The sequence below is a fragment of the Flavobacterium sp. ZB4P23 genome, assembly GCF_003970375.1.
Classification (GTDB): Bacteria; Bacteroidota; Bacteroidia; order Flavobacteriales; family Flavobacteriaceae; genus Flavobacterium.
Genome location: NZ_RYDK01000002.1, coordinates 115343 through 167823 on the forward strand (window position 1 = coordinate 115343; position 52481 = coordinate 167823).

Annotated in this window: 48 protein-coding genes and 1 pseudogene (1 of these 49 cut by a window edge); 18 read left to right on the forward strand and 31 right to left on the reverse strand. The window is 36.4% G+C overall.

The genetic code is table 11. The features are described 5' to 3' along the window. The 5 genes from EKL99_RS03670 to EKL99_RS03690 all read left to right on the forward strand — a co-directional run. A protein-coding gene (locus EKL99_RS03670; protein WP_126561838.1) for an RNA polymerase sigma factor crosses the window boundary here: on the forward strand, positions 1-120 show its final stretch. 465 nt of this gene lie to the left of the window's left edge; only the last 120 of its 585 coding nucleotides appear in the window; the start codon falls outside the window, past its left edge; it ends in the stop codon at positions 118-120. 92 nt (positions 121-212) lie between these two features. Further along, on the forward strand, positions 213-1157 hold the full coding sequence (locus EKL99_RS03675) for a FecR family protein (RefSeq protein ID WP_126576421.1): 945 nt from the start codon (positions 213-215) through the stop codon (positions 1155-1157). A gap of 89 nt (positions 1158-1246) precedes the next feature. Next, a complete protein-coding gene (locus tag EKL99_RS03680; RefSeq protein ID WP_126576422.1) occupies positions 1247-4696 on the forward strand; it encodes a SusC/RagA family TonB-linked outer membrane protein in 3450 nt (1149 codons plus the stop codon). Between the two features lie 14 nt (positions 4697-4710). Then, positions 4711-6141, forward strand: a complete 1431-nt coding sequence (locus EKL99_RS03685) for a SusD/RagB family nutrient-binding outer membrane lipoprotein (protein ID WP_126576423.1) — start codon at positions 4711-4713, stop codon at positions 6139-6141. Between the two features lie 25 nt (positions 6142-6166). Next, complete coding sequence (locus EKL99_RS03690) at positions 6167-7741, forward strand: calcineurin-like phosphoesterase family protein (protein ID WP_126576424.1); 1575 nt, start codon at positions 6167-6169, stop codon at positions 7739-7741. Positions 7742-8003: 262 nt separating this feature from the next. Here EKL99_RS03690 and EKL99_RS03695 read toward each other — a convergent pair whose 3' ends face one another. Further along, complete coding sequence (locus EKL99_RS03695) at positions 8004-8918, reverse strand: AEC family transporter (RefSeq protein WP_126576425.1); 915 nt, start codon at positions 8916-8918, stop codon at positions 8004-8006. A 166-nt stretch (positions 8919-9084) separates the two neighbouring features. On the opposite strand from EKL99_RS03695, the gene meaB reads away from it, so the two are divergent. Next, positions 9085-10173, forward strand: a complete 1089-nt coding sequence (meaB, locus tag EKL99_RS03700; protein ID WP_126564277.1) for a methylmalonyl Co-A mutase-associated GTPase MeaB — start codon at positions 9085-9087, stop codon at positions 10171-10173. 2 nt (positions 10174-10175) lie between these two features. On the opposite strand, the gene EKL99_RS03705 is transcribed toward meaB, so the two are convergent. Both EKL99_RS03705 and EKL99_RS03710 read right to left on the reverse strand, forming a co-directional pair. Next, positions 10176-10403, reverse strand: coding sequence for a hypothetical protein (locus EKL99_RS03705; RefSeq protein ID WP_126453696.1), 228 nt, complete (start codon positions 10401-10403; stop codon positions 10176-10178). Between the two features lie 27 nt (positions 10404-10430). Then, positions 10431-11813 (reverse strand): MATE family efflux transporter, encoded by a 1383-nt coding sequence (locus EKL99_RS03710; RefSeq protein WP_126555224.1) that lies wholly within the window; start codon positions 11811-11813, stop codon positions 10431-10433. Between the two features lie 223 nt (positions 11814-12036). Between EKL99_RS03710 and EKL99_RS03715 the strand changes: the two genes are divergently transcribed. Beyond that, positions 12037-12588: a hypothetical protein gene (locus EKL99_RS03715; RefSeq protein WP_126555227.1), complete on the forward strand. Its 552-nt coding sequence runs from the start codon at positions 12037-12039 to the stop codon at positions 12586-12588. A gap of 40 nt (positions 12589-12628) precedes the next feature. Here the strand turns inward: EKL99_RS03715 and EKL99_RS14755 are convergent, their stop codons facing one another. Next, a complete protein-coding gene (locus EKL99_RS14755; RefSeq protein WP_255416248.1) occupies positions 12629-12763 on the reverse strand; it encodes a hypothetical protein in 135 nt (44 codons plus the stop codon). A 172-nt stretch (positions 12764-12935) separates the two neighbouring features. Between EKL99_RS14755 and EKL99_RS03720 the strand changes: the two genes are divergently transcribed. Both EKL99_RS03720 and EKL99_RS03725 read left to right on the forward strand, forming a co-directional pair. Further along, entirely contained in the window at positions 12936-13772 is an 837-nt protein-coding gene (locus EKL99_RS03720; protein WP_126576426.1) for a hypothetical protein, read from the forward strand. A 148-nt stretch (positions 13773-13920) separates the two neighbouring features. After that, positions 13921-14637 (forward strand): 3-ketoacyl-ACP reductase, encoded by a 717-nt coding sequence (locus EKL99_RS03725; RefSeq protein WP_126461175.1) that lies wholly within the window; start codon positions 13921-13923, stop codon positions 14635-14637. Positions 14638-14916: 279 nt separating this feature from the next. Here EKL99_RS03725 and mtaB read toward each other — a convergent pair whose 3' ends face one another. Beyond that, entirely contained in the window at positions 14917-16245 is a 1329-nt protein-coding gene (gene mtaB, locus EKL99_RS03730) for a tRNA (N(6)-L-threonylcarbamoyladenosine(37)-C(2))-methylthiotransferase MtaB (RefSeq protein ID WP_126576427.1), read from the reverse strand. Positions 16246-16375: 130 nt separating this feature from the next. Here mtaB and EKL99_RS14405 point away from each other — a divergent pair, with 130 nt between their 5' ends. Then, complete coding sequence (locus EKL99_RS14405) at positions 16376-16519, forward strand: hypothetical protein (RefSeq protein ID WP_156063253.1); 144 nt, start codon at positions 16376-16378, stop codon at positions 16517-16519. A gap of 407 nt (positions 16520-16926) precedes the next feature. Here EKL99_RS14405 and EKL99_RS03735 read toward each other — a convergent pair whose 3' ends face one another. From EKL99_RS03735 to EKL99_RS03785, 11 genes are all read right to left on the reverse strand, one after another. Then, the gene (locus EKL99_RS03735) at positions 16927-17724 is read right to left on the reverse strand and encodes a Cof-type HAD-IIB family hydrolase (protein ID WP_126576428.1); all 798 of its coding nucleotides are present in this window, start codon (positions 17722-17724) and stop codon (positions 16927-16929) included. 602 nt (positions 17725-18326) lie between these two features. After that, a complete protein-coding gene (locus EKL99_RS03740) occupies positions 18327-18545 on the reverse strand; it encodes a DUF2007 domain-containing protein (RefSeq protein ID WP_113633582.1) in 219 nt (72 codons plus the stop codon). A gap of 671 nt (positions 18546-19216) precedes the next feature. After that, entirely contained in the window at positions 19217-19816 is a 600-nt protein-coding gene (locus EKL99_RS03745) for a transposase (RefSeq protein ID WP_126461188.1), read from the reverse strand. Between the two features lie 170 nt (positions 19817-19986). Then, entirely contained in the window at positions 19987-20661 is a 675-nt protein-coding gene (locus tag EKL99_RS03750; RefSeq protein ID WP_126461191.1) for a DEAD/DEAH box helicase, read from the reverse strand. A 96-nt stretch (positions 20662-20757) separates the two neighbouring features. Continuing rightward, positions 20758-21921 carry a sigma-54 dependent transcriptional regulator gene (locus EKL99_RS03755; protein WP_126461194.1) on the reverse strand — a complete coding sequence of 388 codons (1164 nt, stop codon included), beginning with the start codon at positions 21919-21921 and terminating at the stop codon, positions 20758-20760. A gap of 52 nt (positions 21922-21973) precedes the next feature. Next, positions 21974-23290 (reverse strand): ABC transporter permease, encoded by a 1317-nt coding sequence (locus EKL99_RS03760; protein WP_126568234.1) that lies wholly within the window; start codon positions 23288-23290, stop codon positions 21974-21976. 97 nt (positions 23291-23387) lie between these two features. Continuing rightward, entirely contained in the window at positions 23388-24308 is a 921-nt protein-coding gene (locus EKL99_RS03765) for an ABC transporter ATP-binding protein (RefSeq protein ID WP_126564282.1), read from the reverse strand. A 231-nt stretch (positions 24309-24539) separates the two neighbouring features. Next, on the reverse strand, positions 24540-25655 hold the full coding sequence (gene dnaJ, locus EKL99_RS03770; RefSeq protein WP_126453722.1) for a molecular chaperone DnaJ: 1116 nt from the start codon (positions 25653-25655) through the stop codon (positions 24540-24542). A gap of 76 nt (positions 25656-25731) precedes the next feature. Beyond that, positions 25732-26304: a nucleotide exchange factor GrpE gene (locus tag EKL99_RS03775; RefSeq protein WP_126461203.1), complete on the reverse strand. Its 573-nt coding sequence runs from the start codon at positions 26302-26304 to the stop codon at positions 25732-25734. 294 nt (positions 26305-26598) lie between these two features. Beyond that, positions 26599-27975: a histidine--tRNA ligase gene (gene hisS / locus EKL99_RS03780; protein WP_126461206.1), complete on the reverse strand. Its 1377-nt coding sequence runs from the start codon at positions 27973-27975 to the stop codon at positions 26599-26601. Between the two features lie 125 nt (positions 27976-28100). Then, the gene (locus EKL99_RS03785; RefSeq protein ID WP_126576429.1) at positions 28101-29189 is read right to left on the reverse strand and encodes a hypothetical protein; all 1089 of its coding nucleotides are present in this window, start codon (positions 29187-29189) and stop codon (positions 28101-28103) included. Between the two features lie 235 nt (positions 29190-29424). On the opposite strand from EKL99_RS03785, the gene EKL99_RS03790 reads away from it, so the two are divergent. Further along, the gene (locus EKL99_RS03790) at positions 29425-30669 is read left to right on the forward strand and encodes an ABC transporter permease (protein WP_197037205.1); all 1245 of its coding nucleotides are present in this window, start codon (positions 29425-29427) and stop codon (positions 30667-30669) included. Between the two features lie 59 nt (positions 30670-30728). Here the strand turns inward: EKL99_RS03790 and prmC are convergent, their stop codons facing one another. Together prmC and EKL99_RS03800 are read right to left on the reverse strand one after the other, a co-directional pair. Further along, positions 30729-31604 (reverse strand): peptide chain release factor N(5)-glutamine methyltransferase, encoded by an 876-nt coding sequence (gene prmC / locus EKL99_RS03795; RefSeq protein ID WP_126564283.1) that lies wholly within the window; start codon positions 31602-31604, stop codon positions 30729-30731. Between the two features lie 14 nt (positions 31605-31618). Continuing rightward, positions 31619-32104 (reverse strand): GNAT family N-acetyltransferase, encoded by a 486-nt coding sequence (locus tag EKL99_RS03800; RefSeq protein WP_126461216.1) that lies wholly within the window; start codon positions 32102-32104, stop codon positions 31619-31621. 140 nt (positions 32105-32244) lie between these two features. On the opposite strand from EKL99_RS03800, the gene ribD reads away from it, so the two are divergent. From ribD to EKL99_RS03815, 3 genes are read left to right on the forward strand one after another with little or no spacing between them, the layout of a single operon-like run. Beyond that, a complete protein-coding gene (gene ribD / locus EKL99_RS03805) occupies positions 32245-33288 on the forward strand; it encodes a bifunctional diaminohydroxyphosphoribosylaminopyrimidine deaminase/5-amino-6-(5-phosphoribosylamino)uracil reductase RibD (protein ID WP_126564284.1) in 1044 nt (347 codons plus the stop codon). Further along, entirely contained in the window at positions 33281-33883 is a 603-nt protein-coding gene (locus EKL99_RS03810; protein WP_126461222.1) for an HAD family phosphatase, read from the forward strand. Before ribD ends, EKL99_RS03810 begins: the two co-directional genes overlap by 8 nt. A gap of 56 nt (positions 33884-33939) precedes the next feature. After that, positions 33940-34563 (forward strand): YigZ family protein, encoded by a 624-nt coding sequence (locus EKL99_RS03815; RefSeq protein WP_126461225.1) that lies wholly within the window; start codon positions 33940-33942, stop codon positions 34561-34563. A 29-nt stretch (positions 34564-34592) separates the two neighbouring features. On the opposite strand, the gene EKL99_RS03820 is transcribed toward EKL99_RS03815, so the two are convergent. Beyond that, on the reverse strand, positions 34593-34997 hold the full coding sequence (locus EKL99_RS03820) for a thioesterase family protein (protein ID WP_126461228.1): 405 nt from the start codon (positions 34995-34997) through the stop codon (positions 34593-34595). Positions 34998-35183: 186 nt separating this feature from the next. Between EKL99_RS03820 and dnaA the strand changes: the two genes are divergently transcribed. The 4 genes from dnaA to EKL99_RS03840 all read left to right on the forward strand — a co-directional run bounded on the left by dnaA (position 35184) and on the right by EKL99_RS03840 (position 39213). After that, the gene (gene dnaA / locus EKL99_RS03825; protein WP_126461231.1) at positions 35184-36611 is read left to right on the forward strand and encodes a chromosomal replication initiator protein DnaA; all 1428 of its coding nucleotides are present in this window, start codon (positions 35184-35186) and stop codon (positions 36609-36611) included. A gap of 7 nt (positions 36612-36618) precedes the next feature. Beyond that, positions 36619-37086: a low molecular weight protein-tyrosine-phosphatase gene (locus EKL99_RS03830; protein ID WP_126555257.1), complete on the forward strand. Its 468-nt coding sequence runs from the start codon at positions 36619-36621 to the stop codon at positions 37084-37086. Positions 37087-37173: 87 nt separating this feature from the next. Further along, positions 37174-37896 carry an SAM-dependent methyltransferase gene (locus EKL99_RS03835; RefSeq protein ID WP_126555260.1) on the forward strand — a complete coding sequence of 241 codons (723 nt, stop codon included), beginning with the start codon at positions 37174-37176 and terminating at the stop codon, positions 37894-37896. Between the two features lie 435 nt (positions 37897-38331). Further along, positions 38332-39213, forward strand: a complete 882-nt coding sequence (locus EKL99_RS03840; protein ID WP_126461240.1) for an SDR family oxidoreductase — start codon at positions 38332-38334, stop codon at positions 39211-39213. A 216-nt stretch (positions 39214-39429) separates the two neighbouring features. Here the strand turns inward: EKL99_RS03840 and EKL99_RS03845 are convergent, their stop codons facing one another. The 12 genes and pseudogenes from EKL99_RS03845 to EKL99_RS03905 all read right to left on the reverse strand — a co-directional run bounded on the left by EKL99_RS03845 (position 39430) and on the right by EKL99_RS03905 (position 51571). Further along, complete coding sequence (locus EKL99_RS03845) at positions 39430-41361, reverse strand: nucleoside-diphosphate sugar epimerase/dehydratase (RefSeq protein ID WP_126461241.1); 1932 nt, start codon at positions 41359-41361, stop codon at positions 39430-39432. A gap of 852 nt (positions 41362-42213) precedes the next feature. After that, entirely contained in the window at positions 42214-43083 is an 870-nt protein-coding gene (gene rfbA / locus EKL99_RS03850) for a glucose-1-phosphate thymidylyltransferase RfbA (RefSeq protein WP_126461242.1), read from the reverse strand. 190 nt (positions 43084-43273) lie between these two features. After that, a complete protein-coding gene (gene rfbB / locus EKL99_RS03855) occupies positions 43274-44320 on the reverse strand; it encodes a dTDP-glucose 4,6-dehydratase (protein ID WP_126461250.1) in 1047 nt (348 codons plus the stop codon). Positions 44321-44621: 301 nt separating this feature from the next. After that, positions 44622-45476 (reverse strand): dTDP-4-dehydrorhamnose reductase, encoded by an 855-nt coding sequence (rfbD, locus tag EKL99_RS03860; RefSeq protein WP_126461253.1) that lies wholly within the window; start codon positions 45474-45476, stop codon positions 44622-44624. A 65-nt stretch (positions 45477-45541) separates the two neighbouring features. Further along, a pseudogene (locus EKL99_RS03865) lies at positions 45542-45919 on the reverse strand (Bro-N domain-containing protein); the annotation flags it as partial. Between the two features lie 216 nt (positions 45920-46135). Next, positions 46136-46684, reverse strand: a complete 549-nt coding sequence (gene rfbC / locus EKL99_RS03870; protein ID WP_126576430.1) for a dTDP-4-dehydrorhamnose 3,5-epimerase — start codon at positions 46682-46684, stop codon at positions 46136-46138. A gap of 164 nt (positions 46685-46848) precedes the next feature. Then, positions 46849-47379, reverse strand: a complete 531-nt coding sequence (locus EKL99_RS03875; protein ID WP_126576431.1) for an ATP-binding protein — start codon at positions 47377-47379, stop codon at positions 46849-46851. Positions 47380-47430: 51 nt separating this feature from the next. Then, entirely contained in the window at positions 47431-48591 is a 1161-nt protein-coding gene (locus EKL99_RS03880) for an ATP-binding protein (RefSeq protein WP_126555279.1), read from the reverse strand. Positions 48592-49142: 551 nt separating this feature from the next. Beyond that, positions 49143-49421 carry a Txe/YoeB family addiction module toxin gene (locus EKL99_RS03890; protein ID WP_126461268.1) on the reverse strand — a complete coding sequence of 93 codons (279 nt, stop codon included), beginning with the start codon at positions 49419-49421 and terminating at the stop codon, positions 49143-49145. A gap of 112 nt (positions 49422-49533) precedes the next feature. Continuing rightward, positions 49534-49785 (reverse strand): type II toxin-antitoxin system Phd/YefM family antitoxin, encoded by a 252-nt coding sequence (locus tag EKL99_RS03895; RefSeq protein ID WP_126461271.1) that lies wholly within the window; start codon positions 49783-49785, stop codon positions 49534-49536. 219 nt (positions 49786-50004) lie between these two features. Continuing rightward, on the reverse strand, positions 50005-51153 hold the full coding sequence (locus EKL99_RS03900) for a DegT/DnrJ/EryC1/StrS aminotransferase family protein (RefSeq protein WP_126576432.1): 1149 nt from the start codon (positions 51151-51153) through the stop codon (positions 50005-50007). Continuing rightward, positions 51146-51571 carry a WxcM-like domain-containing protein gene (locus tag EKL99_RS03905; RefSeq protein ID WP_126576433.1) on the reverse strand — a complete coding sequence of 142 codons (426 nt, stop codon included), beginning with the start codon at positions 51569-51571 and terminating at the stop codon, positions 51146-51148. Before EKL99_RS03905 ends, EKL99_RS03900 begins: the two co-directional genes overlap by 8 nt. Between the last annotated feature and the right edge of the window lie 910 nt (positions 51572-52481).

Genomic DNA, 52481 nt, shown 5'->3' on the forward strand with positions numbered 1-52481 from the left:
TTAAACATTTCAGTCCGCACCGTAGAAAAACACATCAGTGATGGATTGAAATTGCTTAAAATGAAGATTGACCCCTGCCAATTCTCGATTTTTATTACGGGAATGTTGCTGCAATGTTAATCCACTCCCCCTTCTGTTACCAAATCTTTAAGACTGAATTTCCCACTACGTAAAAACAATACCAGCGGGTACTTATAGTAAAAAGACCCGTTTTGCAAAAAGAAGACTTCCTCACATTAGCCCAAAAATATGTTCAAAATAAATGCACGCTATCCGAAAAAGAGGCTGTAGAAACCTTCTTCTTTAAACAAACAGAGAAAGAACAAAACATCATAATCCTTTCTTTAACCCAAGAGAAAAGAAATGCAATCCTGCATAAAATAAATACTACCATTAACAAGCCCAAAGGAAAGCTGCAAAAACGCTATTCGAATATAGGCAAAATAGCTGCCATTGCACTTCTTTTTATCGGAATTTCTTTCGTAATAACCCAATCTACCAGTACAAATCGCATCACACAATCCGCTGCCAAAGGGGAAATAAAAACACTCTTTTTGCCTGATGGCAGTCAGCTGGTTTTAAATGGCAACAGCAGCGTTACTTACGCAACCAATTTCAAAAACAACCGAAAACTAGACCTTAAAGGAGAAGCTTATTTCAAAGTAGTTCGCAATCCAAAAAGTCCTTTTACAGTAGAAACCCCTCAATTCAAAATCAAAGTTTTAGGAACTTCTTTTACCATTAGCGCGTATGAAAATTACCCCAATACCATCCGTGTGCTATCCGGAAAAGTAACCGTGAATTCTAAAGAAAATCCCAATCACAACGTATTGCTAACTAAAAATCAACAACTGCGTTTTCATACATCACAGCTTCCACTGCTCACAAACAATACCCGGGAAGATTTCTTGGCTTGGACTAAAAATATTATAGTACTCGAAAATACAAGCCTTGGCGAAACAGCCGCAATTTTGAAAAATAAATTTAATGTGACCATTCTTTTTGAGCATCCGGAATTAGAGCAACTTCGGATTACCGGAAAATTTAAAAACGAAAATATCACTACTATCCTCAACAGTATTGCCGAGGTAAAACAATTAGAAATTCACGTTCAAAACCAAAACACCATTTTTATACGAGAAAAACCAAAGAAGTAAATGCTGGAATTCGCTATTAAAACCAATACTTAAGTGGCATTCGAATTGAGATCCCATTAAAACAAAATAAATATTTAAAACCTATTAAAATGAATTTGAAAATCCAATTTCTTTTTTCCCTAAAATTAAAAAAATACCTGTGCCTGTTCAGTTTCCTCTTCATGTTTTCTGAAATGGCTGCAATGCCTTATACAACTATAACTACCGAGGAGAAAAATTTCTCTATCGACATCAAAGAAATCCAAATCAGGGAAGTCTTTGATATCTTAGAAAAAAAGACTCCTTACACCTTTGTTTTTGACGAAACAATCGCCTCTTCAAAACAACGTTTGACTTTAGTGGTAAACAAGGAAAGCATACATACTATTTTAAATAAAATTACCGCCCAAACTGGCTTTCAATTTCGCCGCATCAACAATACCATTTCTGTAACCAAATCTCCTTCAATCCAGCAGCTCACCCGCGGCACAGTAAATGATTCTCAAGGCTTGCCTTTACCTGGAGCAAGCGTTTTAGAAAAAGGAACTACAAACAGCACCACAACTGATTTTGACGGAAAATTTAGTCTGACCACCTCCACGGCTAATGCGATTTTAGTAGTTTCCTATATGGGTTTTGATAACAAAGAAGTATCCGAAAATAATTCTGCGCCACTGGTAATCCGCTTAACAGCGAACACTAATGCGCTGAACGAGGTTGTGGTAACTGCTTTAGGAATTAAAAGACAGGAAAAACAATTGGGTTTTTCGCAACAAACCATCAATGCCGATAATCTGGCACAAACCGCTCCAAATAACTGGTCTTCAGGCATAAAAGGAAAAGTGGCCGGTTTAAATATCGTTTCCTCAGGATCCGGGCCTCTAAATTCCCAACAAATTACCTTAAGAGGAAATAATTCGTTGAATCCCAATGGGAATAATGCCTTAATTATTGTAGATGGTGTTCCCCTAAACAGTAAAATAACCAGCTCAGGATCTGACAGTGCGTATATGGGCCGCGATTCTCCAGTTGATTTTGGTAACGGTATTTCAGACCTTAACCTTGATGATATCGAAAACGTAACAGTCTTAAAAGGACCCGGAGCCACTGCACTTTATGGAAGTCGTGCCGCAAATGGTGCGTTAATTATCACTACCAAATCCGGTAAAAAGAACAAAGGCCTTGGGATTAGCTATAATACAGGAGTCACTTTTGACGTCATTCAACGTTGGCCAGATTACCAATATGAATATGGTCAGGGTACCGGAAAATCATTTGATCGAAATGGAAATCCGTATTATTCCTATTTAAGTTCTTCCGATGGAAACAATACGGGTTCCACCAGTAGCGCCTGGGGACCAAAATTTGACGGACAATCCTATTTTCAATACGATCCCGTAACGCAGACTCAAGGAACCGAAAGAACACCTTGGACTCCCTACAAGAATAATATTAAAGATTTCTGGCGTACCGGAATTACTATAAACAACAACCTCACGCTTCAAGGCGGGGACAAAAATGGTTCCATGAGAATGTCTATTGGTCATTCTAAAAATGAATGGATCATGCCTAATACCGGATTTGAAAGAATAACAGCCTCTGTGAATGCGGATTATAAAATCTCGGATAAAATTAAAATTGCTTCGGTGATCAATTACAACAACAGAGACAGTGACAATTTACCGAGTACCGGTTACAATAATGGCTCTATCGCCTACTTTACGATTTTCCAAAATCCAAATGTAGATCTCGATTGGTACCGCCCTATTTGGAGACAAGGTCAAAACCAAATCCAACAGCTGCAACCCTTCAGTAGTTATATTGATAATCCCTATTTAATTGCCAATGAAGCTACAAATTCCTTAGCAAGTAACCAAATCGTGGGAAATCTGAACGCCACAATCCAGTTGGCTCCCAATTTAGATCTTTTATTGAGAACTGCTTTAAACACCTACCATCAGGATCGGGAGCAAAAAAGACCCTACAGTATCAACCGGTATGCTAAAGGATTTTTTAGAACACAGGATGTATTTATGCAGGAAGTAAATTCTGATTTTTTATTGACTTACAAGAATAAGCTGTCAAACGATTTTTCCTTTTCTGCGTCAGCAGGTGGAAATGCGATGAGCTATAAATACCAAAGAATGGATGCTGCTGTGGAAGGCTTGGTAGTTCCTGATGTTTATAAATTGGCAAATGGGATCAGCAATCCAATCATAAGTGTAAATGACAGTTATAAAAAAGTCAATAGCTTGTACGGACTGTTCTCCCTTTCTTTTAAAGATCAGATTTTCTTAGATGTTACGGGCAGAAACGACTGGTCCAGTACTTTACCAGTACAAAACAATTCTTTCTTTTACCCTTCTGTAAATACCAGTTTTATTCTTTCTGAAATATTCAACTTACCCAAATCACTGGAATATTTTAAATACCGATTGTCTCTTGCCCAAGTGGGTAATGATACTGATCCGTATAGAACCAGTAAATACTACGATCAATCTGCCTTTGCAAGTTCAGCAGTAGCGCCATCAACCTTGTATAATGCCAATTTTAAACCGGAAATCACCACCAGTATTGAAACCGGTTTTGAAGGGCGATTATTCAAAAACAGAATCAATTTTGACGCGACGGTCTATCAGACAACAACTAAAAACCAAATTATTTCTGTTCCCTTAGACATCACAACGGGATTCAGTTCCGGCATCATGAATTCTGGCGAAGTTCGAAATCGAGGAGTTGAACTCACCCTAACCGGAAAAATTGTCAATATGGATAAATTTAAGTGGTCAACCACTTTAACTTGGTCCAAAAACTGGAATCGCGTCATGGAACTTGCCGATGGTATTCAGGGACAACAAACCATTGGTTCAGGAGGTTCAGCCACATTGATTGCCAAAGAGGGTGGGACAACAACCGCAATATACGGCTACGGTTTTGTACGATCTCCTGACGGTCAGATTGTATATGACAATGCGGGTTTACCGGCCTATCCGGATGAAATTCAATACATAGGCGATGCCACTCCGGATTGGAGAGCCGGATTATACAACAGTTTTAAATTTGGAAACATAGGTTTAAATGTCATGTTGGATGGTCAACTTGGCGGTATCATCTATTCCCAAACCCATCATAAACTATCTGAAATGGGTAAAATCAGATCTACCATAAAAGGACGCGAAGAAGGAGTGATTGTAGGCGAAGGAGTTGTATTAAATTCCGATGGTACGTATTCTCAAAACACTACTGAGGCACTGACTCCGGACTGGTACGCCAGGTATTACCGCAGAGCCAATGTCGAGTCCAACTCTTTTGAAGCTTCTTATGTAAAATTGAGAGAAGTAAGTCTGCAATACAGTTTCTCTCCAATATGGCTTAAGAATACCGGCATTACAAGTTTAGATGTATCGATTTTCGGTAGAGACTTAGCGGTTCTTTCTGACTTTCCTATTTTCGATCCGGAAACGGCAGCCTTAAATGGAGATACTATTTTACCCGGTATCGAAATGGGTCAAATGCCCACTCCTGCTACCTATGGTTTTAATTTAAAAGTGAATTTCTAAACTATTATTTAAAGATGAAAAAAATACAAATTTTTACTGCAACTTTAGTTCTAATACTGCTAAACTTTGCTTGCACGGGCGATTTTAGCGAGCTCAATGAAGACCCTAACCGGATTGCCCAGATAAGTCCGGGAACATTAATTAATCCTATTATTTATGGTCTGGCTACACACAACGCGACCCGAAGTGCGGGTGTCACGTTCGATTTGATGCAGGTATCGCTCCCCTTTCCCAGCGTTTCCGGAGGGCTTCACCGTTATGATTTAAGTCAGGAAATAGGCTATTCGTCCTGGTCTAATTATTACAAATGGCTCAATAATATCAAGGAAATGAAAACTGCGGCGATACGGGCAGAGGATCGCAATTATGAAGCCATTGCACTGACACTAAATGCTTGGGTGTATGCCAATCTTACGGATATTTTTGGACCGGTTCCCATGACCGAAGCTGTAAACGGTGAGGAAGGCAACCTTTATCCCGCATTTGATTCTCAGGAATTAATTTACACCACTATTTTAGCCGATTTAGAACGAGCAAATGCCCTTTATAATTCCGCTACACCTATGATTTATGCCAGTGACATCCTCTTTCAAAACAATGTCACAAAATGGAGAAAATTCACTAATTCCCTTCAAATGCGTTTGTTGTTGAGAATATCCAACCGTACCGAAACCAATTCTTTTCAAAAGTTGGCAACGATGATTCAAAATCCAACACAATACCCTGTTTTTGAAAACACATCCGATTCTGCCATCCTGAAAGTAACTGGAGTAACCCCTAATGTTTCTCCTTGGGGAAGACCACAGGATTTTAGTTTAAACGTAAAAATAGCCTCTTTTTTTATAGATAATCTAAACACCATGGCCGATCCCCGAAGACCTGTTATTGCTGGTGTTGCAAGAGACTTGAACAATGTTTCCATAGGCTACAAAGGAATTCCCAGTGCCTATGCAGGAGCTGAATCTCAGTTTGCTTACAATGCTTCTACGTTTAATGCATCTCAGATAACCAATCCCATGAATATTTTCTTGATGACGTATGCCGAAGTAGCCTTTATAAAAGCCGAAATGGCGCAAAGAGGATTCACCACGGATGCCGAAACGCATTATAAAAAAGGAGTTCAGGCCGCCATGGAGCAATTGGGAGCCACAATACCCAGTACTTATTTTGATAATTCATTAGCAGCTTATGATGGTACTTTAGAAAGAATCATGCTTCAAAAATATTATGCCCTTTATTTTATCGATTACCAACAATGGTTTGAATACCGCAGAACTGGATTCCCAATTCTTCCAAAAACGACTGCCATGGAAAATAATGGAATTATGCCTTCCCGTTTTTATTATCCAACGAGCATTCAAATCAACAACCAGCAAAATTACCTCAAAGCAGTTGAAATGTTGGGTACAGATGATATTAACACTAAAGTTTGGTGGGACAAATAAAATCTTAATTTAAAATAAATAAACAATGAAAAAATCAACATTCTCCATTTGTGCCTTGCTGTTTTCAATAGGAATTATGGCACAAACCAACGTTCAAGGTTGTGTTTTTGAAGACCACAATCAGAACGGCAAAAAAGAACGAAATGAAAAAGGAATTGCTAATGTTTCCGTAACCAATGGTCTGGAAGTGGTCCTTACCGATGAAAAAGGCAAATACATCCTGCCTAGTAGCGACGATGCAATTATAGCCGTAATTAAACCCGCCAATTATAAAGTAGGCGTGGATGAAAATAATCTGCCCCAGTTTTTTTACAATCACAAACCCAAAGGCTCTCCTCAATTAAAATTCAAAGGAGTAGACCCCACGGGAAAATTGCCTAAATCAATCGATTTTGGTTTGGTTCCCCAACAGGAAAATCAAGAGTTTACAGCTCTTATTTTTGGTGATCCGCAACCTTATACCCAGGCTGAAGTTGACTTTTTTGCCAAAGGGATTGTAGCCGAAGTAGAAGGAATTAAAAATGTTCCTTTCGGATTGAGCCTGGGAGATCTAGTAGGAAATGACCTTGCTCTTTTTAATCCTTACATTAAAGCGGTACAAAAAGCGGGGATTCCGTGGTACAATTTATTGGGAAATCACGATCTTAATTTTGATGCCACCACAGATGAAATGGCCGATGAAACCTACGAAGCCCATTTTGGCCCAGCAAATTATGCCTTCAATTATGGTAAAGTCCATTTTATCGTAATGGATAATGTGCTCTATCCTGATCCCCGAAATCAAAAAGGATATTGGGGCGGTTTTACACCAAAACAGTTGCAGTTTATAGCCAATGATTTGAAATTGGTTTCAAAAGAACATTTAATAGTGCTGGCTTTTCATATTCCAATAAGTGAGCCTACCGATGAAGATACTTTCAGAAATGCAGATCGGGATCAGTTATTCGAACTTTTAAAAGATTTCCCAAACACACTTTCTCTTTCTGCCCATACCCACATTCAACGCCAGGATTACTTTGACAAAACCGATGGCTGGTTACAGGAAAAACCACACCATCATTACAATGTTGGAACCACTTCCGGAGATTGGTATTCCGGAAAACTGAATTCTGAAGGCGTTCCGGTTTCGACCATGCGTGATGGAACACCAAAAGGATATGCCTTTATTAATTTTAAAGGAAATAAATACAGTCTGGATTATAAAGTGGCGGGCAAACCCAAAACCTATCAAATGGAGGTTTTTGCACCCAAAGTAGTGGAAAAAGGCCGTCCTACCCGATCCGGAATTTATGTGAATTTCTTTATGGGAAGTAAAAACGACAACCTCGAATACCGCGTAGACCAAGGCGAATGGAAAGCAATGGACTATGTAAAGGAAATAGATCCTTCGTATGCCACTGAGGTTTATGAATGGGATCTAACCGAAGAATTAATTCCTGGCAGACGCTCGTCTAATCCTATAGAAAGCAAACATCTTTGGAAAGGAAAAATTCCTACGAATCTGGAAATAGGCGTACATACGATCGAGATTAAAGCCACAGATCAATTTGGAAAAACCTACACTGAAACAACTTCCTACCGCTTGGAGAATCAAAAATAAGTTTGTTTGTTTTTTATTTTTTAAAAGGCTCGCTAAAGATTTTAATCCAGGCGAGCTTTTTTTTATTCAAAATAAATAGGAGTACGCTGCTCCCATATAATAGTACGGCACATTCCTTTTTCTGGATTTCAAACTAAAATCAACTTTTTTTCTTTCAAAGCAGTGCGAAATCATAGTCCTATACCAACGTATCACCATCCTTTCCGATATTGGAATGAAGTAAGTGAAGCTAGTTTATCGTTTTTCTTTAGCAACCGAGAAATTACACCAATTGAACCAAAAAACACCAAAACAACAACGTGATAAAAGATAGTGGTATTCCAAAACCAATCATCATACTGCTCAATCGAGGTTTTAAACCGTGCGTAGAAGCTAAAATACAAGCTGTAATCATTGGGGCCATAGCCGACTCTAAAATAGCAACTTGAATAATTTTAGAATGCTGTTGCAAAATCAATACATACAACACATAAATAAGAGCCGGGGTCAAAATTAATTTATACAAAAGGCCCAGTCCTAAAAACTTCCAGTGCTGGCTTTTCCGTTCAAAACGCAATTGCAAACCAACCGATAGCAAAGCCAAAGGAGTTACTGCACTTCCCATTTTTTGAAATAAAACTTGGATGTACTCATGGAAATCCACATTACAAACATTCATCAAACAGGCTACTAAAAAAGTTATAAAAGGTGGAAAAAACAGAATCTTCTTGGCAATTTGAACACCATTTGGACTTCCGGTAGAGTATACTGTTGCCACCAGAATCCCTAAGGTCGAAAGCACTACAAAAGAACCGGGCTGATCTACTAAAATAGCCGTTTTCAAACCTTCTTCACCGTATAATGCTTCAATTATTGGAAAACCTAAAAAAGATGTGTTCCCTAAACCAGCCGTGATAATTAAACACCCAGTGAGTTTCTTAGACCAGCCAAATTTGTTTCCTAAAAAACTAAAAAACAAATAGGAAACTACAAATCCAATCCAGGCTACCCCAATAGGGAATAACAATTCAGGACTCCAGTCTATTTTTGGAATATAATACAAGGCCAGAGCCGGAAGGCAAATATAAATAACAAGCTTATTTAACAGCTTGTAAACACTAATAACAGGGAATGCTTTTATATTTTGCAGCACAATACCGAGGAATAAAAAAACAAAAATCAAGATAAAATTATTCATAATGGTGCAAAGATATTGACAAATCCTTTATAAACTCAATTCAAAAAATAAAATTATTGATTTAGCTGTGCATCAAAAGCCTGATCACGATCAATTTGATATTTTATGCAAATCACCATTCATTCACCATCCTTTTTTATTAATTTTACTTTTAAAAAAAGCTGCTTTGCCAAATAAAAAACTACTTCATTCTGCCCTTAACGAAAAACCTGGGGTTTCTTCTCCTGATGCTATCAGTGCTGCAGCGGTGGAACATATCCAGCAATTTAGAAAAATACAGCCTTCATCTAACGAACTCTTTAGCGGCATATTAGCGGGAAATATCACAGCTTTGAGTCGTGCCATTACGTTAGTAGAAAGTACAAACACCAACCATTTAGCGAAAGCCAATGAAGTCATAAATGCTTGTTTGCCTCACGCCAATAAATCCGTCAGAATAGGAATAACAGGGGTTCCCGGAGTAGGAAAAAGCACTTTTATTGAAGCCTTTGGTTTGCACTTGACCAGTTTAGGAAAGAAAGTAGCTGTTTTGGCAGTAGATCCGAGCAGTACCATTTCACACGGAAGTATTTTAGGTGATAAAACCCGAATGGAGGAATTGGTTAAAGACAAAAATGCATACATCAGACCATCTGCTTCTGGGGAAACCCTAGGTGGAGTAGCCCGAAAAACCAGGGAAACCATCACGCTTTGTGAAGCCTGCGGTTTTGACACTATATTGATCGAAACGGTGGGTGTTGGTCAAAGTGAAACCGCAGTACACAGCATGGTAGATTTCTTTTTGTTGTTAAAAATTACCGGGGCTGGTGATGATTTACAAGGAATAAAACGCGGTATTATGGAAATGGCTGATGCCATCGTAATTAATAAAGCCGATGGAGACAATATCCGAAAAGCTCAATTAGCCAAACTGGAATTCAAGAGAGCTCTGCATCTTTTTCCGGCTAAAAAATCAGGCTGGATCCCTACCACTTCTACCTGTAGCTCCATAAGTCACGAAGGAATCGCGGAAGTTTGGGAAACCATTCATAAATTTCTGGAACTTACTAAAGTCAATAATTATTTCTTTGAAAAACGGAAAGAACAAAACCAATATTGGATGTTAGAAACCATCAACGAACAATTAAAAACTAATTTTTACAATAATCCGGAAATTCAAGCATCAATGAATGCAACTAAAAAAGCGGTGCAAAATGATGAAATTTCACCCTTTGCAGCCGCTCAAAAATTATTAGAAACCTATTTTAAAAAATAGATTTACTCCTCGTAAAGTTTGATTTCTCTATCGTAAAACTCATTGGCAAGAACAATTAATCCTTCCATTTCTGCATTTAGTTCGCCTTCATCCAGATCTTCGGCTTCTTCGATAAATTCGACTTCATCATCTTTCAGATTGATAATAAATCGGGGATAATCCAAATGAATGATAAAAATATCTTCAGGAAAATCGGTGTTGTCGCCCAGTAAAAATTTTGGTAATTCCATGAATTTAATAGTTAAGTATTTATTGTTTTATTTATTCTCGCTTTGCATTACCAACTTTCTTGTCAATCTCGCAAAGCGAATATACAAAAATAAAGCGGCTGCCGTCAATCCTGCCAAAAGCCCGATCCAAATTCCAACTGCTTTTAGATTGGTATAGTTTCCCAGATAGTAGGAAATTGGAAAACCAATAACCCAATAGGACACAAAGGTAATATACATGGGGATTTTCACATCTTGCAAGCCACGTAAAGCACCAAGAACAACAACTTGAATTCCATCTGAAATTTGAAAAACAGCGGCTACTAACAGTAATTTTGATGTGATAGTGATAATTTCAGAATTATCAATCATTTGAGCCGAATCAGACATATTCAAAAATAAATGTGGCAGGTATTGATGAAACGCCACAAAAATAATGGCAAAAAATGTTTCTAAAATTATAGCCAGTAAAAAGATAGAACGGGCTACAACAATCAATTCTTTGTAATCATTCATTCCCTTGGTATGACTCACGCGGATCATGGCGGCAACACTCAATCCCATAGCGACCATAAATGTTGATGATGACAGGATGAGGGCTATTTGATTGGCGGCCTGACTGTTTTTTCCAATCGAACCTGAAAGCCAAATAGCAGCGGTAAACAATGCTACTTCAAACAGCATTTGCATGGCTGAAGGCAACCCAAGATTGATGATTTTTTTTAACACTGATTTTCGTATTTCCTTGAAACTGAAATTTTTGAAATATCGTTTTAATGCTGCATTTCTTTTTATTAAATAATGCATAAAAACGACCATCATAATTCTTGAAATGACAGTTCCTAAAGCCGCCCCAAGAATACCTAATTTAGGAAAAATCCAAATGCCATAAATAAGAACATAGTTAAAAAAAATATGCACCACATTAGCCATAAGTATGGCATACATAGAATATTTAGTTTTTGCTAAACCATCCGCAAATTGTTTGTATCCTTGGTATATTATTACCGGAATCAAAGAAAAAGCAACCCAGTCAATGTACGGAGCAGCCATGTCAGCCACTTCTTTGGGTTGGTGCATCAAGTACATAATTTGTTTGGACAAAACGGTCAGAATAAATAAAGCGACTCCAAGAACTGTACATAAAAGCAATCCATGGTGAAAAATAGAACGGATTTTATCCTCCTCTTTTTCCGCATCAGCTTCTGCAACTAAAGGAGTAATTGCTGTTGAAAATCCTATTCCTATCGATAACGCAATAAAGATGAAACTGTTTCCCAGTGATACCGCCGCCAGCTCCGTAGACCCTAATTTTCCTACCATGAAATTGTCAACAATCCCTATTAAGGTATGTCCCAACATTCCTAAAATTATGGGATACGCTAATCTTATATTATAAGAAAACTCTTTGAAGTATTGGGAGAAATTCACTTTTTGCTTTTTTGATGGCAAATATAATTAGAAGCTTTCAATTGCATCACTACTATTTGATATATATCACTACTTTTTTAGTGAAACAGGCTGCAAGTTATAAATTCTATAACAAAACGAAATAATTGTATAACTTTTTCAGCATTGGTACTGTTACTTTTGATATGTTGTTTTGGGGGCAGTTTAACCTACAAAACAGAATATAAATTTAAAAAATACAATTATGAAAATCACAGAAAAAATGAAAATCGCATTTGCATGTACCATCGTAATGATGTTTGCAAATAATGTACAAGCTCAAGAAACAACCAAAGTAGAGCACTATGATCAAGGATTCCGTTTAGGAGTTGGTGTAAATGGTGGATATTCCGTAAATGATCCATACAAATTAACTTTAGGAGCCGATGCCAGATTACAATATGATTTATCAAAACGATATTCTGTAACCGTAACAACTGGTTTCAACAACTTATTTGTAAGTAAAGCTAACGGATCTGATCTAGGGTTTATTCCGGCAAAAGCAGGTTTTAAAGCTTTTATATGGGACGATCAATTTTATGTAATGGGAGAAGCCGGTGCTGCTTTTGCAGTGACTAACGGTTATAATGAAACCTCATTAATCGTAGCGCCAAGTATTGGTTACGCTACAAAATACATTGATATCTCTTTGCGATATGAGCACTATTCTGATTTTCCTAGAGTGAATAACAATGGAACTCTAGGAGAAGGTGTAGGACAAGTTGGCGTTCGTGTGGCTTATGGTTTCAAACTATAATGTTATTTTGCATTCGGTTAAAAACTGCAAACTTCCCGAATCAGGCTACACTTAACGATGTATCCATGCCTTGCAAACAAATCAAAACCCGAACCTGTTGTGCGCATGCATCACATCCTGCAACTCGCTCCATTTTGCCAATCACTTTAAAATCATCGGGATTTATAGATTTCATAACAAATAATTTATCTTTGCAACTCAAATGTAACAAACTATAAGGATTAATCCTGATGAATTTTAGGAGCATATTCCAGCTATTCGTTGCAATCTTTTATTATTTTAAAGAAAAATAATAAAAGGATTTCCACTATTATCTGGGCTAGGCGGTTGTTTTCAAAACACATACAATGGAAAAATTCACACTCGAATTACTGTTTCAAATTATCGGCATTGGTTCCGCATCAGGACTTGTTTACAAAGACAATTCGCTACTGATTATTGGCGACAACAGCGGCTTTCTTTACGAATATCACATCGATTCCAAGGATTTAAAACGCTATCCGCTACTGGAAAATCCTACAGAGAACACGCCAAAAAAAGACAAAGCTGATTTTGAAGCCATAACCCATTTTGAAGACAGCGTGTATGTTTTTGGCTCCGGTTCCACCGAAAAAAGGAACAAAATGATTCAAATCAACTCCAGCCATAAAAGAGTAACTGCCACAAATGATATCACTAATTTATATGCAGCGCTGCAAAGTTTCGGGGAAATAAAAGCCGAAGATTTCAACATTGAAGGTGCCATCTACAATGGCAAAAGTTGGTTTTTAGTGAATCGTGGCAACGGAAGCGCCAATAAGAATGTCCTTTTTACCATCGAAGGAAAAAACCTCACTACTGATTTCGCTATTCTTTCAAACAACTACAAACTCCCAAAAATACAAGGAGTACGAAGTAGTTTTACCGATGCCGTTTTAGTCGACAACAGCATTTATTTTTTGGCCACAGCCGAAGATACCAAATCTACTTATGAGGATGGCGAAATTTTAGGAAGTCTTATTGGAAGCATCAACCTGACAACCATGAAAATCGATTTCACACAAAAAATTAGCAGCACCCATAAATTCGAAGGGTTGACTTTATACGCCAATTCAAAAGAAAAAATAGAATTCCTGCTCTGTGAAGACAAAGATACCGAGGTTTTAAAAACCGAAATTTACAAACTGACATTGGACAAAAAATAAAGTCCATTTGATTAAAAAATGTTCGTTCCTGTCAAAATAACAGAACGTTAAATTTAGATTAAATAGAAAATCAAAATAGATTTCAAATGTAAAACGGACTACTTTTACAGTAAACTTAGCCTTTTATTGGCCTAAAATAATTCTCCAAATGACAGATTTAAAAAATAAAAATGCCCTGATCACCGGCGCAGGAAAAGGAATTGGTAAAGCAATCGCTTTGGCCCTAGCCAAAGAAGGTGTTAATGTAATTTTGATTGCCAGAACACAGGATGAAATAGACAGCGTAGCGGCAAAAGTGCGTTCGTTGCGCGTAAAAGCACTTGCAATAACTGCTGATGTTGCTGATATCAACTCGGTAAACGCTGCCGTTGAGCAAGCATTGGCTGAATTTGGAACCATTGATATTCTAATCAACAATGCCGGAATAGCCGCTTTTGGAAAATTTTTAGAATTAGAACCTACGGATTGGGAACGCATCATTCAGGTAAACTTAATGGGAACCTATTATGTAACTCGCGCCGTTTTACCCAATATGATCGAAAGACAAACCGGGGACATCATCAACATTTCTTCCACAGCCGGATTAAGTGGCAATGCATTGACAAGCGCTTACAGTGCCTCAAAATTTGCCGTTTTAGGATTAACGGAATCGTTGATGCAGGAAGTGCGTAAACACAATATTCGTGTAACGGCCTTAACCCCAAGTACGGTTGCCACGGAAATGGCCAAAGATTTAAAACTGACCGACGGGAATCCGGAAAAAGTCATGCAAGCAGAAGATATGGCAGAGTTAATCATCGCACAACTCAAACTTAACCGACGCGTTTTCATTAAAAACAGCAGTATTTGGTCTACAAATCCTTAAAAGTAGTCGGAAGTCAAAAGTCTTAAAGTCGAATGACCAATATCTAGTAAAAAAAAGCATTAAGGGATTAAGAAAATTAAGCATAAAACTTAATGAACTTAACCCCTTAATGGTTTTTAATCTTTTGCTTATATGACTTAAGTAATAACCATGATATAATGTCGTATTTTAAAATCAGGATAAAATTATGTAACAATCTGATTTAAAGCTATTTTACTTAAAGTTAATTCTTTTGACTTTACGACTTTTAAACTTTCGACTTACTTATATGTTTTAAAACTATACCATAGTTGTAACAAAATCCATTCGAACACTACCGTCTTCATCAATTTTTGTCAAATTGATTTTTTGTAATGTATTTACTAATTCCGGATTCCAAGGGGTTTTTACTTTCACATAGTTTTCCGTAAACCCGTGAATATAGCCTTCTTTATTTTCACTTTCGAACAAAACGGTTCTATTAGTTCCCAACTGACTTTCATAAAAAGCACGGCGTTTTTTGACGGATAAACTGCGCATCATTTTACTGCGTTTAGCCCGAACATTAGCAGGAACAATACCTGCCATGGTTGCTGCCTCAGTATTATCACGTTCAGAATAGGTAAAAACGTGCAAATACGAAATATCCATATCATTCACGAAATGATAGGTTTCCAGGAAATGCTCGTCTGTTTCTCCAGGGAAACCCACAATCACATCCACGCCAATGCAAGCATGCGGCATCACTTCCCGAATTTTATTTACCCTTTCAGTATAAATTTCACGTTGGTACCGACGCTTCATTAATTTCAAAATATCATTGCTTCCAGACTGCAACGGAATATGAAAATGCGGCACAAAAGTTCTGCTTTTTGATACAAATTCAATCGTTTCATTTTTCAATAAATTCGGTTCAATAGAGGATATTCGCAATCTTTCTATTCCTTCTACTTTGTCTAATTCCCGAACCAATTCCAGGAAAGTATGTTCGTGTTTTTTATTACCAAATTCCCCTTTTCCGTAATCACCAATATTTACGCCGGTAAGCACAATTTCCTTGATGTTTTGTTTCGAAATTTCGGCTGCATTTTTCAATACATTTTCCAGTTCATCACTTCTGGAAATCCCTCTTGCTAATGGAATTGTGCAATAAGTACATTTGTAATCACAACCGTCCTGTACTTTCAAAAACGCACGGGTTCTATCCCCAATCGAGTAACTTCCCACATAAAAATCAGCTTCGGAAATCTCGCAGGAGTGTACTTCACCAAAATCATTTTTGGACAAATCATTGATATAATCGGTCAATTTAAACTTTTCGGTAGCACCAAGAACTAAATCCACACCATCAACAGCCGCTAATTCTTCCGGTTTCAATTGCGCATAACAACCCACCGCCGCTACAAAGGCTTTATTGTTCAATTTCATCGCTTTTCGCACAACTTGCTTGAACTGCTTATCCGCGTTTTCCGTAACGGAACAGGTATTAATCACATACATATCAGCCACTTCCTCAAAACCTACCCGATCAAAACCCTCGTCTTGCAGGGTACGGGCAATTGTTGACGTTTCTGAAAAATTCAGTTTACAACCTAGTGTATAAAAAGCAACTTTTTTTCTGTTTTCCATAAGATAACTCAATTAATGAAATCGTTGTCAAAAAATTAAGAGTGCAAATTTACGAACAATATTCTGGAAAATGAAATCAATAATTTTCAATATACTAGCATCGTGAAGTAGACTAATTTAGACTCAAAAGATGAAAAAAATAATTTTAATTATATTCCTTTTTAATGCAATTCAAGCAAATGCTCAAAACATTGTTGAATGGCATGATAAGTACCAAATGCAGCTTTCCGATTTTCAATCTAGCGCTACTCAAATTGGGAATATAAATCAATAGTATTCATAACGCTTCCAGTCCTGATTTTGCGTTTCAAATGAGCAATATTGAGTTCCTGTTTACCAAGGATTTTAATTCAAAAGTGCTACGGCATCCATTATTGCAATTAAAACTAATACAGCAAACCATTTAGTGAATTTTGCTCAGCATGAATTTAATTTATCTGTACTCTATGCATAAAATTGCTAAAATAAATTTACAACCCAAAAGGAATTTTTTCTGACACCACCTTTTACAAATGCTTTTTAACGCCGTTCAGAAACAATACAAGAAGGAATATGCAATTGCTTCAAAAACTACTGAACTGAGACAAAAAGAGAAAAGCGTTTAGAAATTCGAACAGGTCTCCTACAAAGATTACAACAATACCTTGATTTTTATATTAGTTAAAACTCCTAAAAAAAATCTTAGTTCAATATAAACCGTCTTACCACCTCAGCCACTCCATGATTATTATTTGATGCCACGATAAAATCTCCTCTGTGTCTTAATTCAGGATCCACATTATCCACCCAAATACCCAATCCAGCATATTCAATCATGGTTAAATCATTCCCTGCATTTCCAACAGCAATAATTTCACTTTGCAGAATATTTAATTTTTTGGCTAAAAATTCAATACTGGCTCCTTTATCAATTCCATTTTGTGCTACTTCCAGAAAAAACGGCTTAGACATGCTGACACTTAGATGCGGCATAGCGATTTTTAGGTCTTTTTCTACTTCTTTAAGATAACTTGGCTCTTGCAATAAAATACATTTTACAGCTGAAGACTGCACTTCCTCTTTAAAACTCACCACTTTATTATGGGCTAAACCGGTAATTTTCTTTTCAATTTCTATGTATTCAGAATCCGTTTCACTTACAATTTTACCATTAATATAGGTAATAATATGTGTCTTACTTTTTATACTATAATCGTACAATTCATGGATTTGCTTTTGTGTCAACATTTGCTCAAAAATAATTTTATCTTCCTTTAAATCGGTAATTACTGCCCCGTTGTAGGATATCATGTAGGAATTATCCAATTGTAGCTCTTTGGCGTAGGCAATCATTGCAGGTGTAGGTCGCCCAGAAGCCAGAATAACATAAACCCCTAATTCCTGTGCCTTAGCCAACATCCCTCTATTCTCGTCTGAAATGGTATGATCATCGTTCAACAATGTGTCGTCCATGTCCAAAACCAACATTTTATATTTCATTTTTATTTTTTAAACGTAGTAGTTTCAATTACTGCGGATTCACAAATTACTTTTTCAATTTGATTGAATTCTGACGATTGTCAAAAATTTGAAGAATACGAATTTTCATTTCAGAATGAATTTTATAAATAATTTTATACGTTAGAATAATCATTCTTCTGTATGTTCCTCCCAAGAATTCATCTACTTGATATTGCTCAACAAAATGAATGTTTTTACTTTGAATTGCAATATCTCTGATACCATTTCTCGCTCCTTGAAGATAGTTAAATTTAATAAATTCAACTATTAATTTTAAATCGGCTTTCGCTTCATTATACTAAAGTATGGTAATTGGCTTTTGCATATTACCATTTCTCCATTTCTTTCTCTAAATCCTCAATAGTTGTATGTTTTTCTGATAAAATTCATCTATCAGCTTCTTTATAAACTGTATAACAGCTATAGTATGAGCAACAAATTTCTGGTCTAAAACAGATTTAAACACTATTATTTTCTCAGTTTACGTTCATGATCGATGTGAAGTAATCAATCCATCAATTCTATTTTTTTTCGCAGTTATATCCGTCTTATAGCCGTATTTGAATAGCAAATATACTAATTTAAATACTCATTCTGAATTCTTCAATAACGGGGTTTACTTTTGCAAACTCGGTTTCCTGAACAAACAATTCAACCGCTAAATCTGAATTTCCAAATCCTCCCAATCGAGCCGATTGTATATTGTTTTTCACTACTACATTTACACCAATCGCTTCGATTTTTTCTTGTAACGCCATTGCTAAAATTTCACTTCCCGAAAACACTTTCATTAATCCCATTTTACTCTTTATTTAATTGTTTAGCTCCGCAAAGTTTCCAACTTTGAGGATGCGTTAAATGTCTCCTGACCTTATTATTTATAATTTAATAGTTTCCCTATTTTATTTTGATTAGCTCCGCAAAATTCCCAACTTTGAGGATGCGTTAAAGATCTCCTGACCTTATTATTTTTAATGTAATATCTGTTCTTAGCTCCGCAAAATTTCCAACTTTGAGGATGCGTAAAAGGTCTCCTGACCTTGTTATTTTCAATGTAATATCTGTTCTTAGCTCCGCAAAATTTCCAACTTTGAGGATGCGTTAAAGGTCTCCTGACCTTATTATTTTCAATGTAATATCTGTTCTTAGCTCCGCAAACTTTCCAACTTTGAGGATGCGTTAAAGGTCTCCTGACCTTATTATTTTCAATGTAATATCTGTTCTTAGCCCCGCAAAATTTCCAACTTTGAGGATGCGTTAAAGATCTCCTGACCTTAATATTTATAATCTAATATCCTGTTCTTAGCTCCGCAAAGTTTCCAACTTTAAGGATGCGTAAAAGGTCTCCTGACCTTATTATTTTTAATGTAATATCCAGCTCCGCAAAGTTTCCAACTTTGAGGATGCGTTAAAGGTCTCCTGACCTTGTTATTTATAATCTAATAGTTTTCCCTATTTTATTTTGACCTCGTTACCAAATAAAATTATTCGTTATTGAAGACGGTTTTAAAACATCTATTACTGGATTGTCAACTTTTGTAATTGCTATGATTCCTTCATCATTTACATAATTCGATGCACTTGAATAGTAATAATGTGACGCTTTAATAACTATTCCCGCTCGTATTGGGTTCATGTGGATATAATCTAATTTAGACCACATGAATTTTTCAGAAAAGATTTCTTCGGGATGGCTGCCATATTGCCAAAACTGATATTTTTCATTACGCGTATGACTTTTACAAGCAAATTCAAATCGCTTTAACATCCAGTCTGCGCGACTTTCCGGTCCGTTTTCTATTTTATTCAAAATAGTCTTTGCTGTAAACTTTTTGAAATCTCTAATCAAATCAGATAATTTACTTTCTTCGGATTGAATAATCAAATGAATATGATTGGACATAATTACAAATCCATACAAAATCATCCCTTTGTTTTTTATGCAAAAATCCAAGCTTTCAATAATGCAATCTTTGTAATTTTTTCTAGAAAACACATCTACCCAATCTACAACTGTTGCCGTAATAAAATGAGGTTTTGATTGGTCTCGGATAATGTAGCCTTCTTTCATATCGTTATTATTTCAGTCTGAGACTTGACTACACCTCCTCAAAGTTAAAAACTTTGAGGAGCAAATATGTAGCCTATTCTATTGTTATTATTTCAGTCTGAGACTGAACTACACCTCCTCAAAGTTAAAAACTTTGCGGAGCATAAGGAGTATAAATTATTTATTTTCTTCTAGCTATGGAAGTCATCTCCAACTTCAGGTTCTAAATCTTCCTCCTCTTCCTCTTCCTCTCCTCCATCAAAATCGAATTCAAAAGGCTCCACCAGCATTTTTTCAGCAAGAACCTCTATTCGCTCGGTGAATTGTTCCGACAAAATAATACGTTGAGTTTTGACAATGCTATTCGAAATACGCATGATTTTTGTCTCATGACGCAATTTCAAAATTGGATCTGCATCATCAAGAACAAGCATTTTTAATCGGTTTACATTATAACCAGCCGTAGTAAACATTTCACTTAGTTTATTTGGAGTCCCTATCAACACGTCAATTCCGCTGGAAATATAATTCTTATCGTATTCCATATCTCCTTTGTCATGAACACCATAGACTTCTAAATTAGAATACTTCCCATATTTTTCAAATAGGGATTCCATTTCCAATACTTTCGCTTTGTCTTCAACAATTATCAAAGCCCTTGGCGATTCTTCGGTTGCTCCTGTCAATCTCTGAATTACATTTAGCACGATTGTAGTTGATTTCCCGCTTCCTTTTGGTGCAATAATAATACAATCCGAACCACTTTTTAGTGTCGAAAATGTTTCTTTTTGAATTGCATTGGCCTCAGTCAAACCGTTTTCAATCAGGGCTTGTTGTAACGCTTGGTTTATTTTTTTTAGTTTCATTTATTTTAGATTGAAAGATTAAAAATTAAAAAATTAAAAGATTAAAGCTATTGCCTAATCTTTAAATCATTAAATTTTTAAATCATTAAATTAATTTTATTTAGATGCGAATAACTTCACATCATTCTCAGAAATTTCGTTTCCGCCAAGGATAATCAAACGCTCCACTACATTTCGTAATTCCCGAATATTTCCTGTCCAATCATAATCCTGCAATAAATGAATCGCTGCTGAAGAGAATTTTTTTACCGCATTTCCTTGCTCCAAAGCAATTTTTTCGGCAAAATGAGCAATCAACATCGGGATATCATCCCGTCTTTCGTTCAATCCCGGAACTTTTATCAAAATCACGGCCAAACGATGGTATAAATCTTCCCGGAAACGTCCTTCGGCAATTTCGACTTTCAAATCTTTATTGGTTGCCGCGACTACACGAACATCGACTTTGATATCTTTGTCCGCTCCCACTCTGGTAATCATACTTTCCTGTAAAGCACGCAATACTTTAGCTTGCGCCGAAAGACTCATATCTCCAATTTCATCCAAGAAAATAGTGCCTTTATCTGCCGCTTCAAATTTTCCTGCGCGGTCTTTCACTGCGGAGGTAAACGCTCCTTTTACGTGACCAAATAATTCGCTTTCAATCAATTCCGATGGTATAGCCGCACAATTCACTTCGATTAAAGGGAAGTTAGCTCTCTCACTTTTTTCATGTAATTGATGTGCAACCAGTTCTTTTCCGGTACCGTTGGGTCCCGTAATTAAAACTCTGGCTTCGGTTTGGGCTACTTTCTCAATCATCACTTTAATGTGATTGATGGCGTCGCTTTCGCCAATCATTTCGTAGTTTTTGCTGACTTTTTTCTTCAGAAATTTGTTCTCTACTACAAGTTGTTTTTTGTCCAAAGCATTTCGAACTGTATTCAACAATCGGTTTAAATCGGGCGGTTTTGAGATGTAATCAAAGGCTCCCAAACGCATTGTATTGATAGCCGTTTCCATATCGCCATGACCAGAAATCATCACCATAGGAATTTCGGGCTTGATTTTTTTTACAGCTTCCAGTACCTCAACACCATCCATTTTAGGCATTTTGATGTCGCACAAAACCAAATCGTAATCGTTATTTTTTATTTTTTCAAGACCTGCAAGACCATCTTCGGCTTCTTCCACCTGATAAGTATCATTTTCTTCCGAAAGTATTTTTGTAAGTACTCTTCGAATGGCGGCCTCATCTTCTATGATTAGTATTTTTGACATCTCTTTTCTTTATTGGGTTAATCAGTTAACCAAATAACCGATTAAACTTCTATTAGTATTTCAACCATTTATATAATTCCCTCCAAGTGGGTTTCTTGCCATACATTAGTATTCCTATTCGGTATATTTTTGCGGCAAACCAAACTACAGAAAAGAAGGTGCCAAATAGCAGCGTTACTGAAATGGCGATTTGCCACAAAGGTACGCCAAACGGAATTCGCATCAGCATAACAATTGGTGATGTAAGCGGAATCATTGAAAAAATAACGGCAATTGTTCCGTGTGGATCATTGATAACCGTAAAAAAACCAACGTAAACACTCAGCATCAATGGCATAATGATAGGTAAAAGGAATTGTTGTGAGTCCGTCTGATTGTCTACTGCGGCACCAATGGCTGCGTAAAACGAACTGTACAAAAAATAACCGCCGATGAAATAAATCACGAATCCAATCAAGATATTTGCAATGGGCAGATTCCATAATTCCTTAATATACATTTGGGCAGTTCCAGTCATTTCCTGCTGTGCAGCTTGCATCAATTCAGGCGAAACGCTGGCGCTTGGACCCACATTTACCCCAAAAAAGACTGAGGCTGCAAACATTAATGAGAGTCCAATGATAGCCCAAATAAGGAACTGCAGCAATCCGGCTAGCGCAGTTCCAATGATTTTGCCCATCATCAGTTGAAACGGTTTGACCGAGGATATAATAATCTCTACAATTCGGCTGGTTTTCTCTTCGATCACACTTCGCATCACCATGTTTCCGTAGATGATTATGAACATCATTATGAGGTATCCAAATGCGCCACCAATCCCAATTTTGATTTCGTTAAGTCCTTTGACACTCTCTTCACCCGATGCTTTCGTCAAACTAATATTGACTTGGGCCTGGGCTTTTTTTATGGCAAGCGTATCTAAATGTGCTTTTTCTAAATTGTTTTTAGTCAATTTATTAGCAATCACATCCTGAACTTTTTCTATAAAGGAAATACTGGGACTGTTGTTTGAAATAAACTGTATTTTATTTTCGAAATCCTTTGTGTTTTCTGACTTTGGAATATATAATAGTCCTTCATAGCGCTCGTCAGCGATGCTGTCTTTCAAAAATTTTAAATCTACAAGAGATAAATCGAGGTATTTGTACTGGCTGTTTTTGTTGTTTTTAAGTATAAATTCTTTAACGAACAAACCTGATTCATCATGAATGGCGATGCGTTTGGTATCCGCTTTCATGGAACTTAAATAGCCTATAAATGCTGCTATCCCAACAAATAACAACGGACTTAAAAAAGTCATTACAACAAAAGATTTATTACGCACTTTAGTAATAAATTCTCTTTTTATGATTAATGAAATGATACTCATTTTTTAGACTGCTTAAATTTTTAAATTACTTAGATTTTTTTAGAACAATTAGATTAGGAAACTGTAAAAAGTCTGACAATCTAAGAAGTCTAACCATCTATTGTGTTACTGTTTGAATGAAAATATCATTTACACTTGGAATTTTTTCTACAAAATGTGTTACTTGTCCACATTGCGTGAGGATATTCAATAATTCATTTGGCGTAGCATTTCCGAGTTGGATTTCCAGTTTTAACTCGTTGTTCAGTGATTTAAAATGTGCCGGAGCAACGCTAAATTTCTGTGTAATAGCAGACATCAATCCCGTTGCATTATCCGATAAAATACCCACTTCAAAACTATTGGTTTTAAATTGTCTTTTAACATCGTCCAGTTTTCCTTCAATCAGTTTATCTGATTTGTGAATCAAAGCGATGTGATCACATAATTCTTCTACGCTTTCCATGCGGTGTGTCGAAAAAATTATGGTGGCTCCTTCTTCTCGCAACGCCAGAATTTCTTCTTTGATAATAGTGGCATTCACGGGATCAAAACCAGAAAAAGGTTCATCAAATATCAATAGTTTTGGTTTGTGCAACACACACACGACGAACTGAATTTTCTGAGCCATTCCCTTAGAAAGTTCTTGGATTTTCTTGTTCCACCAGCCTTGTATTTCAAACTTTTCAAACCAATACTCCAGTTGTTTTTTGGCTTCAGCTTTAGAAAGCCCTTTCATCTGGGCTAAATACAAGCATTGTTCTCCTACTTTCATCGTGTTGTACAAGCCTCTTTCTTCCGGCAAATAGCCTATATATTGAACGTGTTTGGGTTGCAGTTTTTCACCATCTAAAATAATTTCACCACGGTCCGGCAATGTAATTTGGTTTATTATTCGGATAAGTGATGTTTTTCCGGCTCCGTTTGGACCTAAAAGTCCGTAGATACTTCCTTTGGGAACCGTTAATGAAACCTGGTTAAGCGCAACATAATCACCGTATTGCTTGACAACTTTATTCACTTCAAGAATATTACTCATGCTTATTTTTTAATTGGTGTAAAAGTAAATAATTAGTACCAAAATACTAAGAATTGTTTCCTATATGTAGCATTTAATTTTTAGCGATCCTCTGTTATTGCCTTAAGTGTATTGGTGTTTGTTTGCAAACAAATTGTTAATGGTGATTTCATAAAAAACCCATCCTTATTATAACAAGGATGGGTAATGTATTTTTATAATCGAATCGATAACTCGAGTCTAACTTTTTTTTTATGAAAACATGTCTTTTACTTTCTCAAAAAAGGATTTGTCTGATTTTTCCGGATTTGGAATAAAATTCTCATCCGTAAGATTTTTTTCGAAAAACTGTTTTTGATCTTTATCCAGCGTTTTTGGCGTCCAAACATTGACATGAACCAGTAAATCGCCGTTTCCATACCCATTGATACTCGGAATTCCTTTTCCTTTTAATCTCAAAATTTTACCGGATTGGATTCCTTCTTCTAGTTTGATTCTCACTTTTCCGTTTATAGCTTCAATGTCTTTGGAAATTCCTAGAACCGCTTCAGCAAAACTAATGTATAAATCGTAGTGTAAATTCTCTCCTTCGCGTTTCAAGAATTCATGCTCTAACTCTTCAATTGCCACAATTAAATCTCCCGGAATACTGTTTCCCGGAGCATCGTTCCCTTTATTAGACACTTTCAATTGCATGCCGTCTACCACACCCGCAGGTATTTTTATAGAAACCGTTTCATCTTCAAGAATCATTCCTTGTGCGTCTGCTTCGGCTGGTTTTTTATCTAAAATTTGTCCGGAACCACCACAGGTAGGACAGGTAGAAGCCGATTGCATTCTGCCCAAAATGGTATTCGTAACCCGCATTACTTGTCCTTGACCGTTACAGGTTGAACACGTTTTATAACTAACTCCAGGGGCCTGAACTTTACGTTTTACTTTTACTTTTTTCTCCACGCCGTTGGCAATTTCTTCTAACGTCAATTTTACTTTGATACGTAGGTTGCTTCCTTTAGCGCGACGAACACCGCCTCCACCACTGTTGAAACCACCAAAACCGCCACCAAAAATATCCCCAAACTGACTGAAAATATCATCCATATTCATACCTCCGTGACCACCTCCACCACTGAAACCACCCGATCCATCAAAAGCTTGATGGCCGTATTGGTCGTATTTGGCTTTTTTCTGAGGGTCGCTCAATACTTCGTAAGCTTCAGCAGCTAGTTTGAATTTATCTTCTGCCGATTTGTCTCCTGGATTTTTGTCAGGATGGTACTGTAAAGCGTTTTTTCTATATGCTTTTTTAATTTCAGCAGCATCAGCACTTTTAGAAATGCCTAATATTTCGTAAAAATCTTTTTTCATTTTTATTTTTTTATACAGTACAGACGCAATGTATCTCGTCTTTGTCTATTTAATTAAGACGCAATAAATCGCATCTCTACTGACCGATAACCACTTTTGGAAAACGAATGATCTTGTCTCCTAATTTATATCCTTTTTCAAGAACATCAACAATTTTCCCCTTCATCTTTGGAGCTGGAATCTGAGTAATTGCCTCTGCAAAATCCGCATCAAAAACATCTCCAGCTTTAACCTCAACTTGCTCTAATCCTTTAGAAATCAAAGTGCTTTTTAATTTCTCATGAATAAGCTCCACTCCCTTTGTCAACAATTCGTCATCCGATTTGTTTATTTCAACCAAAGCCCTGTCAAAATCATCCAATACAGGCAGCATCGCTAATAACACTTCTTGATTAGCCGTTTTGAATAATTCAATACGCTCTTTGGTTGTTCTGCGTTTGTAATTTTCAAATTCAGCAAATAAGCGTAAATATTTATCTTTCTCTTTAGCTAAGTCTTGCGTTAATTGCTCTTCTACACTTAATTCCTCAACAATGATTTGCTCTTCATTGGCATTATTTTCTAATGTCACCTCCTCTAATTCTTGATCGATTTCTGTATTTTCGGTAGTCATAGTACTCGTATTTTTAAAAATATTCTTAAACTTCATTTTTATTCTTTTTGGGATTGCAAAAGTACTGCCAATTCTTTTAAAATGTCAAATTGTCATCTTTTTATTGATTTCGCTTTTCTTTTCAATATAACACCTGAGTACTCAAAATTTTAAGATTATTTTAAGATTATCTTGCTATTGTTTCTTTAGCTTTGTTAAAATTTTTTATTTAGAACACTTTTAGAAAGTAAAAACTCACGATTTTATTCTAAACAATTATTAATTCACCATTACCTAATAGTAAAAAAAAGCTTCGTGTACTAAAAACGGAGCTTTTTTTATGTGTTTAAATTAAGACCGTAACAAATCTTGTTTTAGACTCTCAAAATCCACTGTACGCTGTTCCCCCGATATTAAATTTTTGAGCACAAACGTATCCGACGCTATTTCCTGTTCTCCTGCAATTACGGCAAAAGGAATTCCTCGTTTGTCGGCATGCTGAAACTGCTTGGCCACTTTAGCATTATCCGGATACAATTCCACTTTAATTCCTGCAGCTCTAAGCTTCTGAATGGCTTGCAATCCATAAAAAGCTTCAGCATCACCATAATTAATAAACAATGCTTTTGAAGTTGCTGTTACGGTTTCCGGAAACAAATTCAATTCTTCAATCACCAGGTAAATGCGGTCCAGTCCAAAAGAAATCCCCACACCACTCATGTTTTTCAATCCAAAAATTCCGGTCAAATCATCGTATCGTCCGCCGCCGCCAATGGAGCCCATTGCAACAGCTTTTGGCGGCGCCACTTCAAAAATGGCACCGGTATAATAATTCAATCCCCTAGCCAGAGTTACATCCAGGTCTAAAGTCGAATTGCTCAAACCTAATTTCATCACATTATCACAAATGAAACGCAATTCTTCCACGCCTTTCATTCCTTCCTCTGACTCAGCAAGCAAGACTGAAAGTTGGCTTATTTTTTCAGAAATGGTTCCTGTAAAATGGAATAACGGCTGGACTTTCAGAATTGCTGCTGCTGAAATTCCTTTCTCCATCATTTCTTTTTTGACCCCGTCTTCGCCAATTTTGTCCAGTTTATCGAGTGCCACTGTGAAATCGATCAGTTTATCCGATGCTCCAATCACGTCTGCAATACCGGATAATATTTTTCGGTTATTGATTTTGATGGTTACCCCTTCTAATCCCAAAGCTGAAAAAACAGTGTCATATAATTGCACTAATTCTACTTCTTGCCACAATGATTTAGACCCTACCACATCCGCATCACATTGAAAAAACTCTCTGAAACGGCCTTTTTGGGGGCGATCCGCTCTCCAAACGGGTTGGATTTGGTATCTTTTGAACGGGAATTCAATCTCGTTTTGGTGCTGTACCACATACCGGGCAAATGGAACGGTTAAGTCATACCGCAACGCTTTCTCCGAAATGCTCGCTGTCAGTTTTGTACTGTCTTTATTTTCGAGATGCGTGGCATTGGCTTTCGCCAAATAGTCTCCGGAATTCAAAATCTTAAAAATCAAACGGTCGCCTTCTTCTCCGTATTTTCCCATTAGGGTTTCGGAATTTTCAAATGAAGGGGTTTCTATGGGTTGAAAACCAAATTTCTCGAAATTGTTTTTTATGATTTGGATGATATAGTGCCGTTTTGCCACCTCGGTTGGTGAGAAATCTCTGGTTCCTTTTGGAATACTAGGTTTTGATGCCATTTTAATTAATTACAAATTACGAAATACGAATTACAAAAAACAAAATCGATTTCTTCAAAATCGTAATGGCTACATTGAAAATCCTAATTCTCTCTGCAAATATCCTGATTTTTAAATAAAAAAAATTAGAAATTTCCAATTATCTCAAATTCCTTCTTTTGGTCTTTGTTATCAGAAACTCGTTTCAAAAAATCTTTAAGCTCATTCGTTAAAGGCAGTTGATTTTGAGTGTTCCAAAAGGTTGCCGAATAAGGAAATTTAGCTTTAAAAACATCTTTGTCAACAGCAAAATTAGATTCTACTTTTTCATTAGTAACAGAATTGGTTGTAAAATAATCCATTGTTAAGTTATATTTAAATGACCCAGCGCTATTTTTATCAGCTAATACTTCTACCTGTGCATTCAGTTTTGCTAAATTGAGATAGTATTTATTTACTGTACTGTTTTTATTGTAGGTGACGAGTTTTTCGTATCGTGTGGTCCTATATTGCGTACTTGAAAGCTTAAATTTTTTAAAAGGTATTACTTCAGGATTATCATACATTGATACAAAAAATTCGACAATTGCATAATCATTTCTATTAATAATAAAATACCCTTTACTAATTTGCCCCCAAACATTTTTTTGCTTGGCTTCAAATAAAAATTTTCTAAAATCAAAATCATTATAATCCACCTCGGTAAAAATATTTTGATCCAACGCTGGATAGAATCCACCAAAAAACTCTGTAAAATCTGGAAAGGCAAAATCAATCTGCTTCTTTTTTTCAAAAAAACTAGTTTTCCTCATATTTAAAACTTCGATCTCACTAAAATTTTTGGGAAATGAATTTTTACCTCTTTTGGCGTGAATATCCTGCAACACGACGATGCTGTTGCCTTTTTTGAGTACATTTCTTAAAAAGAAGTTTGAAGTATACTTTGCACTATAATTGTCGACCATTTTATCATATACTTTTTTGATAAACGATTCATTATTAGCCACAACAACCTCCTTTAGTTCAAAGGCTTTGGCTTCCATAAAAATGGTGTCGTGCCTTTCTATTCTTTCAAAAGTAGTTTTCAGAGAATTATAGCCCAGCAAATTAAAATTAATTTCATTACGGCCAGAAATAAATACAAATAATCCTTCTTGATTTGTTGTAGAATTATCTTTATCATTATAAATACTAACGTTTTCTAAAGGTACTTTTGTTGTTTTATCAGCAATCATTTTAGTGATTTTAAAATTCTGGGAGTGACCAATATTGCTACAAAAAAGAATACAGAAAAAGGCGAAAAAAATATTATTCATTTCAAATAATTATAAATTAAAAATTTCAAAAAAATATATTTCCTAAAAATGGAAATTTAAATTTTTCTCACACCAAATATATTGATTCAAAATAAATATTCTGTCTTCGAAAGCTTAATTTGTAACAAAAATTGTAATTTCGTGTCAAACGTATATGATGTTAAAATTATTCAAAGAAAATATTCGGATTGCATTTGGTTCCATCCGAACGCAATTGTTGCGAACGGTGCTTACGGTGATGATTATCGCTATTGGGATCACGGCTTTAGTCAGTATTCTTACGGTTGTTTCGGCACTTGAAAACACTATTTCCTCAGATTTTGCCTCCATGGGAGCCAATACCTTCAACATTAAACAGTACGAAAACACCACTCGAAATCGTGGCGGGGACGAGCGAGAAATCATTAATCCCATCATTTCTTATCCGGAGGCTGTGGCTTTCAAGAAAAAATACAACTACCCATTTACAGAAACGTCGCTTTCCTTTACCGCGACATCTGCCGCCGAAGTAAAATATGAGGCAACAAAAACGGATCCCGAAAATGCGATCCTCGGAGTTGACGAATTTTTCATAACGAATTCCGGATTAGCAACCAGTTCCGGTCGCAATTTTACAGGATTTGACATTGACAACAATGCGTATGTATGTGTTGTAGGGTCTGATTTTGAAAAAGGATTGCTGAAAGACGTAAATCCCATTGATAAAATAATATCCATCCGAGGAGCTAAATTTAAGGTCATCGGAGTTTTGAAAGAGAAAGGATCCACGTTTGGGAACAGTCAGGATTTACGGGTTTTGATTCCAATTCAACTAGCGCGCTCCTTGTTTACGGCACCCAACATCAATTATACAGTGAGTGTCATGGTGGGCAAAAAAGAATTACTGGAACAAGCTCTGGACAACGCCACAAGTACGATGCGCCGGATTCGTAAATTGAGTCCCGTAGAAGACAGTAATTTTGGCGTCGTGCGCAGCGATGACTTGATCAACCGAATTTTAGGAATCACAAAATACCTGGGACTGGCATCCTGGCTTATAGGCATCATCACCGTGCTGGGATCTTCGATAGCCCTGATGAATATCATGATCGTCTCCGTTACGGAACGCACCCGGGAAATTGGAGTCCGTAAAGCCTTGGGAGCCAAGAAAACGACAATCGCCATTCAGTTTTTTATAGAAACATTACTGATAGGCCAAATGGGCGGATTAGTAGGCATTATTTTTGGAATCCTAATCGGATTTGGTATTGCCACAGCCATGGACTTTGCCTTTGTAATTCCGTGGGGCGCTATCATGGCGGCTTTTATTACCAGTTTCATTGTAGCGATTGCTTCCGGTTTATATCCCGCAATCAAAGCGGCGGTCCTGGATCCCATTGAAGCCTTGCGTTATGAGTAGATTACAGTGGTCAGTCTCTAAAACTTTTGAAAAACTGATCCGTTTTCAACTTATAAATACTAATTACTTATTTCTCCTTTAATCATCCGGTCATTCCCGTAAATATCTTTTCGTAATTCGATGTTTTTGAAATTCATTTTTTCGAGTAAATCGACCATTTCTTTGCCTAAATACTGATTAATTTCAAAATACAACTTTCCGTTTGGCAGCAGATTTTTTTGAGCCAGTTTGGCTATTTTTTTATAAAAAATCAATGCGTCATTATCTTCTACAAAAAGTGCCAGATGCGGTTCATAGTCCAATACATTTTTCTTAATTTCCTCTTTTTCTAAATTGCGAACATACGGCGGGTTAGAAACAATAACATCAAATTCCTGAAGTAAATCTTCAGTTTCAAGAATGTTCTGCTTGATAAAAGTAATATTTACAGCATTATTGTGGGCGTTATTGTGGGCTGTAGCCAACGCTTTTTCAGACACATCAATTGCAAAAACCTGCGCATTCGGAATGTGTTTTGCCAATGAAACAGCAATACAACCACTTCCCGTGCCTATGTCAAGAATCTTTAAATCTTTGAATTTTTCAATCTTTAAATTATTTCTAATAATCCATGCGACTAGTTCTTCGGTTTCGGGTCTTGGAATCAATACATTTTCATTGACTTCAAAATCCAATCCGTAAAAACTCGTTTTGCCTAAAAGATATTGTATCGGGATTTCCTGTTTTAATTGTGCCAAAATCGAATTCCAAACTACCCTTTCCGTTTCCGAAAAAACCAAATCAGGATGCAAGGCCAGATCTATTCTTTTCAGTTGATGCTTTTCTTCTGCTATTAAATAGAAAAAACTCTCTGCTTCTCCGGCATCATAAATTGGAGTCAGTTCTTGAATAAATTGGGTTCTGTAATCTCTAATTTTAACGGAACTGTTTTTCATTTAAAATTCATGATTTATAATTTTTTGAGCATCCATATCGGACAACTGGTATGACCAGTGCTTCCCATGGGCGACTCAAGGTATTCAAAACCTACTTTCTTATACAGTTTCTGGGCATCAAGCATAAATGGCATGGTTTCAAGATAACAATTTTCAAAACCAAAATCCTTGGCACTTTCTAAACACTGAGCCATCATCTGACTTCCAAGTCCAAGACCTCTGGTTTCCGGCAGGAAATACATTTTTTGAAGTTCACAAATGGTTTCTGCTTCATTTTCAAGTGGGGCAACCCCGGCAGAACCTATAATTTTCCCATCCTTTTCCACCACATAATAAACTGATTTTGGCTTATTATACTCCTCATACATTAAATCCAAATACGGATCTTCATACGCCGTTCCTACTTTTGGAATCTTTAATTCGTCAAAAACTGCTCGTATCAATGCTGCAACTGCGAGATTGTCTTCTTTTTTTATTTTTCTAATGCGGTACTTTTCCATTTTTTTTCAGAAACTAATTTTAGCCACAAAAGTATCAATTGTTTGTTGTTATTCTCTAAAGTTTTTAAAACTAATCCTGCCTCAATCCCAAGTTTGGGTACCTGATTGGGGCTACACGCAAAAATCACTACTTTTGTAGAGTGAAAATACATGAAAAATACATCAAACGGTGCGTCGAGCTGGCCAAAAATGGTCTGGGAACCACCTATCCAAATCCGTTAGTAGGCAGTGTAATTGTTTGTGACGGCAACATCATTGGCGAAGGCTGGCATCAAAAAGCAGGAGAACCGCACGCAGAAGTCCTTGCAATAAATTCCGTAAAAGACAAATCGCTGCTGAATAAAGCAACTATTTACGTGAGTTTAGAGCCCTGCAGTCATTTTGGCAAAACACCGCCCTGTTGTGATTTGATTATCAAAAATAAAATTCCAAATGTAGTTATAGGCACTGTTGACCCCAATATAAAAGTGGCAGGAAACGGAATCAAAAAGCTCATGGAAGCCGGAGTACACGTAACCCTAGGCGTTCTGGAAGACGAATGCCAGGAGCTCAACAAAAGGTTTTTTACCTTTCACAAAAAGAAAAGACCGTATATTATCTTGAAATGGGCACAAAGTCAAGATAGTTTTATTGCGCCAAAAGAAAAATCAGAAAAAAAACCGGTCTGGATCACCACTATTTATTCCAGACAACTGGTTCATAAATGGCGCACCGAGGAGCAAGCCATACTGGTGGGAACACAAACTGTTATTGATGATAACCCAAAACTCAATGCGCGCGATTGGTATGGAAACAATCCCATTCGGGTGGTTTTAGATCAAAAGAACCGCATCCCAAAAGACAGTCACATCTTTGACAATCACGTTAAAACTATCCTTTTTTCCGGATTTAAAACGGGTGTTGAAAAAGAAAATACTATCTTTGAGTGCATCGATTTTGAAAAAAACACAGCTGAACACTTGGTTCAATCCCTGTACAAACATCAAATTCAATCCGTTATCATTGAAGGCGGAAGGCAAACGCTGCAAACTTTTATCGATGCTAATCTTTGGGACGAAGCTCGAATATTTGTTGGAAATATCCAATTTAAAACTGGAATCAAGGCGCCTATTCTTGTTCAAAAACAGTTCACAAAACAATGCATAGGTTCAGACGAACTTCTAATTCACAGAAACCATGATTAACACTATCATTTTTGATTTTGGAGATGTTTTTATCAACTTAGACAAACAAGCCACCGTTACTGCGTTCCAGAAATTAGGCCTGAAGGAATGGAATGCTGATTTAGACCATTTGAACATCCAGTTTGAAACCGGAAAAATTTCCCGTGAAAATTTCCTTTTGGGCATTCAAAAACATCTTCCAAATGCCACCACCAAAGAAATTCTAGCCGCTTGGAATGCCATACTCCTCGATTTCCCGTTGTATCGATTGGAATTCCTGCAAATGCTTTCGCAAAAATACCGCTTGTTTTTATTATCCAATACGGATGCTATTCATATAGAAACGTTCGAACGCAAAAACGGGATTTCTTTTTACAGGGATTTTTACCAATGCTTTGAGAAAGTCTATTTTTCATTTGAGCTAGGCTTAAGAAAACCAAATCCTGACGCTTTTCATCATTTGATAAGCAACCATGAATTAGCGCCCAAGCGAACGTTATTTGTCGATGATAAAAAAGAAAATACAGATGTCGCACTGGCATTGGGATTTGAAGTTTGGAATTTACAAGTAGGCACAGAAGATGTCATCCATTTACTGGACAAAAAAATAATTTGAAAGAACCGCTTCAAGTCATATCAAATTTCAAATTTCACTCCTTTTTTTAATTTCAATTGAAAGACACATACAACACCATTGCATTTTCTTCAGAGGAACTGCTATTCAAAGAAAAAAACAGCAAATTTTTTGGCTATGCCTATCCCATTCAATCGGAGGACGAAGTAAAGCCGCTCATCGATATTTTGCGGAAGCAACATCCTCATGCAGGACATTTTTGCTATGCCTATCAAATTGGCACCAGCACAATGGCCTATAGAGCAAACGATGACGGAGAACCAAGCCATAGTGCCGGTATGCCTATTTACGGACAAATTCAGTCGTTTTCAGTCACTAATATCCTGCTAGTCGTAGTTCGGGTTTTTGGCGGCGTGAAGTTAGGCGTTGGCGGCTTGATTACTGCCTATAAAACCACGGCACAACTGATTCTGGAAAGCTGTGCCATTATAGAGAAAACAATCGATTGTCATTTTAGCCTCGCCTTTGAGTACCAAAATATGAATAAAGTAATGCGGGTCATCAAGGAACAAAAATTGGAAATTGTATCTCAGGAAATGGAAATAAGTGCGATCACTACCCTTCCGATAGGTAAAATCGAGCTAAAAACCCGAAAAAAAAATGCCGAAAAACTATTCGACACTTTCAATTCGATGTTTGAAATCGGTATAAAACGACTCTAATTCCCATTCAATATTGCTTCTTTTGTACTTTATTCGATTGTTTTTAACAATTCTAAAATATACGCTGGAGGAGCCATTGGACGACCTGTTTTTAAGGAGACAAAAACCAAAATAAATTGAGCCGTTGTTAATAACTCATCAGATTCATTATAAATAGCACAATCAAATTCTATCTTCACCGAAGTCTGGCTTTTGAAAATCGTATGAACCGTTAACAACTCATCATAGCGCGCTGATTTTTTATAATTAATATTCATAGAAACAATAGGCAGCGCAATTCCGCTTTGCTCCATATTTTTATAGGAGATCCCTTTGTTTCTAAGCCATTCCACCCTTCCTATCTCAAAATAAGGAATGTAATTCCCATGGTATACAACTCCCATTTGATCCGTTTCCGAGTATCGCACCCGAACTTCTATTTGATGATCTTTCATTACTTATGTATTAAAAAAATTTAAATTTAAAAAAGCGCCTTACAACAATAATTCGGGAAATTAGTGCCCTATATATTTTTTTTTACAGAAATTTGTTCACATATTTGTTACCCCAATAAATAATCACACAACCTCTTTTTTTTAGTAAGATAAAAATTACCAATTAAAAATAATTTAATAGAATATATGAACAAAACTGCTCAATCAGTATGGGAAAACTGTTTGTCTTTCATAAAAGACAACATCCAAGACCAAGCGTACAAAACTTGGTTCGAACCAATCAAATCAGTTGAACTTACCGATAACGCATTATATATTCAGGTACCTAGTAAATTTTTCTACGAATGGCTCGAGGAGCACTATGTAAAATTGTTAAAAGTGGCCCTTACTAAAGAACTTGGAAAAAATGCTAAGTTACTTTATAAAATCAGAATGGAAAACACTTACGGCAATAAACAACCGTTTACGGAACAGTTGCCAAGCGCCAATAGAGTTCCTATGAAGCCGCAAGAAGTAGATGCTCCTTTTAAAAACTTAAACCCCGAATTAAGAAATCCATTTGTAATTCCAGGCATCCGAAATTTAAAAATCGAATCACAGCTGAATGCAAATTATAGTTTTGACAACTTTTTAGAAGGGGATTCAAATCGATTGGCTCGTTCTGCAGGTATGGCTGTTGCCAATAAACCGGGTGGAACTTCGTTCAATCCGTTATTAATTTTTGGTGGTGTTGGTCTTGGAAAAACGCATTTGGCGCATGCCATTGGGGTAGAAATAAAAGACAAATACCCTGAAAAAACCGTTTTATACATTTCGGCTGAAATTTTTACCCAACAATACATCGACTCGGTTAAGAAAAATAACCGAAATGATTTCATCCATTTCTATCAATTAATTGATGTTTTAATTATTGATGACGTGCAATTTCTTTCCGGAAAGTCAGGAACTCAGGATGTGTTTTTTCACATATTCAACTATTTACATCAAAACGGCAAACAGGTCATCCTAACTTCGGACAAGGCGCCTGTTGACATGCAAGATATTGAACAACGGTTACTTTCGCGTTTCAAATGGGGATTGAGTGCTGAATTGCACCAACCGGATTATGAAACCAGAATTTCCATCCTAAAAAACATATTGTACAGAGACGGCGTTGAAATTCCGGACGAAATCATCGAATACGTAGCGCGTAATATCAAATCGAATGTAAGGGAATTAGAAGGAGCCATTATATCATTGATTGCACAATCGTCTTTTAATAAAAAAGAAGTAACGCTGGAACTGGCTAAAAGTGTCGTTGAAAAATTTGTAAAAAATGTAAAACGAGAAATTTCTATTGATTACATTCAAAAAATTGTTTCGGAGTATTTCCAGCTGGATTTAGAAACACTGCAATCCAAAACCAGAAAAAGACACGTGGTGCAAGCCCGACAACTGGCGATGTTTTTTGCAAAGAAATTCACAAAAGCCTCTTTGGCAAATATTGGTTCCCAAATTGGAGATCGCGATCATGCTACAGTATTACACGCTTGCAAAACCGTTGATAATTTAGTGGCTACGGACAAACAATTCAAAAAATTTGTGGAAGACATCAATAAAAAATTAACGCTATAGACACCTTATGTCCATAAAAATTTTAATGGTTTGTTTGGGAAACATTTGTCGTTCCCCATTGGCTGAAGGCCTATTAGCTTCTAAGCTTCCAAAGAACAAATTCTCAGTGGATTCGGCAGGAACTGGATCCTGGCACATTGGCCATTCGCCAGACGAACGCTCTATTGCAGTTGCAAAAATAAACAAAATCAACATTTCAAATCAAAAAGGAAGGCAATTCAGCAGTGCTGATTTCGACACATTTGATTATATCTATGTCATGGATAATTCCAATTATGAGGATGTAGTGCAGCTTGCGGAGCACCCGAAACAAATAGAAAAAGTACAACTAATTTTGAATGAATTATTTCCAAACGAAAAAGTAGATGTTCCTGATCCATATTTTGGTTTGCCTAATGGATTTGAAATTGTGTACAACATGCTGGATGAAGCGTGTACGGTTCTTGCACAAAAGCTAATCGCCAAACACACCTAGTTTTTTCGGATAAAATTATTTTGGATATCCTAACAATATACTGATCATACTATAAACACACTATTTTAAGGAACATAAATTACACCTATGAAACCAAACGCTGTTTTAGGAAAACTCTATTTAATCCCTACCACAATGGGCGATTGCGATCCTATGGATGTTTTGCCGCAAACCATAAAAAGAAGTATTGACCTCCTTGATTATTATATTGTAGAAAACGACAAAACAGCCCGCAAATCGATCAAAGGTGTTAGTCCTGAGAAGAAACAATCTGAGTTAAAACTTTTTGTTTTAAACAAACACACTGAAACCAAAGAACATTTAGACTTTATACAACCATTGCTGGAAGGGCAAAATATGGGATTAATGAGCGAAGCAGGCTGTCCCGGAGTGGCTGATCCTGGCGCTGTGATTGTTAAATTAGCCCATGAAAAAGGCATTCAGGTTGTTCCTTTGGTTGGTCCTTCTTCCATCCTTTTGGCCATGATGGCTTCCGGAATGAACGGACAAAGCTTTACGTTTCATGGCTATTTGCCTATTGAAAAAGACGAAAAAAAAGCCAGTTTCAAAACCTTGGAAAGAGTTTCTTTTGAAAAAAATCAATCTCAGATTTTCATAGAAACGCCGTATCGCAACAACAAATTATTGGAAGATTTAGTACAAACACTGCATCCCGAAACACACTTGTGCATTGCTGCGGATATCACTTTACCGACCGAATATATCAAGACTAAGAAAATTGCGGCCTGGAAAAAAGAAACCATCGACTTGCACAAACGACCGACTATTTTTATCATCCACAAAATGTAAATTTAAACTTCTTTTCCTTTTACTAAAAAGGTAAACCAGATCCGTTAACAAAGTTACAATTCAATAAAACAACAGAATACGCTGAATTGTTGGACTTAATAAAACAACACCTCTAATCATTAATTCTAATTATAAAACCCTATTTTTATGATTAGAATTAATGATTTTTTTAAGGAGTAAACTTCCAAATAGCAGCACGAGTATATTTATTGTTATGAAGTTCCCATAGTACGCGATCATTACACCCCAAATTGGGCGATTATAGAAAAAGCATGCACTCCAAAAACAAAAATGATTACAACACACACGCGGGAGAAACTGTTGAATCGTCGTGTGATAGAGTCATCCTTTAGCAAATCGTTTCAATATATTATTATTTTATTATGCATGCATACTATTTAATTTTGCTATATTTACCATTAAAACATAAAAAACATGAGTTATACAGATAAAATGTTACGGGACGATGCTCTTAAAGGCAAAGTGATTGTAGTCACCGGAGGCGGAAGTGGTTTAGGAAAAGCGATGACTCACTATTTCTTGGAATTAGGTGCGCAAGTCGCCATCACCTCCAGGGATTTAGAAAAACTAAAAAAAACCGCTGCGGAGCTGGAAACGCTAACTGGCGGAACCTGCCTTCCTATTCAATGTGACGTACGTCATTATAGTGAAGTCGAAAACATGCTGCAAGAGGTTTTGAACACTTTTGGCAAAGTGGATGTCCTGCTTAATAACGCCGCCGGAAATTTCATTTCCCCCACAGAAAGACTCTCTGCTAATGCTTTTGACACCGTGATTGATATTGTTTTGAAAGGGACAAAAAACTGCACCCTTGCTTTTGGGAAACATTGGATTGACACCAAACAAAAATCAGCAACCATTTTAAACATCGTAACAACGTATGCCTGGACCGGTTCTGCTTATGTGGTGCCTAGTGCGACAGCAAAAGCAGGTGTCCTGGCAATGACGCGCAGTCTTGCTGTAGAATGGGCAAAATACGGAATCCGTTCTAATGCAATTGCACCGGGACCTTTTCCGACTAAAGGCGCATGGGACCGTTTACTACCCGGTGACTTAGCCGAGAAATTTGATATGGCAAAAAAAGTGCCATTGAAACGCGTGGGAGACCATCAGGAATTGGCTAATTTAGCGGCTTATCTGGTCTCTGATTTTTCAGCGTATGTCAATGGTGAAGTGGTGGTGATTGATGGTGGTGAGTGGCTGAAAGGCGCCGGACAATTCAATCTGTTAGAAGCGATACCGGAAGCACTTTGGGATCAGCTGGAGCTGTTGATTAAAGCAAAGAAAAATAAATAATCCAATACCCAACTCGGAACCAATTAAGTCCAAAGTTTAAACATCATAAAGTCAAATATGAAACTCGCTGGATGAAGATTGTTTTAATTGCAATTTTCATCCGTACGAGTGATCTTGATTTTGGGCGATCGTATGGGAAGTAATAAATTTGGAATTAAAAACGGTTCTCGAAACACGTCGCTCCGAGTGCGAAGCGTATTGAGAAGTTCACAATAATTATTGTTCTGTTAAATAAGGAACCGCAGCAACTTCCTCGTGTTTATCTAATATTTCATACGCTGAATTCATACTTTTAAATTCAGGCACAATCTTTTTCATTTGCGTCACAATAGCCTTATTTCCGAACCTGCTGGCAATACAAATTAATTCATCAATATCTGCATGTAATGCTTCAAACTCTTCTTGAATTTCCTGCGCAATCATAATTTTAGCATGGTGTGTGGGTATCGACTTAGACGTGTCATTGAGCAATTCCTCGTATAATTTTTCCCCGGGACGCAACCCTACAATTTGTATTTTAATGTCTTTATCCGGAATAAATCCCGCTAACTTAATCATCTTTCGAGCCAAATCAATAATTTTAACCGGTTTACCCATGTCAAAAATATAAATCTCCCCTCCGTTCCCCATCGCACCCGCTTCCAGCACTAGTTGACACGCCTCTGGTATGGTCATAAAATAACGGATGATGTCCTTGTGGGTGATGGTCAGCGGCCCTCCTTCGGCAATTTGTTTTGTAAACAAAGGCACTACAGATCCATTGGATCCCAAAACATTACCAAAACGCGTCGTAATGAACTTTGTAGCTTCCTCCCCGTTCTCAATCTGATCCCTGAGTTGCAAGGACTGCACGTATTTTTCGGCGATCCGTTTGCTGGCTCCCATGACATTACTTGGGTTTACCGCTTTATCGGTAGAGACCATCACAAACTTTTTGACTTTGTACAAACAAGACAAATCAGCCAGAATTTTAGTTCCTTCAATATTGGTGAATATAGCCTGACAGGGATTTTCTTCCATCAGCGGCACATGTTTATAAGCTGCAGCATGATAAACAACCTGCGGACGGTAGGCTTTAAAGATTTCATCCATAGCCTGTCTGTTTCTGACATCTCCAATTACCGTGCATATTTTTACTGTGGTACTGATGTTTTCGGTTTCCAGTTTTAAATGATGCAATGGGGTCTCCGCCTGATCCAGAATAATAATTTTCTTAGGATTAAACACCAATATTTGTCGGACGATTTCGCTTCCTATAGAACCTGCTGCACCAGTAATCAAAACTACCTTATCCTTTAATTGTTTCGATATGGCTTTATTGTCCAGCACTATTGGTTTTCGCTCCAACAAATCTTCAATTTGTATGGTTTTTACTTTTTGGGAAATTTCCTTTTGATTTTCCCAATCGGAGATCAGCGGAACGGTAAATACCTTATAATTATACTCCAGACACTGGTCTACGATCACAATCTGTTCTTCTTTAGACAAACTTTTATCCGCTATAATGACACTTTCGGCACCTATAGAACGCATTAGTGTAGGCAACTTTTTCTTTTGGATTAAAATAGGCAAATCCAGCATGCGCTTAGATGCGTTTTGATTGTTCTTATCTACAAACCCGACTATTTTAAAGCGGGATGGTGTTTCAAATTTCAGCGCATTCGCTACCGAAATCGCATTGGCATCGGTTCCATAAATTATGGTTCGTATCAATTTACTGTCGTTCTTTTCTGAAAAATATAACTCAAACGTTTGCTTCACGACCACTCGGTATAAAAACAGGCCACAAAAAGAAAGTACAATATTGATAAAAAGGGCTGTATTTAAGAATGCTTTTTGTTTAAAAAAAATTTGGAAAAGAAAATTAAAAATAAAAAAAACAATCAGTACGGACATTTGTGAAAATAACAACTTGACCGCATCAATATTAGAAGAGTGCCTAATGATCCCGGAATAGGTTCTGAAAAGCCAAAAGAAAAACAAATTAGTCGCAAAAAAACCAGCAATTAAAATTGTGCTGTGGTCGGTAATAATATAATCCATTCCTGTTCCTTTAAAGATCAGAAAAGTAAACACAAAGGAGGTGGTAAGCACCATAAGATCAATTAATACGATGATCCATCGGGGCAAATAACCTAAATTATGCATGTTCAGCCTTCGGTTTATTCTTGAAAAAAATTTAGAATTAAATCGGGTTGCATTTCTGTTGGTTTCCGGGTTCAAAATTGATTGGTTTTAGGTTATGCGCTTTAAACGATATTCACGTCAAATATATGAAATAAAACATTTTCTTACACGCACTATTTTTTTTAAGCCGAACAAAAAGACTATTCCTTGTGTGTCATCAATAAAAATAGAGGTGTTTTGTCTGGATAGATGTTAGAGGAAGGAGACCAAAGAACTGTGTTCAAACGGCTTAAGTAAATCACATAAGAAATCTTTTTTAACACAGATTACACCAATTTTAACAGATTATTTTTTGAATGGGAAGAGGAAACTCAGTAACAACTATTATATACTGTCGTGTATTAAAAATAGAGGTGTTTTGTCTGGATAGATGTTAGAGGAAGGAGACCAAAGAACTGTGTTCAAACGGCTTAAGTAAATCACATAAGAAATCTTTTTTAACACAGATTACACCAATTTTCACAGATTATTTTTTGAATGGGAAGAGGAAACTCAGTAACAACTATTATATACTGTCGTGTATTAAAAATAGNNNNACACCAATTTTCACAGATTATTTTTTGAATGGGAAGAGGAAACTCAGTAACAACTATTATATACTGTCGTGTATTAAAAATAAACAAAATGACGCAACAGATTGATATTAAATTACTTTTTACAATAATGCTCCTTTTGACTTTATGACGTTTAAACTTTCAACTTCCTTATTTCATCTATTTTCGCTGTGCCAAAATTATTCGGAAATTTTGTTTTTGGACTGTAGCTATAACTACCCGTACTGCATCATTTGTCTAAATACTGCGCCCGAAATGCTTACAACTTATGCTTCAGCAATCCCAGCAGGTATTCTCCGTAACCTGATTTCCTCAAAGGCTCGGCCAGATCTTTCAATTGTTGCTCACTAATGAAACCCTGTCTCCACGCAATTTCTTCAATACAGCCCACTTTCAATCCTTGACGCTCTTCAATAACCTGAACAAATTGTCCCGCCTGCATTAAGCTATTAAAAGTACCGGTATCTAGCCAGGCCGTACCTCTGCTTAAAATTCCTACTTTCAAAGCCCCTTTTTCCAAGTACACTTTATTTACATCAGTAATTTCATATTCCCCTCTAGCACTTGGCTTGATATTCTTGGCAATTTCCACTACTGAATTATCATAAAAATACAAACCGGGTACCGCATAATTTGATTTGGGTTCTAACGGTTTCTCTTCAATAGAAAGCGCTTTAAAATCAGCATCAAATTCGACTACACCGTATCGTTCCGGGTCTGAAACATGATACGCAAATACGACCCCACCTTTAGGATTGGTATTGGATTGCAACAATTCATCCATATTGGATCCAAAGAAAATATTATCCCCTAAAACCAAAGCTACGCTGTCTTTCCCTATAAATTCTTCTCCAATAACAAAAGCTTGCGCTAATCCATTAGGAATGGCCTGCTCCGCATAACTAAATTGACAACCAATTGAAGACCCATCGCCTAATAATTTTTTGAAATTAGGCAAATCATGAGGAGTTGAAATAATTAATATTTCATTGATTCCCGCCATCATCAAAGTAGACAATGGATAATAAATCATGGGTTTGTCATAAACCGGCATCATTTGTTTGCTCATGGCCAGTGTTAACGGATGTAAACGGGTCCCGGAACCTCCGGCTAATATAATTCCTTTCATATATTTTTTATTTTTTTGCCACAAAGGCACTAAATTTCACAGGTATAATTTTTAATCTAAAATAATTTATTTTTTTAACTAATACCTTACAAAGGAAGTTTTTTCTATAGTTAAATCTACATCAATTAAAAAAACGGACAACTGATCACTAAACAATGATCACTAAACAATGACCACTGACCACTGATCACTAATTATACTGCTTCTCGTAATAATTTGCATACTCCCCCGAAGTAATATTATTCAGCCAGGTTGGATTTTCCAAATACCAATTTACGGTCCTTTCCAATCCTTGTTCAAAAGTAACCGATGGTTTCCATCCCAATTCTCTGTTTATCTTACTGGCATCAATAGCATAACGCAAATCATGTCCGGGACGGTCTTTTACGTACGAAATTAATTGTTCCGAAGTTCCGGATGCCCTTCCTAATTTCTCATCCATTATTTTGCAAAGCAATTTAACCAAATCAATATTTTGCCATTCGTTAAATCCACCAATATTATACGTATCATGGTTAACTCCTTCATGAAAAACCAAATCAATGGCTACCGCATGATCTTCTACAAAAAGCCAATCGCGGGTATATTTCCCGTCACCATAAACGGGTAAGGGTTTGTTTTGAATGATATTATTGATGAATAATGGAATCAATTTTTCAGGAAAATGAAACGGCCCGTAATTATTGGAACAATTGGTCAACACATAAGGCAAGCCATACGTTTCTCCATACGCTCTGACAAAATGATCCGAACTGGCTTTTGAAGCCGAGTACGGAGAATTAGGATCATACGCAGTAGTCTCCGTAAACAATCCTTCGGCACCTAAACTGCCATAAACCTCATCGGTACTGATGTGGTAAAAACGTTTTCCTTCGTAATTGCCTTGCCAAGTAGCCTTAGCCGCATTCAATAAATTCATCGTTCCGATAACATTTGTTTTCACAAAAGACAACGGATCGGTTATAGAACGATCCACATGAGATTCGGCAGCTAAATGCAAAACACCATCAAATTGATGCTCCGCAAACAATTGATCAATGAATGGCGCATCAACGATATCTCCTTTTATAAAAGTATAGTTAGGCGCTTTTTCAATATCAACAATATTTTCGAGATTCCCAGCATACGTGAGTGCATCCAAATTAACAATTTGATATTGCGGATACTTCTTTACAAAAAGCCGTACGACATGGGACCCAATAAAACCGGCCCCACCGGTGATTAGTATTTTTTTCATTTTTAGATTTTATTTTTAATTCGTTTTAACAAAACTTCCCGAAATTTATTTTTTGTTTCCCCCTGGCCCAGAGCGTGCGAAAAATAAAATTTAGTCAGTTTCTTTTTTGTTTCCCCCTCGCCTAGAGCGTGCGAAAAATAAAATTTAGTTAGTTTCTTTTTTGTTTCCCCCTGTCCCTAAAGGGAGCAAAAAAGAAACACAAAATCCGATTTAAAATTAACAGGCTTTATTTAAATTACGTTTTGGATTTTCGGCTCCCTTTAGGGGTGGGACAAAACGGAAATTTTACACAACCCCTAACTCATAACCCACCTTTCATACAAACAGCTAAACTCTCTTTATAATCCGGAACAACAATACCATAAACTCGTTTAATCTTGCTTTTATCCAATAAAGAAAAAGCTGGACGTTTGGCAGGTGTAGGATAAGCCGCTGAGGGAATTCCTTTCACTTCACAAGTATACCCACCAATATCCTGGATTGCCAGGACAAAGTCATACCAGCTGATTTCTCCTTCATTCGAATAATTATAGATTCCGGCAATCCAGTCTGGTGCTGTTACAATAGTCATCATAGCCTGAGCTAAATCGGCAGCATAAGTAGGCGAACCAATCTGATCGTTAACCACACTGATCGTATCTCGTTCTTGTAATAATCGTTGCATGGTTTTTACAAAATTGTTTCCAAATCTGCTATACACCCATGAAGTTCTAATGATAATTGCATCGGGATTTGCTTTCAAACAAGCTAACTCTCCCGCTCTTTTGGTTACTCCATACACATTAACAGGTTGCGTTAGGGCCTCCTCGCTCAATGCGACAGCTGATGTCCCGTCAAAAACGTAATCAGTAGAAATATGAATTAGTTTTACAGAATGATCTTTCGTATATTGAGCAATAATGGCGACCGCTAAATGATTAACAATATCCGCTAATTCGTGTTCTGTTTCTGCTTTATCAACGGCTGTATAGGCACCACAATTTAATATAAAATCTGGAGTAATTTCTTCTAATTGACTTTGTAAAATCGACAAATTATCCAAGGACACTTGCGTTCTGTCTGCAAAAATCCATTCGAACTGAGGGTAGTTTTTAGACAACACCTTTAATTCAGAACCCAATTGCCCATTAGCACCAGTAACTACTATTTTCTTCATTTATCTTTTTAATTTTTCACTCCTCACTTTTCCTCTTCTCACTCCTCACTTTCAACTTCTCACAAGTCAATCGTGAGTTCTGGATCTTGCATTTCATCCAAACGTTCCGAAGCTATCTGTGCCAACCAAAGCTTAAATGGTTCAGCTTTTGGTGAAGGTATCGATTGTATTAACCTAAAAAGTTGCTCGGTATCGAAGACATCCGTCTTATAATATTTCCCATCGACAGATTGCATTTTCAGTTGACTACAATTTGTAGTCAACTGACTTCCCTCTTTTTTTAAACGCATTTTTAAAACACTCCAATATTTTCTTGCATTAGGAGTGCCTGTCAAAATATCAATTACATCAACAATAGAAAAGTACCATTTCTCTTGATCGGAATCCCAAAGAGTCCGTACTTTTTTATCATCAAATAACTGTAAGGCTTGGCGCTGTATCATAACGAAAAATTTAAAAATTTACTTCTACAAAGATAATAGCTTTAATTCATCTATTTTATAATACTAAAAATCAATACTTTACATTTATAGTTAGTCAATTTATGATCAACCGGTCGATTTTCAAATCACAAACAAAACTACTTAATGTCTTTGCTTCCTGATTACTATCAGGATTGCGATTAAAACTGCCTCTCGATATGACCTTAAACTCTCTTTTCAAAACTCCCAATCAATATCCTCAAAACTCGGCAAAACCAAATCCTTTTGAGAAACAATAACTTCATCAGGACTCACTTGCCAATCAATGGCCAAAGTAGGATCATCATACCTAATCCCTCTTTCGCTCTCCTTATGATACAATTGATCTACTTTGTATAGCACCGAAGCAGTTTCACTCAAAACCGAAAAACCATGGGCAAAACCGTGGGGAACCATCAATTGTTTTTTATTGGTTGCACTTAAAATCACACTAAAATGCTGTCCATAAGTAGATGAGTTTTTGCGTAAATCGACCGCCACATCAAGGATTTCTCCTTCAAGCACACGCACCAATTTAGCTTGTGCAAAAGGATTAATCTGCAAATGCAATCCCCGAATCACCCCACGTTTGGAGAAAGACTGATTGTCCTGTATAAATTGATAGAAAATCCCATGTTCATGAAATTGAGCCTCATTGTAGGCTTCAAAAAAATAACCCCTCGAGTCTTCAAAAACTGTCGGGGAAATAAGTACTAAATCTTTTATATTTGTTTTTTCAATGGTCATCTTGTAATTGTAATTTTATTTATTCTATCATTTAATTGTAAGTAAGTCGAAAGTTTAAAAGTCGTAAAGTCAAAAGAATTAACTTTAAGTAAAACAGCTTTAAATCAAATTTTTACATGATTTTATCCTGATTTTAAAATACGACATTATACCAGGGTTATTACTTAATACAGAAAGCCAAACAACCACAATGGAATTTTATTTTGAAAACCATACTCAATATCGTCTGCGGCGATATAGGAATTTTCGATACCTTCAATTTGTTTCATCGACTTATCCTTTCCTCCAATTTCAAAAGAATATAAATCACTTACAAAAAAATCAGTTTTTTCGTGATGGCTCAACTTATTTTTATACCCCAATTGATTTGCAAAAAAGGTCTCTCTAGCGTTACCAATAGTAGCTTTTGAAGGAGAAAGTGTAAACATTAAATTTGTGTTTTCTAAATAAATCTTAGCTGGTTTTTGCAATTTCACACTTCCTTTAGCTTCTTTTTGCAAGTTAATGGTCAAACCTACTTCTTCCAAATAATGTAGATAAGTCATTAAAGTAGTTCTATTTATACCAATTTTATCACTTAAATTACTCACATTAGGTATAAAAGGAACCGATTCAGAGATTATAGCCAACAATTGTTTGATTTTTGGAACAAAGCCCAAATCAACACCTCGCAATAAAGGTAACTCCATTTTCATTGTGGGATATTCTTTTATATCATTACGAATCCTACTAAAACCAATAAAAGATTACAGTAGTTTATTTTCAATCGAATTTATTGCACTAAATGGAATTGCCGTAATAGAATTGCTCCTTTTTTGAACCAAGTCACCCCCATAAATCACATATCCCCCTTCTTTCTGAGCTAGTTTATTCCAATAAACAACTCCTTTAAAATAATCAATGGTTATTGTTTGCCCTGATTTTATCTCAATAGGAATTATATCCATCCCATTATCAATAATCAAGTCTATTTCTTTCCCTAAATTATCTCTCCAAAAATAAAGGTTATTGGTCTTGGCTTTATTAAATCTACTTTTAAGAAAATCAACAATAATCAAATTTTCAAAAAGCGCACCTCTAAATGGATGAACGTCAATTTGCTCACTATTTTGAATTCCCAATAAGGCAGACGCTAATCCCGTATCATAGAAATATAATTTAGGCATTTTTACAACTCTTTTGTTAAAATTAGAGTGATACGGTTGTAAACGGAACACTACAAAACTAGCTTCCAAAACACTAATCCAAGAACTAATCGTCTTTGTATCAACACCTATTTCTACCGCCAAACTATTCATATTCAACAACTGACCAATTCTACCAGCACATAATCGCAAGAATTTTTCAAAAACCACCAAATTGGTTATATTCTTAATCAGCCTAACGTCTCGCTCAATATATGTTCTAATATAATTTGAATACCACTGCGTAGTATCAACAGTGTCATTATATAACGAAGGATAGCAACCTTTAAAAATAGTCTGGCTAATAGTACGCTCCTTATCACCTATTTCGTGCAAAGTCAGTGGTAACAGATTAAGATAACCCACTCTTCCTGCTAAGCTCTGAGATATGCTTTCCTGCAACAAAAAATTATTTGAACCCGTTATAATAAATAAACCTTTTACAACTGATTCATCAAGGATTTGTTGCAAATAGGAAAAAATATCTGGAACTCTTTGCGCCTCATCAAATATTGCTCCATTGGGATAGTTTGACAAAAAGCCTCTTGGGTCTTCAATAGCAAACAAACGAATGTCGGGATTTTCAAAACTCACATACTCCTTGTCTTTAAAAATCCACCGTACCAAGGTAGTCTTACCAGACTGTCTCGGTCCAACCACGGCAACTGCTTTAAACTGCTTTGCCAAAGCTATAATTTCTTTTTCTGCTTCTCTACGTATCATTCTACAAATCTATACAATTACGGAATCAAATTCCATAATTGTATAGATTTTTTTAATCTGCGCCAATCTGCGTGAAATTTTTTTAACGCATCGGCGTGAAATTTTTCTATTTAAAACAATCAATATCAAATCGATATTCATCTTGAATTTCTCCTAACAAATAATCTCCCATGACCAATAATTTTGCTCCTTCCTTGAGTGCTTGAATACTACTTACGTACCCTTGAGGAATATAGAGAATATCAAGTGTTTCAGCATTTATTTATAATAAAAGAGAGTGATTTTAACCTTTTGGAAGGATTCTCCCAATTATCAATGGCAATCAATTCAATTTTAAAACTACCTTGTACAACAGAAAACCACCGTTGCTCTGTGCGGTGTCCTTACCACCCACGAACAAATGTGGTTTCGCTATTTTCTATGAGATAAATTCTTTTTATAGCCGTTGAATCAAAAGAATTATTAAATCGAAGGGTACCTCTAGTATCAGAATGATTTCCTCCTATAATTATTTTTGAAATTATTTTATTGGCAGTTGCAAATAGAACGTATTATTTGTCATCATAATGAAATCTACATTGAATAATAATACATTTTTGATCAATTCCTTTTGTTCCTTTTATGGAATAAACTAATCTATGTTCACCTGTAATTCTTCTTGACCAAAATCCTTTTAACCCAAACTTTAAAGGTTCTGGTTTTCCAATCCCTTTAAAACAATTTTGCTTAATTGATTTTATTAACTCTTTAATTTTATCAAGTACATCAGCATCATTTTCTATCCAATAGGTAAAATCTTCCCAACCATGACTTGTAAATTCGATATTCATATGAAGATAATATTTGTTTTTGTCTTTCTCGATAGCTGTCGGGAGGAATCGCCATTCTTCATTCCAGTTTGTGATTTAGAATCATTGCGATTTCATGATTTTGTAAATTCTATTAATCTAATGAATAGGGAATTGTTTCTCCTTCCTTTAGTTGACCAATAGATTCTTGAAGTCTATTCCTATTACTCTTGGTGGATAACAGATGCTCTGTTTCCAAAAGTGAATTATATTCTTGAATTGACATAATGACAACCGCTTCATTCTCTTTATTTCTAGGAACTACAATTACTTCCATCGATTGAGAAACATAATCAAAGTATTCTTTCATCCCTTTTCTTAATGCTGAAATTGTTATCGCTTTCATAATTTATTATTTTTTTTACAAATGTACAAAAAAATGTACTTAATATTGTACCACTTAACAATGTTTTATTTACGGGGATATCTGGATATTTTTACACGCCGATAATCGCTGATCTAGCTCCACGCCGATTTTCGCAGATTCTTTAAAATCTTTAAAAAATAGGCGCTACTCTGCACTTTTTTAATCTGCGCCAATCTGCGTGAAATTTTTATTTAGAAATTAGTTACGTTGTTTAAAAAAAGCATGGACAACTGCCGAAATCCGCTCCCTGTCTACATTCGTCAAATTAGAACCGGAAGGCAGACACAACCCCTTTTCAAATAAAGTTTCAGCAACTGTACTTCCATAGTATGGGTACTTCTCAAAAATAGGCTGTAAATGCATTGGTTTCCACAGAGGACGACATTCAATATTGGCTTGCTCGAAAGCCAAACGCAAAGCTTCTCTATCAATTCCTTTCGCTGCATCAGGTTCCACCACAATGGAACTCAGCCAGTAATTAGCAAAATAATCATCTTTTGGAGCTTCAAAAACGGTTACTGCTGCAATATCCTTGAATAAATCGACATAAAAAGCATGCATTTTTCTTCGCAAAGCCACATGATCGTCTAAAACTTCCATTTGACCGCGGCCGATACCAGCACAAATATTACTCATTCTATAATTATACCCTATTTCACTGTGCTGGTAATGAGGAGTATCATCTCTCGACTGGGTCGCAAAAAACACAGCTCTGTCTTTAAACTCCTTCGTTGGAGTTACAATAGCACCACCTCCGGAAGTGGTAATGATTTTATTCCCATTAAAAGATAAAACCCCTATATCCCCAAAAGTACCGCACTTCTGACCTTTATAAGAACTTCCCAAAGCCTCCGCACTGTCTTCCAGAATTGGAATACCATATTTATCCGCTATTGTTCTAATTTCATCAATTTGATACGGCACACCATACAAATGCACGGCAATAATCGCTTTAGGCGTTTTTCCTGTAGCAATTCGGTCTACAATAGCTTCTTCTAAGGCAATCGGGCATAGATTCCAGGTGTCCGTTTCACTGTCAATAAAAACAGGAATTGCCCCTTGATACAATATAGGATTAGCCGAAGCCGAAAAAGTCATACTCTGACAAAGCACTTCATCTCCTGACTGAACTCCTAATAAAATCAGACCTAAATGTATCGCTGCTGTACCAGAATTTAAAGCTCCGACATGAGTTTCATTTCTTAAGTAATTTTCAAGGGCCTGCTCAAAAGCATCAACATGAGGTCCTCCAGTAGTAATCCAATGTGTTTCTAAAGCTTCTTGGATATACCGTTCTTCAAAACCACTTCGCTGAGACAATGATAAAAAAATTCGATTTTTACTCATTGAGTTTCCAATAATTGGCTTCGTAACGAACATCATCATCACTAACATTGTGCAATGGTAAAGTCGAAAACGATAATAGTTTCGAATGGGATTCTAGGGATTCAATAGCATTGGCATAACCAGCCGGAATATGCAGCATTTTACTTTCTGACGCTAATAAAGTAACGGTCTCAATTGTTAAATCTTTAGATGGATGTTCCCAGTCATCAATTTTTACATAATGAATCCTGAAAGAACCACTCAAACAATAAAAATTTTTGGAGTCTAATTTATGTCCTTGCCAAGCACGCACAGGATGCGCATCAGAATTGCTGATAATATAAAATCGTTCAATTCCATTAAAACTAAAATCATTGACGTAGGATACCGTACCGCGGTGACCCGAAAAATTTCCTCCTGCAATTATTTTAGGTTTCATGTATATAATATTTTGTCATTATAAAATAGTCCTGGTATCAGTTCGAGCGCAGTCAATCACCTAATACTTCATAATTCCTTAACTCGACTGCAGATACCTTCAAACTGAACCCTGAACACTCTTGTTACCACTCCTTAATTGTCCTTAAATAAAAAGCATAAAAAAAACAACATTTGAAATTAAAAGGAGGACTGCCAGTGGCAGTCAGGTAAATAAATACAACCGTTTTTACGCTTTTGATTTGCAAGCTTGAAATCGAAGATTATTTCATCTGTTCGCCTTTTAGGCTCGGGTCATGAATACTAAAAAACGATAACAACCCGTGAATAATTTTTTGTTTCTTTTGCATCAAGGCAAATCGAAGATTCAGACACTCGAGCGAAGCGAACAGGCGAAGCAAACACCACTTGTAATAAAAGTTAAGTGAGCGAAAAGAAAAAAAACCTTCAATAATAATAACACCAACAAACGTTCATCTAAAAACTCTTCCCCCCGCCCTTAAATAAAAAGCATAAAAAAACAACGAAAAAGTAAAGTGGCAGCAGTCCGCGAGTTGAGGACGAAGGACGAACGGCTCGGGCTGCGGAACGGCACTTTGAGGTAGTTTTTACGCTTTTGATTTTCAGGCTTGATTTTTTTGTTTCTTTTTTGATCAAGCAAAAAAGAAAAGAACATCTATATATACACAAAACATCCTCGCTCTCCACTCCTTTTCCCCCTTAAATAAAAAGCATAAAAAACAACATTTGAAATTAAAAGGAGGACTGCCAGTGGCAGTCAGGTAAATAAATACAACCGTTTTTACGCTTTGGATTTTCAGGCTTGATTTTTTTGTTTCTTTTTTGATCAAGCAAAAAAGAAAAGAACATCTATATATACACAAAACATCCTCGCTCTCCACTCCTTTTCA

Excerpts from the sequence above, each read along its gene's own strand:
- EKL99_RS03680 (WP_126576422.1), top strand. The coding sequence starts at position 1,247 with ATGAATTTGAAAATCCAATTTCTTTTTTCCCTAAAATTAAAAAAATAC.
- EKL99_RS03685 (WP_126576423.1), top strand. The coding sequence starts at position 4,711 with ATGAAAAAAATACAAATTTTTACTGCAACTTTAGTTCTAATACTGCTA.
- EKL99_RS03690 (WP_126576424.1), top strand. The coding sequence starts at position 6,167 with ATGAAAAAATCAACATTCTCCATTTGTGCCTTGCTGTTTTCAATAGGA.
- EKL99_RS03695 (WP_126576425.1), bottom strand. The coding sequence starts at position 8,918 with ATGAATAATTTTATCTTGATTTTTGTTTTTTTATTCCTCGGTATTGTG.
- EKL99_RS03705 (WP_126453696.1), bottom strand. The coding sequence starts at position 10,403 with ATGGAATTACCAAAATTTTTACTGGGCGACAACACCGATTTTCCTGAA.
- EKL99_RS03715 (WP_126555227.1), top strand. The coding sequence starts at position 12,037 with ATGAAAATCACAGAAAAAATGAAAATCGCATTTGCATGTACCATCGTA.
- EKL99_RS14755 (WP_255416248.1), bottom strand. The coding sequence starts at position 12,763 with ATGAAATCTATAAATCCCGATGATTTTAAAGTGATTGGCAAAATGGAG.
- EKL99_RS03720 (WP_126576426.1), top strand. The coding sequence starts at position 12,936 with ATGGAAAAATTCACACTCGAATTACTGTTTCAAATTATCGGCATTGGT.
- EKL99_RS03725 (WP_126461175.1), top strand. The coding sequence starts at position 13,921 with ATGACAGATTTAAAAAATAAAAATGCCCTGATCACCGGCGCAGGAAAA.
- mtaB (WP_126576427.1), bottom strand. The coding sequence starts at position 16,245 with ATGGAAAACAGAAAAAAAGTTGCTTTTTATACACTAGGTTGTAAACTG.
- EKL99_RS14405 (WP_156063253.1), top strand. The coding sequence starts at position 16,376 with ATGAAAAAAATAATTTTAATTATATTCCTTTTTAATGCAATTCAAGCA.
- EKL99_RS03735 (WP_126576428.1), bottom strand. The coding sequence starts at position 17,724 with ATGAAATATAAAATGTTGGTTTTGGACATGGACGACACATTGTTGAAC.
- EKL99_RS03740 (WP_113633582.1), bottom strand. The coding sequence starts at position 18,545 with ATGGGATTAATGAAAGTGTTTTCGGGAAGTGAAATTTTAGCAATGGCG.
- EKL99_RS03745 (WP_126461188.1), bottom strand. The coding sequence starts at position 19,816 with ATGAAAGAAGGCTACATTATCCGAGACCAATCAAAACCTCATTTTATT.
- EKL99_RS03750 (WP_126461191.1), bottom strand. The coding sequence starts at position 20,661 with ATGAAACTAAAAAAAATAAACCAAGCGTTACAACAAGCCCTGATTGAA.
- EKL99_RS03755 (WP_126461194.1), bottom strand. The coding sequence starts at position 21,921 with ATGTCAAAAATACTAATCATAGAAGATGAGGCCGCCATTCGAAGAGTA.
- EKL99_RS03760 (WP_126568234.1), bottom strand. The coding sequence starts at position 23,290 with ATGAGTATCATTTCATTAATCATAAAAAGAGAATTTATTACTAAAGTG.
- EKL99_RS03765 (WP_126564282.1), bottom strand. The coding sequence starts at position 24,308 with ATGAGTAATATTCTTGAAGTGAATAAAGTTGTCAAGCAATACGGTGAT.
- dnaJ (WP_126453722.1), bottom strand. The coding sequence starts at position 25,655 with ATGAAAAAAGATTTTTACGAAATATTAGGCATTTCTAAAAGTGCTGAT.
- EKL99_RS03775 (WP_126461203.1), bottom strand. The coding sequence starts at position 26,304 with ATGAAGTTTAAGAATATTTTTAAAAATACGAGTACTATGACTACCGAA.
- hisS (WP_126461206.1), bottom strand. The coding sequence starts at position 27,975 with ATGGCATCAAAACCTAGTATTCCAAAAGGAACCAGAGATTTCTCACCA.
- EKL99_RS03785 (WP_126576429.1), bottom strand. The coding sequence starts at position 29,189 with ATGATTGCTGATAAAACAACAAAAGTACCTTTAGAAAACGTTAGTATT.
- EKL99_RS03790 (WP_197037205.1), top strand. The coding sequence starts at position 29,425 with ATGATGTTAAAATTATTCAAAGAAAATATTCGGATTGCATTTGGTTCC.
- prmC (WP_126564283.1), bottom strand. The coding sequence starts at position 31,604 with ATGAAAAACAGTTCCGTTAAAATTAGAGATTACAGAACCCAATTTATT.
- EKL99_RS03800 (WP_126461216.1), bottom strand. The coding sequence starts at position 32,104 with ATGGAAAAGTACCGCATTAGAAAAATAAAAAAAGAAGACAATCTCGCA.
- EKL99_RS03810 (WP_126461222.1), top strand. The coding sequence starts at position 33,281 with ATGATTAACACTATCATTTTTGATTTTGGAGATGTTTTTATCAACTTA.
- EKL99_RS03820 (WP_126461228.1), bottom strand. The coding sequence starts at position 34,997 with ATGAAAGATCATCAAATAGAAGTTCGGGTGCGATACTCGGAAACGGAT.
- dnaA (WP_126461231.1), top strand. The coding sequence starts at position 35,184 with ATGAACAAAACTGCTCAATCAGTATGGGAAAACTGTTTGTCTTTCATA.
- EKL99_RS03830 (WP_126555257.1), top strand. The coding sequence starts at position 36,619 with ATGTCCATAAAAATTTTAATGGTTTGTTTGGGAAACATTTGTCGTTCC.
- EKL99_RS03835 (WP_126555260.1), top strand. The coding sequence starts at position 37,174 with ATGAAACCAAACGCTGTTTTAGGAAAACTCTATTTAATCCCTACCACA.
- EKL99_RS03840 (WP_126461240.1), top strand. The coding sequence starts at position 38,332 with ATGAGTTATACAGATAAAATGTTACGGGACGATGCTCTTAAAGGCAAA.
- EKL99_RS03845 (WP_126461241.1), bottom strand. The coding sequence starts at position 41,361 with ATGCATAATTTAGGTTATTTGCCCCGATGGATCATCGTATTAATTGAT.
- rfbA (WP_126461242.1), bottom strand. The coding sequence starts at position 43,083 with ATGAAAGGAATTATATTAGCCGGAGGTTCCGGGACCCGTTTACATCCG.
- rfbB (WP_126461250.1), bottom strand. The coding sequence starts at position 44,320 with ATGAAAAAAATACTAATCACCGGTGGGGCCGGTTTTATTGGGTCCCAT.
- rfbD (WP_126461253.1), bottom strand. The coding sequence starts at position 45,476 with ATGAAGAAAATAGTAGTTACTGGTGCTAATGGGCAATTGGGTTCTGAA.
- rfbC (WP_126576430.1), bottom strand. The coding sequence starts at position 46,684 with ATGACCATTGAAAAAACAAATATAAAAGATTTAGTACTTATTTCCCCG.
- EKL99_RS03875 (WP_126576431.1), bottom strand. The coding sequence starts at position 47,379 with ATGAAAATGGAGTTACCTTTATTGCGAGGTGTTGATTTGGGCTTTGTT.
- EKL99_RS03880 (WP_126555279.1), bottom strand. The coding sequence starts at position 48,591 with ATGATACGTAGAGAAGCAGAAAAAGAAATTATAGCTTTGGCAAAGCAG.
- EKL99_RS03890 (WP_126461268.1), bottom strand. The coding sequence starts at position 49,421 with ATGAATATCGAATTTACAAGTCATGGTTGGGAAGATTTTACCTATTGG.
- EKL99_RS03895 (WP_126461271.1), bottom strand. The coding sequence starts at position 49,785 with ATGAAAGCGATAACAATTTCAGCATTAAGAAAAGGGATGAAAGAATAC.
- EKL99_RS03900 (WP_126576432.1), bottom strand. The coding sequence starts at position 51,153 with ATGAGTAAAAATCGAATTTTTTTATCATTGTCTCAGCGAAGTGGTTTT.
- EKL99_RS03905 (WP_126576433.1), bottom strand. The coding sequence starts at position 51,571 with ATGAAACCTAAAATAATTGCAGGAGGAAATTTTTCGGGTCACCGCGGT.